The sequence below is a fragment of the Mycobacterium sp. 852014-50255_SCH5639931 genome (assembly GCF_001665605.1).
Taxonomy (GTDB): Bacteria; Actinomycetota; Actinomycetes; order Mycobacteriales; family Mycobacteriaceae; genus Mycobacterium; species Mycobacterium paraffinicum.
Map to the genome: position 1 here is coordinate 1 of NZ_LZSV01000038.1, position 57671 is coordinate 57671.

General features: G+C 63.3%; 39 protein-coding genes (1 of these 39 running past the window's edge). 13 read left to right on the forward strand and 26 right to left on the reverse strand.

Annotated features, from left to right (window positions below):
• The coding region (locus A5758_RS22830) for a cell wall metabolism sensor histidine kinase WalK (protein WP_067744758.1) at nucleotides 1–1095 on the forward strand (1095 nt) is incomplete at its 5' end.
• Between the two features lie 31 nt (nucleotides 1096–1126).
• Here A5758_RS22830 and A5758_RS25945 read toward each other — a convergent pair.
• The 3 genes from A5758_RS25945 to A5758_RS22845 all read right to left on the reverse strand — a co-directional run bounded on the left by A5758_RS25945 (nucleotide 1127) and on the right by A5758_RS22845 (nucleotide 3192).
• On the reverse strand, nucleotides 1127–1366 hold the full coding sequence (locus A5758_RS25945; protein WP_156622755.1) for a hypothetical protein: 240 nt from the start codon (nucleotides 1364–1366) through the stop codon (nucleotides 1127–1129).
• 130 nt (nucleotides 1367–1496) lie between these two features.
• Complete coding sequence (locus A5758_RS22840) at nucleotides 1497–2288, reverse strand: S1 family peptidase (RefSeq protein ID WP_067744764.1); 792 nt, start codon at nucleotides 2286–2288, stop codon at nucleotides 1497–1499.
• A 136-nt stretch (nucleotides 2289–2424) separates the two neighbouring features.
• Nucleotides 2425–3192, reverse strand: a complete 768-nt coding sequence (locus A5758_RS22845) for a TVP38/TMEM64 family protein (RefSeq protein ID WP_067744767.1) — start codon at nucleotides 3190–3192, stop codon at nucleotides 2425–2427.
• Between the two features lie 168 nt (nucleotides 3193–3360).
• Between A5758_RS22845 and mutA the strand changes: the two genes are divergently transcribed.
• From mutA to A5758_RS22870, 5 genes are all read left to right on the forward strand, one after another.
• On the forward strand, nucleotides 3361–5238 hold the full coding sequence (mutA, locus tag A5758_RS22850; protein ID WP_067744770.1) for a methylmalonyl-CoA mutase small subunit: 1878 nt from the start codon (nucleotides 3361–3363) through the stop codon (nucleotides 5236–5238).
• A 5-nt stretch (nucleotides 5239–5243) separates the two neighbouring features.
• Nucleotides 5244–7496 carry a methylmalonyl-CoA mutase gene (gene scpA, locus A5758_RS22855; protein ID WP_067744773.1) on the forward strand — a complete coding sequence of 751 codons (2253 nt, stop codon included), beginning with the start codon at nucleotides 5244–5246 and terminating at the stop codon, nucleotides 7494–7496.
• Nucleotides 7497–8486: a methylmalonyl Co-A mutase-associated GTPase MeaB gene (gene meaB, locus A5758_RS22860; RefSeq protein ID WP_067744775.1), complete on the forward strand. Its 990-nt coding sequence runs from the start codon at nucleotides 7497–7499 to the stop codon at nucleotides 8484–8486. It abuts the gene before it with no gap.
• 62 nt (nucleotides 8487–8548) lie between these two features.
• Nucleotides 8549–9835: a serine hydrolase domain-containing protein gene (locus tag A5758_RS22865; RefSeq protein ID WP_067744776.1), complete on the forward strand. Its 1287-nt coding sequence runs from the start codon at nucleotides 8549–8551 to the stop codon at nucleotides 9833–9835.
• Nucleotides 9836–10802: 967 nt separating this feature from the next.
• Nucleotides 10803–12077, forward strand: coding sequence for a glycosyltransferase (locus A5758_RS22870; protein WP_082939811.1), 1275 nt, complete (start codon nucleotides 10803–10805; stop codon nucleotides 12075–12077).
• Between the two features lie 103 nt (nucleotides 12078–12180).
• Here A5758_RS22870 and A5758_RS22875 read toward each other — a convergent pair whose 3' ends face one another.
• Nucleotides 12181–13287 carry an acyltransferase gene (locus A5758_RS22875; RefSeq protein ID WP_067745081.1) on the reverse strand — a complete coding sequence of 369 codons (1107 nt, stop codon included), beginning with the start codon at nucleotides 13285–13287 and terminating at the stop codon, nucleotides 12181–12183.
• A 168-nt stretch (nucleotides 13288–13455) separates the two neighbouring features.
• Between A5758_RS22875 and A5758_RS22880 the strand changes: the two genes are divergently transcribed.
• Nucleotides 13456–14454: a Gfo/Idh/MocA family protein gene (locus A5758_RS22880; RefSeq protein ID WP_067745084.1), complete on the forward strand. Its 999-nt coding sequence runs from the start codon at nucleotides 13456–13458 to the stop codon at nucleotides 14452–14454.
• A 51-nt stretch (nucleotides 14455–14505) separates the two neighbouring features.
• Here A5758_RS22880 and A5758_RS22885 read toward each other — a convergent pair whose 3' ends face one another.
• The 14 genes from A5758_RS22885 to A5758_RS22945 all read right to left on the reverse strand — a co-directional run bounded on the left by A5758_RS22885 (nucleotide 14506) and on the right by A5758_RS22945 (nucleotide 33270).
• Nucleotides 14506–16146 (reverse strand): GMC oxidoreductase, encoded by a 1641-nt coding sequence (locus tag A5758_RS22885; RefSeq protein WP_067744779.1) that lies wholly within the window; start codon nucleotides 16144–16146, stop codon nucleotides 14506–14508.
• Between the two features lie 214 nt (nucleotides 16147–16360).
• A complete protein-coding gene (locus A5758_RS22890) occupies nucleotides 16361–17317 on the reverse strand; it encodes a class I SAM-dependent methyltransferase (RefSeq protein ID WP_231987381.1) in 957 nt (318 codons plus the stop codon).
• 222 nt (nucleotides 17318–17539) lie between these two features.
• A complete protein-coding gene (locus tag A5758_RS22895) occupies nucleotides 17540–18808 on the reverse strand; it encodes a glycosyltransferase (RefSeq protein ID WP_067744784.1) in 1269 nt (422 codons plus the stop codon).
• Between the two features lie 138 nt (nucleotides 18809–18946).
• Nucleotides 18947–19780, reverse strand: a complete 834-nt coding sequence (locus A5758_RS22900) for a TylF/MycF/NovP-related O-methyltransferase (protein WP_067744793.1) — start codon at nucleotides 19778–19780, stop codon at nucleotides 18947–18949.
• A 461-nt stretch (nucleotides 19781–20241) separates the two neighbouring features.
• Nucleotides 20242–21357, reverse strand: coding sequence for an NAD(P)-dependent oxidoreductase (locus A5758_RS22905; RefSeq protein WP_067744796.1), 1116 nt, complete (start codon nucleotides 21355–21357; stop codon nucleotides 20242–20244).
• A 268-nt stretch (nucleotides 21358–21625) separates the two neighbouring features.
• Complete coding sequence (locus A5758_RS22910) at nucleotides 21626–22861, reverse strand: class I SAM-dependent methyltransferase (RefSeq protein WP_067744799.1); 1236 nt, start codon at nucleotides 22859–22861, stop codon at nucleotides 21626–21628.
• 465 nt (nucleotides 22862–23326) lie between these two features.
• The gene (locus tag A5758_RS22915; protein ID WP_067744804.1) at nucleotides 23327–24595 is read right to left on the reverse strand and encodes a glycosyltransferase; all 1269 of its coding nucleotides are present in this window, start codon (nucleotides 24593–24595) and stop codon (nucleotides 23327–23329) included.
• Nucleotides 24596–24823: 228 nt separating this feature from the next.
• Nucleotides 24824–26080: a glycosyltransferase gene (locus A5758_RS22920; protein ID WP_067744806.1), complete on the reverse strand. Its 1257-nt coding sequence runs from the start codon at nucleotides 26078–26080 to the stop codon at nucleotides 24824–24826.
• Between the two features lie 414 nt (nucleotides 26081–26494).
• On the reverse strand, nucleotides 26495–27490 hold the full coding sequence (locus A5758_RS22925; protein ID WP_067744809.1) for a methyltransferase type 11: 996 nt from the start codon (nucleotides 27488–27490) through the stop codon (nucleotides 26495–26497).
• Entirely contained in the window at nucleotides 27487–28128 is a 642-nt protein-coding gene (locus A5758_RS25480; RefSeq protein WP_082939812.1) for a methyltransferase domain-containing protein, read from the reverse strand. Before A5758_RS25480 ends, A5758_RS22925 begins: the two co-directional genes overlap by 4 nt.
• A gap of 132 nt (nucleotides 28129–28260) precedes the next feature.
• Entirely contained in the window at nucleotides 28261–29577 is a 1317-nt protein-coding gene (locus tag A5758_RS22930; protein ID WP_067744814.1) for a UDP-glucose/GDP-mannose dehydrogenase family protein, read from the reverse strand.
• 774 nt (nucleotides 29578–30351) lie between these two features.
• Complete coding sequence (locus A5758_RS22935) at nucleotides 30352–31455, reverse strand: glycosyltransferase family 1 protein (RefSeq protein WP_067744825.1); 1104 nt, start codon at nucleotides 31453–31455, stop codon at nucleotides 30352–30354.
• A complete protein-coding gene (locus A5758_RS22940) occupies nucleotides 31452–32417 on the reverse strand; it encodes a GDP-mannose 4,6-dehydratase (protein WP_067744833.1) in 966 nt (321 codons plus the stop codon). The genes A5758_RS22935 and A5758_RS22940 overlap by 4 nt, the downstream gene beginning before the upstream one ends.
• A 61-nt stretch (nucleotides 32418–32478) precedes the next feature.
• Nucleotides 32479–33270 (reverse strand): class I SAM-dependent methyltransferase, encoded by a 792-nt coding sequence (locus A5758_RS22945; RefSeq protein WP_067744837.1) that lies wholly within the window; start codon nucleotides 33268–33270, stop codon nucleotides 32479–32481.
• Nucleotides 33271–34070: 800 nt separating this feature from the next.
• Between A5758_RS22945 and A5758_RS22950 the strand changes: the two genes are divergently transcribed.
• The 4 genes from A5758_RS22950 to A5758_RS22965 all read left to right on the forward strand — a co-directional run bounded on the left by A5758_RS22950 (nucleotide 34071) and on the right by A5758_RS22965 (nucleotide 38060).
• Nucleotides 34071–34964 carry an NADH dehydrogenase gene (locus A5758_RS22950; protein ID WP_067744840.1) on the forward strand — a complete coding sequence of 298 codons (894 nt, stop codon included), beginning with the start codon at nucleotides 34071–34073 and terminating at the stop codon, nucleotides 34962–34964.
• Nucleotides 34965–35216: 252 nt separating this feature from the next.
• Nucleotides 35217–36239 (forward strand): GDP-mannose 4,6-dehydratase, encoded by a 1023-nt coding sequence (gene gmd, locus A5758_RS22955; protein ID WP_067744842.1) that lies wholly within the window; start codon nucleotides 35217–35219, stop codon nucleotides 36237–36239.
• Nucleotides 36203–37210, forward strand: a complete 1008-nt coding sequence (locus A5758_RS22960) for a GDP-L-fucose synthase (protein ID WP_082939814.1) — start codon at nucleotides 36203–36205, stop codon at nucleotides 37208–37210. Before gmd ends, A5758_RS22960 begins: the two co-directional genes overlap by 37 nt.
• A 118-nt stretch (nucleotides 37211–37328) precedes the next feature.
• Nucleotides 37329–38060, forward strand: a complete 732-nt coding sequence (locus A5758_RS22965; RefSeq protein WP_067744847.1) for an FkbM family methyltransferase — start codon at nucleotides 37329–37331, stop codon at nucleotides 38058–38060.
• Between the two features lie 17 nt (nucleotides 38061–38077).
• Here the strand turns inward: A5758_RS22965 and A5758_RS22970 are convergent, their stop codons facing one another.
• The 8 genes from A5758_RS22970 to A5758_RS23005 all read right to left on the reverse strand — a co-directional run bounded on the left by A5758_RS22970 (nucleotide 38078) and on the right by A5758_RS23005 (nucleotide 49019).
• A complete protein-coding gene (locus A5758_RS22970) occupies nucleotides 38078–38884 on the reverse strand; it encodes a glycosyltransferase family 2 protein (protein ID WP_156622757.1) in 807 nt (268 codons plus the stop codon).
• A gap of 10 nt (nucleotides 38885–38894) precedes the next feature.
• A complete protein-coding gene (locus tag A5758_RS22975; protein ID WP_231987383.1) occupies nucleotides 38895–39947 on the reverse strand; it encodes a glycosyltransferase in 1053 nt (350 codons plus the stop codon).
• An 82-nt stretch (nucleotides 39948–40029) separates the two neighbouring features.
• Nucleotides 40030–40788 carry an ABC transporter permease gene (locus A5758_RS22980; protein WP_067745090.1) on the reverse strand — a complete coding sequence of 253 codons (759 nt, stop codon included), beginning with the start codon at nucleotides 40786–40788 and terminating at the stop codon, nucleotides 40030–40032.
• 29 nt (nucleotides 40789–40817) lie between these two features.
• On the reverse strand, nucleotides 40818–41561 hold the full coding sequence (locus A5758_RS22985) for an ABC transporter permease (RefSeq protein ID WP_067744855.1): 744 nt from the start codon (nucleotides 41559–41561) through the stop codon (nucleotides 40818–40820).
• Complete coding sequence (locus A5758_RS22990; protein WP_067744857.1) at nucleotides 41558–42505, reverse strand: daunorubicin/doxorubicin resistance ABC transporter ATP-binding protein DrrA; 948 nt, start codon at nucleotides 42503–42505, stop codon at nucleotides 41558–41560. The genes A5758_RS22985 and A5758_RS22990 overlap by 4 nt, the downstream gene beginning before the upstream one ends.
• A 113-nt stretch (nucleotides 42506–42618) precedes the next feature.
• Complete coding sequence (locus tag A5758_RS22995; protein ID WP_067744866.1) at nucleotides 42619–45534, reverse strand: RND family transporter; 2916 nt, start codon at nucleotides 45532–45534, stop codon at nucleotides 42619–42621.
• Between the two features lie 165 nt (nucleotides 45535–45699).
• On the reverse strand, nucleotides 45700–48576 hold the full coding sequence (locus A5758_RS23000) for an RND family transporter (protein WP_067745096.1): 2877 nt from the start codon (nucleotides 48574–48576) through the stop codon (nucleotides 45700–45702).
• 23 nt (nucleotides 48577–48599) lie between these two features.
• Complete coding sequence (locus tag A5758_RS23005) at nucleotides 48600–49019, reverse strand: MmpS family protein (RefSeq protein WP_067745093.1); 420 nt, start codon at nucleotides 49017–49019, stop codon at nucleotides 48600–48602.
• A 1020-nt stretch (nucleotides 49020–50039) separates the two neighbouring features.
• Between A5758_RS23005 and A5758_RS23010 the strand changes: the two genes are divergently transcribed.
• Both A5758_RS23010 and A5758_RS23015 read left to right on the forward strand, forming a co-directional pair.
• Nucleotides 50040–50270, forward strand: a complete 231-nt coding sequence (locus A5758_RS23010) for an MbtH family protein (protein ID WP_066950804.1) — start codon at nucleotides 50040–50042, stop codon at nucleotides 50268–50270.
• Between the two features lie 40 nt (nucleotides 50271–50310).
• Nucleotides 50311–57671, forward strand: the 5' portion of a protein-coding gene (locus tag A5758_RS23015) for a non-ribosomal peptide synthetase (RefSeq protein ID WP_067745101.1). 2887 nt of this gene lie beyond the right edge of the window; 7361 of the gene's 10248 nt are visible here — the first part of the coding sequence; it begins with the start codon at nucleotides 50311–50313; the stop codon falls past the right edge of the window.

A 57671-nucleotide genomic window follows, 5' to 3' on the forward strand; every position in this document is an offset into this window, starting at 1 on the left:
GATGTGTATAAGAGACAGCCGGACGCCACCGCGACGGCCCTGGTGCGTCCGCTGCCGGATGGCGCCCGGGTGATCCTCGTCGCCGACACCACCCAAACCACACAGGTGACGCACCAGCTGCGATTGCTGATGATTGGGGCGGGCGTGGCAACCCTGGTTGTCGCCGCACTGTTGTTGGTGGCGGTCAGCCGGGTGGCGCTGCGCCCGCTGGACCGGCTGACGGCGCTGGCCAACGACATCAGGACGGGAGATCGCGGGCGGCGGCTGCGCCCCGATCGCGCCGATACCGAATTAGGCCGCGCCGCAATCGCTTTCGATGGAATGCTGGACGCTTTGGAGACCTCCGAGCACCGGGCGCAACGGGCCGCCGACGCGGCCCAGCGCGCCGAGACGGCCACCCGGCGTTTCCTGGTGGACGCCGCCCACGAGCTGCGCACCCCGATCGCGGGGATTCAGGTCGCCGCCGAGCAGCTCGCCAACAGCGCCTCCCAGCAGCAAGGCGACGACGGGGCGGGCGCTCAATATCGCCGGGCCAGCCTGCTGCTTTCGGACGCTCGCCGCGCAAGCTGGCTCGTCTCGGACATGCTTGATCTGAGTCGCATCGACGCCGGGCTGCCGTTGGACACCCATGACGTCGACCTGGCCGCGATCGCGGATGCCGAGGCCGACCGAGCCGCCATGCTGGCGCCGCAACTCGCCGTCCGTCGCACGGGCCTGGCCGAGCTGAATGTCAACGCGGACCCCACCCGGCTCGCGCAGATCCTGTCCAATCTGCTCGACAACGCCCGTCGTTACACCCCGCCGGGAGGCGCCATCACGGTCGACGTCCGCATGCACGAAGGCGCCGCCGAGGTGACCGTCACCGACAGCGGGCCCGGCATTCCCGACGACGAGCGGGAGCGAATCTTCGAGCGCCTGGTGCGGCTGGACGCCGGGCGCGCCCGCGACCACGGCGGCGCCGGGCTGGGCCTGCCGATCGCCCGGGCGCTGGCCCGCGCCCACGGCGGCGAGCTGGTGTGTTTGCCGCACGACGGTGGTGCCGAATTCCGGCTCACCCTGCCGGTAGCGCAGGTGAGTGGTGACCGCCCCGGGTGAGGCGGCCACCACTCGCGCGGCTAGCCCGGCGTCAGAATCCCGGCGGCGGTGGCCGGAAAGGGTCGCCCGGCCCCGGTGGTGGCGGCGGCCCGACCGGTCCCCCCGGGCCCGGTGGCCCGCCGAACGGTCCCCCCGGATGCGGAAGTCCCGGCTGCCCCGGCGGCGGTGGCGGCGGCGGATCTGCACTCGCCACCGCGACCCCGAAGCCGGCCGCGGCCGCCCCGAGGGCGCCTGCGAGCAGCGAACCAGCGATGAGTTGTTTGATCTTCACTCGCTCCATCTCTCCTTGCTGTCGGCGTCATTCACCCCGTTGGGTGCGCAAATGCGCTACGCGCACCACATCGGTGCCGCGACGGTAGAAAGTCAGCCTGAAGCCAACCTGAAGACGCGCGCGCGAAGCGTCAGCCGGACGCGGCCGCCGCGGTCACGGCGGTGAGACGCCACTTGTCCAGCCACGGCTGGATCAGTTCGGCGACCGAGAACTTCGCCGGGGCCGAACACCCGCGCTTGGGCCTGGAGGGGTCGCCCCCGCGAATCAGGATGCCAACGGCGCGAACGGTGCCGTCGCTTTCATTGAGATAGACGGGGCCACCGGAATCGCCGCACTGGCCGGGCGCCATGAACACGACCTTGCTGCCGGTGACTTCCGTGATCGGACCGCAGGTGGCTTCGCCCGAGCCCATGCCGAATTTGCACAGTTCCTGGCCGGGCTGCAGGTCGGTGGCGACGCCGGAGACCGGCAAGGAGGCCCCGACGGCCGGGTTCTGGGGAACGTTGTCGCCGTTGAGCACGATGAGCCCGATGTCGTGCTGTTCGCTGTGGACTCCCTCGCTGACCGTCTGGCTGAACGTGCCAAGCGTCGCGTAGGGGAGGATGCCGGCGAAGTTCATCGTCACCTTGCTGGCCCCGCCGGAGCGGTTGCAGTGGCCGGCGGTGAGGACACCTGCCTGACCGGTGCTGGTGCGCACCAAAAACCCAGCGGTGCAGCCCATTCCGCCCGACCCATCGGCGTACTGCACGTAAATGCCCGCACCGGGGCCGACGGCGGTCGACGCGGGCAGATCGATCGGCGACAAGAGCGGCGGCGGGGCGGGTTCGTGGGCCGGGCCGGTGTTCCTCGACAGCGTGTAGACGGCGGTGATGAAGGCGGTGGCGCAGAAGAGCGACGCGATGACCAACAACGCGGAATGCATCCTGGACCGCGGCGGGTACGACGCTTGGGTTCCGGCCAACAGCCCCCCTTTGAGCGCGATGCCGGCAGTTCTGCGTCCCAGCTTGCCAGCTTCGGCCCGGGCGGCCGGGGCGATTAGTCAGATTCGTTGCGAGAGATCAGCTGATGGCGGCCGGCTCGGGGGAGGGCCGGTCTCCGACGGAACTGTGCGCGCGGCGATGGTGCCGGCGGTAGTGGCGGATCTCGATCACCAAGCCCGTCAGACCCAGGGTCGCCGTGCACAGCGACACCAGGTACAGCAGCGAGCTGGGGTGACCGGCGAGGGCGTCGCCAAGGATCACCACGGCGGCGGTGCCGGGCAGCAGGCCGCCAAGCGTGGCCAGCGTGTACGGCAGGACGCGCACCGTCGACGCACCGGCGGCGTAGTTGATCGCTGAAAACGGCACGGCGGGGATCAGGCGCAGCGACAAGATGGCCAGCCAGCCCCGTTGCCGCAAGCGCTCGTCCACCGTGTCGATCGATCGATGGCGAACCAGGCGGTTCAGCCGCCAGCCGGCCGCGCGCACCAGCAGCATCGCGATCACCGCGCTCGCGGTGCTGGCAACCACCGCGATCGCCACACCCGTCAACGGGCCGAACAGCAGCCCGGCGGCCAGGGTGAACGCCGTCCGCGGAACCGGTACCACGGTGGCCACGATGTGCGCGGCGAGAAACGCCAACGGGAACCAGGGCCCGACCGACTCCGCCCAATCGCGCATCTGCACCGGGGTGGGCACTGGCAGCCATGAGGCGGCCGCGATCAACAGTGTGATACCGACCACTGTGGCAATCGCCCGGGGACGCGACAGCAGACGCGCGGCCGCGCCCAGCGCGCCGCCGAGGTCGCGCAGCGTCCGGTTGATTCTGCAGGTGGCGGAAGCCGTCACGCTTGTAAAGGTTACGGGGCGCAGATGAATAACTCGTTTCCCGAGGCTGGCGTTTCATCACCGGGCGGCCTTGCTGGTCACGCCGCGCGGTTTTCAGCCGCCAGGCTCGATCAATTAGCCTCATTAGTAAGTCGCAGGCCCCATTTGCTGGCAAAAAGGGAGCAATCGGTGTCCATTGATGTACCCGAGCTCGCCGAACTAGAACAGGTTCGCGGGCGTTGGCGCAGTGCGGTCGCCGGCGTGCTATCGAAAAGCACCCGGAAGGACCCCGAGGAGCTCGGCGACCAGCCCGAGCGGCTGCTGGAAACCCCGACCTATGACGGCATCGCCGTCCGGGCGCTGTACACGGCGCTGGACGAGCTGCCGGAACCGCCGTTGCCCGGCGAGTGGCCTTTCGTGCGGGGCGCCGATGCGCTGCGCGACGTCAAGTCCGGCTGGAAGGTGGCCGAGGCGTTCCCCGCCGATCGCGTCGCCGGGGTCGCGGCCCAGGACGTCAACTCGGCGGTGCTCGAGGCACTCGGCAACGGGGCCAGCGCGCTGGTGCTGCGGGTGGGCGAATCCGGCGTGACGGTCGACCAGCTCGCGGACGCCCTGCAGGGCGTGCACCTGAGCATGGCGCCGGTCATCGTCGACGCGGGCGCGGACTACTCCGCCGCAGCCGACGTCATGTTGGCGTTGGCGGCCGGCGTCGAACCAGACCAGCGCGAAATACTCTCGATCGACCTGGGCGGCGATCCCTTCACCGCCGCACTGAGCGATCGTCCCGTGCCCGCGGTGGACGAGGTCGTCGCGGTCGCCAAGCACTCGGCCCGGGAGCGCGGCGTGCGTGCGATCACCGTCGACGGGCCCGCCTTCCACAACCTGGGCGCCAACGCGACGTGGGAGCTGGCCGGCACCGTGGCCGCCGGGGTGGCCTATCTCCGGACGCTCACCGAGTCGGGCATGTCGGTCGGGGAGGCGTTGCGGCAGATCAGTTTCCGGCTGGCCGCCGATGACGACCAGTTCGTGACGCTCGCCAAGATGCGGGCCGTGCGCCACCTGTGGGCGCGGGTCGCGGAGGTCGTCGGTGACCCCGACGGCGGCGCCGTCACCGTGCACGCCGAAACGTCGCTGCCGATGATGACCCAACGCGACCCGTGGGTGAACATGCTGCGCTGCACGCTGGCCGCCTTCGGTGCGGGCGTCGGCGGCGCCGACACCGTGCTGGTGCTCCCGTTCGACGTGGCGATCCCGGGCGGCTTCCCCGGCACGGCCAGAAGCTTCGCGCGCCGGATCGCCCGCAACACCCAGCTGCTGCTTTTAGAGGAGTCGCACGTCGGCCGGGTGCTCGACCCCGCCGCCGGTTCGTGGTTCGTCGAGGACCTCACCGCCCGGCTCGCGGAGCAGGCCTGGGAGCACTTCCAGGCCATCGAGGCGCGCGGCGGTTTCGTCGAGGCGCGCGAGCACGTCGCCGACCAGATCGCCGAGGTCGCCGCTCGACGCGCCGACGACATCGCGCACCGCCGCACCGCGATCACCGGTGTCAACGAGTTCCCGGATCTCACCGAACCCGCTCTGCCGCATGATGATTTGTCGGGTTCGCCACTGGCTGCCGGCAACCTGCAGCGGTACGCCGCCGCATTCGAGGCGTTGCGCGATCGTTCCGACGCCTTTCTGGCCCGCACCGGCGCGCGCCCGCAGGCGTTGTTGCTTCCGTTGGGCCCGCTGGCCGAGCACAACATCCGGGCCACTTTCGCCGCTAACCTGCTGGCATCGGGCGGCATCGAAGCCGTCAACCCGGGCACGGTCGACGCTGCCGGTGTCGCGAAGGCGGTCGCCGACGCGGGATCGCCGAGCGCGGCGGTCATCTGCGGTACCGATAAGCGCTACCAGGACGAGGCCGCCGCGATCGTCGAGGCGGCCCGAACCGCCGGTGTGTCGAGGGTGTACCTGGCTGGACCTGAGAAGGCCATGGGCGACGTCGAGCACCGGCCCGACGAATTCCTGACCGCGAAAATCAATGCGGTCGAGGCCCTTTCGAACCTGCTCACTCGACTGGGAGCGTAACCGCAATGACCACAACCGCACCCGTGATCGGTAACTTCGCCGACGTCCCGCTGAACGGCGAACGCCCGCTGCCGCCGCCCACCGAAGCCGCCGTGGAAAAGCACGTCGCGGCCGCCGCGGCGGCGCACTGGTACACGCCCGATCAGCTCGAGTGGCACACGCCCGAAGACATCGCCGTCAAACCGGTGTACATCGGCGCCGACCGGGCTGCCGCGGTGGCCGGCGGTTACCCGCTGAACAGCTTTCCCGGCGAACCGCCCTTCCTGCGCGGCCCGTACCCCACGATGTACGTCAACCAGCCGTGGACCATCCGCCAGTACGCCGGGTTCTCCACGGCGGCGGAGTCGAATGCGTTCTACCGCCGCAACCTGGCGGCCGGCCAGAAGGGCCTGTCTGTGGCCTTCGACCTGGCCACCCACCGCGGCTACGACTCCGACCATCCCCGTGTCCAGGGCGATGTCGGAATGGCCGGCGTGGCAATCGATTCCATCCTCGACATGCGTCAGCTGTTCGACGGCATCGACCTGTCGTCGGTGTCGGTGTCGATGACGATGAACGGCGCCGTACTGCCGATCCTGGCGCTGTACGTGGTGGCCGCTGAGGAGCAGGGGGTGCCGCCGGAGAAGCTGGCCGGCACCATCCAGAACGACATCCTCAAAGAATTCATGGTGCGCAACACCTACATCTATCCGCCCAAGCCGTCGATGCGCATCATCTCCGACATCTTCGGCTACACCAGCGCGAAGATGCCGAAGTTCAACTCCATCTCGATCTCCGGCTATCACATCCAAGAGGCCGGCGCCACAGCTGATTTGGAGCTGGCCTACACGCTGGCCGACGGTGTCGACTACATCAAGGCGGGCCTGGACGCCGACCTGGACATCGACAAGTTCGCGCCGCGGCTGTCATTCTTCTGGGGCATCGGAATGAACTTCTTCATGGAGGTCGCCAAGCTGCGGGCGGGCCGGCTGCTGTGGAGCGAGCTGGTGGCCCAGTTCGATCCGAAGAACCCCAAATCGCTGTCGCTACGCACACATTCGCAGACCTCCGGCTGGTCGCTGACCGCGCAGGACGCCTTCAACAACGTCGCGCGCACCTGCATCGAGGCGATGGCCGCGACCCAGGGACACACCCAGTCGCTTCACACCAACGCCCTGGACGAGGCGCTGGCGCTGCCCACGGACTTCTCCGCTCGGATCGCGCGCAACACCCAACTGCTGCTGCAGCAGGAGTCGGGCACCACCCGGCCCATCGACCCGTGGGGTGGCTCGTATTACGTGGAGTGGCTGACCCACCAGCTCGCGCAGCGGGCCCGGGCGCACATCGCCGAGGTGGCCGAGCACGGCGGCATGGCCCAGGCCATCAACGAGGGGATCCCGAAGCTGCGCATCGAGGAGGCCGCCGCGCGGACCCAGGCGCGGATCGACTCCGGAATCCAGCCGGTGATCGGCGTCAACAAGTATCAGGTCGAAGAGGACCAAGAGGTCGAAGTCCTCAAGGTCGAGAACAGCCGGGTGCGCGCCGAGCAGCTGGCCAAACTCAAAGAGCTGCGGGCCGGCCGCGACCAGTCCGCCGTCGAGGCCGCGCTCGCCGACCTGTCGCGGGCCGCCGCCGCGCATGGTCGCGCCGGCGAGGACGGGTTGGGTAATAATCTGCTGGCGCTGGCGATCAACGCCGCCCGGGCCAAAGCCACGGTCGGCGAGATCTCCGACGCGCTGGAAAAGGTATACGGCCGGCACCATGCGGAGATCCGCACCATCGCCGGCGTCTACCGGGACGAAGCCGGAAAGGCCCAGAACATCGCAACCGCCACCGAACTAGTCGAGAAGTTCGCCGAGGCCGACGGTCGCCGGCCCAGGATTCTGGTGGCCAAGATGGGTCAGGACGGTCACGACCGCGGCCAGAAGGTGATCGCGACGGCATTCGCGGACCTCGGCTTCGACGTCGACGTAGGTTCGCTGTTCTCCACGCCCGAGGAGGTGGCCCGGCAGGCCGCCGACAACGACGTGCACGTCGTCGGCGTTTCGTCGCTGGCCGCCGGTCACCTGACGCTGGTGCCGGCGCTTCGCGACGCGCTCGCCGAGGTGGGGCGGCCCGACATCATGATCGTGGTCGGCGGGGTGATCCCGCCCGGTGACTTCGACGAGCTCTACGAGGCCGGGGCCGCCGCCATCTTCCCGCCCGGGACGGTGATCGCCGAGGCCGCGATCGGCTTGCTGCACAAGCTTGCCGAGCGGCTGGGTTACACGCTCGACTAGATGGCAGCCCGCAAGCGCGACACCGTCGACGAGCTGGCCGCCGCCGTTCGCGGCGGCGACCGCGCGGCGCTGCCGCGGGCCATCACGCTGCTGGAATCCACCCGCGCCGACCATCACGAGAAGGCGCAGAAGCTGCTGCTCGCGCTGACGCCGGACTCGGGCGACGCGCACCGCATCGGCATCACCGGGACCCCCGGAGTGGGGAAGTCCACCACCATCGAGGCCCTCGGCATGCATCTGATCGAGCAGGGCCACCGGGTGGCGGTGCTGGCCGTCGACCCGTCGTCGACCCGCAGCGGTGGATCGATCCTCGGCGACAAAACACGGATGGCCCGCCTGGCGGTGCACCCGGATGCGTACATCCGCCCGTCGCCGACGTCGGGCACTCTGGGCGGCGTAGCAAAGGCCACCCGCGAGACGGTCGTGTTGTTGGAGGCCGCCGGTTTCGACGTGATCATCATCGAGACCGTCGGCGTCGGTCAGTCCGAGGTAACGGTGGCCAACATGGTCGACACGTTCGTCCTGCTGACCCTGGCGCGCAGTGGCGATCAGTTGCAGGGCATCAAGAAGGGCGCGCTGGAGCTCGCCGACATCGTGGTGGTGAACAAGGCCGACGGGGAGCACCTCGAGGAGGCGCGGATGGCCGCCCGCGAGCTGTCCTCGGCGATCAGGCTGATACATCCCCGTGAAACACTCTGGCGGCCACCGGTCCTCACGATGAGCGCGACAGAGGGGACCGGCCTGCAGGAATTGTGGGACACCATCGAACGTCATCGTCAGGTGCTCACCGAGGCCGGCGAGTTCGAGGCGCGCCGGCGCGCCCAGCAGGTCGACTGGACGTGGCAGATGGTGCGCGACACCGTCTTGGATCGGGTGCTGTCCAACCCGAAGGTGCGCAAGATGCGTGCCGACATCGAACGTCAGGTCAAGGCCGGGGAGTTGACCCCCGCGCTGGCGGCCGAGCAAATATTAACGGCTGCGTCAGAATAACGGATAGATAAACAATCCGATTTCGCTCCGGGAAGGTGTGAAATCCAAGTAAATTCAAAAATGTGACGGTGGAAACCCGAGTCGATCGCCGCGCGGTCCCTGTCCACGATGACCTTGACGCAGGTCACCGTGTGTCCGGCGCGGCGGACTCACACTTTGGATGCGTCGTTCGCAGTTTTTCCAGCATGTTTCCCGCCCGCCGCTTCGGCGGCGGCGCGCTGGCGGTGTATCTGGACGGCCAGCCGGTCGTCGACGTCTGGACCGGGTGGTCCGATCGGGGTGGCCACACGCCGTGGTCGGCCGACAGCGCGCCGATGGTGTTCTCGGCGACAAAAGGCATGGCGGCCACCGTCATTCACCGGCTCGCCGACCGGGGGCTGATCGACTACGAGGCGCCCGTCGCCGAGTACTGGCCGGCGTTCGCGGCCAACGGCAAGGCGAACCTCACCGTGCGCGACGTGATGAGGCACGCTGCCGGCCTGTCCGGCCTGCGCGGCGCCAGCACCGAAGACCTGCTCGACCACGTCGTGATGGAGGAACGGCTGGCCGCGGCGGCGCCGGGACGGCTGCTGGGCAAGTCGGCCTATCACGCGCTGACCTTCGGCTGGCTGATGTCCGGCCTCGCCCGGGGCGTGACCGGAAAAGGGATGCGAGCGCTGATCCGCGAAGAGCTCGCCGAGCCGCTGGGCACCGACGGGTTGTATCTGGGTCGCCCGCCGGCTGGCGCGCCGACTCAGGTCGCCCAGGTCGTCGCGCCGCAGAACCTCGTGCGGAACCCGGTCCTCAGCTTCGTGACCCGCAAGGTGGCCAACGAGCTGTCCGGCGGGTTCCGGTCCATGTACTTCCCGGGCATGGTCGCGGCGGTCCAGGGCGACACCCCCTTGCTGGATGCGGAGATCCCGGCGGCCAACGGGGTGGTGACGGCCCGTGGGCTGGCACGCATGTACGGAGCCATCGCCAACGGCGGCGAGGTCGACGGCATCCGGTTCCTGTCCCGGGAGCTCGTCGCCGGCCTGACCGGTCGACGGAGCCTGCGCCCGGACCGAAACCTGTTCATGCCGTTGGCGTTCCACCTGGGTTACCACAGCTTGCCTATCGGGAACGTGATGCCCGGCTTCGGCCACGTCGGGCTGGGTGGCTCGCTCGGCTGGACCGACCCGGCGAGCGGTCTGGCCTTCTCGCTGGTGCACAACCGGCTGCTGACGCCGTTCGTGATGACCGATCACGCGGCGTTCGTCGGCATCTACGCCTTGATTCGCAACGCCGCCGAGAAGGCGCGCAAACGCGGCTTCCAGCCGGTGACCGAGTATGGCGCGCCGTTCTTCGAGCCGGGAGCCGTCGCCGGCTGACGGAAGCACGCGGAGTATGTGGCGAGGCCGTATCTCCAGGCCCAGGTGAGCGACTGAAGCATCGGAGTGCGCTGGCGGGGCCTGATGGTCAGACTCGCCAATCCGTCATCGGACGTGTTTTTTCGCGGGTGGCGGCGGTCGCTCCAGGGCGGCGTTCCCGAGGTTAAACTCAACTGGCGGGCGACACGAAATCGAAATGTTTACAGCGGACGTTCACGAGCACACGCGGTTCCGCGACAGTCCCGATGGTTAGCCGTGCCGGGGCTTCGATCGGTAACCCCGGCTCTTGCCCAAGCAGTAGGTCGGCTGGCGAGAGGCATGGCCCCCGAAGAAGTGGGGCGGATCACTAAAGCTTAAAACGTTCCACGTTTGACGCCCCCCGATGACGGGGTAAGCGCCGCCAAGGGGGTCACCCGCGGTGACGAGGACCTGCTGACGATCCAACCGCGCCGTGAATGACCAACGGTCGCAACGATCCGACTCGAGAAGCTCGAAAAGGGGGTGACTGCATCCACAGGCGTCTAGACTCACTCCCGTCAGTACCGGCGTGCGGGGAAGGGGGCGTCAAACCTTGACTCGCGACATGGTGCTTCAAATGACGTCCTCGCCCGATCTTCACTCGCCGTTGACTTCCACCGCTCTACCACTCAAGTGCTCGCCGGGGTGTGAGGGCGATCGGCTCTCCGATTCCTACATTCGGCGTCAGGCTATGGAATGTAGTTGGCGAGCAAGCATGGACCGGCGCCGGGGAGACCAGCTTTCCGTGCAGTCCTTTAGGATAGGTGCGCCCGCTACGCGGCACGCAAACGAAGACCATCGGGACGTTTTCGTCGTGCCCCAGTTGACTGCATTGATGCTCCTGGATTGCATTGGTGCAGAAGAAGTTGCCGCCTAGCCGGAGGATCGGAGAATAGCTGATGCCCCGGACATCGCCTAGCCCTACAAAACTGAAAGGCTATGATCCGTCGTGAAATTTGTGCTGGCAAGCTACGGAACTCGGGGCGATGTCGAGCCTACTGTGGCCATCGGTCGAGAACTGCAGCGCCGGGGCCACGACGTGCGCATGGCTGTCCCATGCAATCTGATCGGCTTCGCCGAGTCGGCCGGGCTTCCGGCGGAGGCCTACGGGCCCGATATGCATGATTTCCTAACCGATGATTTCCTCCGCAACTTCTGGACGGATTTCCGCCGCAACTTCTGGACGATCCGCGAGCCAATCAGGTTGGTGCGTGAACTGTGGGAGCCCTGCCTAACACACTGGGCAGAAATGAGCGGCAAGCTGGCATCGATAGCCGCCGGGGCCGATGTCCTGTTCAGCGGGTTGGTCTACCAGGAACTTGCCGCGAGCATAGCTGAGTCGTACAACATTCCGTTTGCAACGCTGCATTACTTCCCGATACGCCCCAGCAGCCAGTTGTATCCCGTTGTGCCAGCGCCGTTGGTCCGCTCCGGGATGACGATCTACGACTGGTTGTGTTGGCGGATGAGCAAGAGTGCGGAGGACTCACAGCGCTGTGAACTGGGTCTGCCAAAGGCGACGTCTCCTTCGCCACGTCGAATCGAACGTACCGCGCTGGAAATTCAGGCGTACGACGAGGCTTGTTTTCCCGGGCTGGCAGACGAATGGCGGCAATGGGGCGACCGACGGCCTTTCGTCGGAGCGCTGACGATGGGGTTGAAGACGGATGCCGATGAGGAGGTGGCGTCGTGGATCGCCGCGGGAACACCACCAATTTGCTTCGGTTTTGGCAGTATGCCGGTTGCCTCGTCTCCAGCTGACACGGTCGAAATGATCAGCGCTGCCTGTGCCGAGTTAGGCGAGCGGGCTTTGGTTTGTGCCGGCTGGGCGGATTTCAGCGACGTACCTCATTTCGAGCACGTCAAGGTGGTGAGCGCGGTGAATTACGCCGCGACCTTCCCAATGTGCCGCGCGGTCGTCCACCACGGTGGCTCGGGCACCACCGCCGCGGCTCTGCGCGCCGGAGTTCCGGCATTGATCCTTTGGACGGCGGGTGATCAACCGCACTGGGGAGCTCAGCTCAAACGGCTGAAAGTCGGTACTAGTCGGCGTTTTTCAAGCACGACCCGCGAATCATTGGTCGCGGACATGCGCCAGATCCTCGCACCTGACTATGCGATGCGAGCCCGCGACCTCGCCGCCCGGATGACCCCCCCGACGGAAAGTGTTGTTAAAGCCGTCGATGTGCTGGAAAAGTTTGCCAGCTCAAGGCGTTTCGTCTGACCCGCCGCGGCGTGCCGCTTCGATACCCGCCCGTCAACGCTGGCTGAATGCTTCTGCGGATATCCCGCCTTCGGAAAGGTTGGCGCGTGGCATAGCCGGGTATCTAGCCCGGCTTTTCTTCCCGGTCGTCTGACCTCACTTCCTCCCGGGTGGACGGTTCCGCCGCAGGAGCGGTGCTGGCGCTCCTGAGCCGAGTCTTCAGTGACAGCGCGCGCTTTTCCACCAAGAACCAGCTCAACGCCGCCACAGGCAGGGTAGCTGTCGTCGCAACCACAAAGAACACGATCGGATTCAGTTTCGCGAGGCCAATTACTGCCAACAACTGCTGAATAGGGAACGCGTAAATATACATGCCATACGACAGATCTGTACGCAGTACCAAGCGCTTGCTACGAAGCAGAGCGCCCGAAACGACGACGGCATAGGCAAGCGGAAGGCCGGCTGCCACTCGATAATCCGGCAGCTGGCTGGAGGCGAGGACGATGACCACGCAGACCGCCACAAGCGACCAACGGGCGGGAATCACGTCTCGCCACTGATACAGGAGCGCTCCGGACGCAAACATGATGGCGGAGCGGACGATGAGCTGCGGGATGGTCCACACACCGGGGAACGTAAGGGGCGGCAATAACATCGCCCCAAACACTGCGAGTGCCAGTAACACCGGAGACACCCACCGGCGATTGGCAAGGCCCAGAACACCGATCCCAGCAACGGCTAGGTAGCACATCACCTCCCAGATGAGGGACCACAGCGAGGCGTTCCAATTGGGCCCGCCCGGTGTCCCATGCGGTGTTCCGCCGACATCGGGGTGCAGATAGGCCACTGCGCTGTTTTTCAAGACGTACTCAATCGGCGCGCTGGACAAGAGCAGCTTCCCGGCCGAACCGCCCTGGATCGCCACGCTGAGCGGGGCGAAGACGAATGCGGTGACGATCAGGCAGATATAGAAACCGGGGAGAATGCGAAGACTTCGAGCCAGGAGGTAGTCACGGATTCGAGGGTCGTTGAGCCAACTCCTAGAGATGAGGAATCCTGAGATCGCGAAGAACCCGTCAACGCCCACCGAGAAGAGGAGCTGGTTGGCGACAGAGGGTGGCATGTGGCCCGTTATAGGGAACGAATGGAACAGAATGACCTCGGTTGCCAGCGCTAACCGGAACGCGTTCAGCGCATTATTTCGAGGGCTGAACACTTCCCCCAGCTTCATGTGCCTCCGTCCATCGTCCCCCACGCGCGTTGTGGGCGCCATCGTATATCGCCACCGTCTCGGTCACTGTCGCTTTCGCCCCTCTGGGCGAGTCCCTCGCGGCGCGGAGGTCAGGTGGCTTGATTCGTGCCGCTTCGCGTGGAAGACGTTGGTGCTAGCATCCGGTTCGTGTCTGAACACGGCGCCCCGGTGCGAATCGGTGTCCTCGGCGCAGCCCGCATTGCGCCGTTGGCGCTCATAAACCCAGCCCGGCAGAACGCCGAGGTCGTAGTGGCGGCGGTGGCCGCGCGTGATGCATCGCGCGCTGAGGCCTTCGCCGCGAAACACGGCGTATCCCGGGTGCATGACAGCTACGAGGCGTTGATCGCCGACCCCGACTTGGATGCCATCTACAACCCACTTCCGAATGGCTTGCACGGCAGGTGGACCCGAGCTGCGATCACCGCGGGCAAGCATGTGCTGTGCGAAAAGCCGTTCAGTGCCAATGCCACTGAGGCCCGCGAAGTCGCCGAACTGGCCGCCGGCACGGACCGGGTCGTGATGCAGGCATTTCACTATCGCTACCATCCGTTGGCTTTGCGCGTTGAGGAGATCATCGCGTCCGGGGAACTGGGAAAGATGGAGCGGGTGGAGGCAGCCATATGCTTCCCGTTGCCGAAATTCTCCGACATTCGATACAACTACTCTCTTGCCGGAGGCGCCACAATGGACGCCGGATGCTATGCGGTCGACATGGTCCGCACATTCGGCGGCGCGACACCTGAAGTCGTTTCGGCGCAGGCGAAACTGCGCGATCCTCAGGTCGACCGAGCCATGACGGCCGAGCTCCGCTTTCCAAGCGGGCACACCGGGCGAATCCGGTGCTCCATGTGGTCGACTGATTTATTTCAGTTGAGCGCCAAAGTGGTTGGTGATCGCGGCGAGCTGCGTGTGCTCAATCCGGTGATGCCACAGTCCTTCCATCGGCTGTCGGTCCGATCATCGGAGGGCAAACGAGTGGAGCGCTTTTCCCGCCGCCCGTCGTATGCGTATCAACTCGACGCGTTTGCGGCGGCGGTGCTGCGCGGAGAGCCGGTGAGGACGACGCCGGAAGACGCGGTCGAGAACATGACCGTCATCGATGCCATCTATCGCGCCGCCGGCCTTCCGCTCCGCCAACCCGCCTGAAGCTAATCGCTTCTGCTGCTTGGCACTTCGGATAGAAGTTATTTCAGAGATTCAGTCGGCAAAGTGTGCCTGGTTCAGGTGGTCGGCCACCCGCAAAGCGTTGGCCGCAATGGTTAAACTGGGGTTCAAACCGGCGCTGGTGGGAAAGAATGAACTATCGACCACGTACAGATTTTCCACTTCGTGCGCCCGGTTGTTTGGGTCTAGCACGCTCGTCTCCGGATCGGTACCAAAGCGGCATGTACCGCAAACGTGGGCCACGGCTTTGTTGTCCTCGGCGCCCCGCAAGGTGATTTTGCGGAATGGTTCCAGCACTTCTTTCAACTGTCCCAAAAAGACTTTGCGGCGCTCGAGCTCATTGTCGTGGAGACGATACTGAAGACTCAGCCGCTGACGGCCGTCCGCGCTCGGCCGATCGCATGGCAGGACGCGGTTGTCCAGATAGGGGAGGTCCTCCATGATCGTTGCCAGGACCAGGCCGCCGTTGAAGAATCGCTCATACACCTGACGCACTGCCGGTTTCATTAGCCGAAGTGCTTTCGGCCGCCATCCGGGGGCGCTGGTCAGGATCTCCATCGGGGCCATCGAACCGAAAGACTGCACGGTTCCGTATTTCTGCCCCTCCCAGAAATAAAAGTCGTTGAGCCCGATCTCCTTATTCGGGGCGGTAATCCGGGAACCCCGCTGCGGCCAGATCTCAACCAGGTCAATAAGGTGACGCATCAAGTTGCGGCCCACCCAATCTGACCCGTTGGCCAGTCCGCCCGGCCAATCGGCAGAACGGGAATTGAGCAATAGCACCGGTGTGACCAGCGCACCGGCGGCCAGCACCACCAGCTTCGCCTTCAAGGAGATCGTGCCCGATCGATCGGCGCAGATCACTCGCCTGACCCGCTTGCGGTCCGCATCTAGGCGCAGGACACGACATTCCGAAAGCAGCTTCGCGCCGTGCTCGACGATCGCCGGTAGGACGCAGTTGCGCCCGGTTTCGTTCTTGCACGACTGATGGCAGAGATAGCTTTGGCAGGTGGTGCAACCCGACGTGTAGTCGCAGGCCATCGGCAGATGATAGGGATGCAACCCACGACCCGTTAGGTAGTCAACCAGCGGCTGGTTCTCTGCCGAAAAAGGTGGTGCCGCAGGCAGATCTGCGGCACCCTGTCCGGGCCGGAGGGGATCGGGCTGACCCCGGACGCCCAGCAGCTTCTCGGCCGCCGAGTACCAGGGCCGCATTTCGTCGTAGGTGATCGGCCAGGCCTCCGGGACAGTGGAATCGCCGGGGTCGCGGAAGTGCTGTCGAGGGGTGAAATCCTGAGCGAAAAAGCGCTCGCAGACCATGCCGTAAAGGGCCGAGGAGCCGCCCGTCCCGGCGCCCAAAAATGGCACAAACCGATGGGGAGCGCGCCCGCTGAGGTCTTCCACCTCGTCGGTCGAGCGTCCCGCCCTGGCCAATGCGTCGTAGTAGCTTTCTGCGGAACGGCACGCCGCCGGCTCGGCCACCTCTGGCATTAGCGAGCGGATCGTCCCCGGCGCGCCGGGAAGGGTCGAGCGTCCCTTCTCGACGAACAGCACCCTTCTACCCGCTCGGGCGAGCCAGTAGCCCAGCGTCCCCCCACCCATGCCGGTGCCAACGATAATCGCGTCCCACTCAATGCGTTCCGCTTCGCGCGGGTCCAACTCGCCGTCGGCCAAAATCGAGTCCTCAGTGAGTGATTGCCCTGGCTTTCCCCCCAGTGTGGGCGAATCACGACAGTATCATCCTCGGCCTCAGAGGAGAGGCCGTTTGCCCGATCGGAGCCCAATGTCTTTCCTGCTCAGACGCATCCGGTCAGGTGCGCCTCAGCTGGAGGCTCCGGCAAACATAAGTATGCCCCCAGGGGCGTTGCCAACCCCGACGTCCGGGTGACTAGCTCAGCAGTTGTTGAGGCGTCTCTTCCGGGCTACGGGCGTTATTGGCCGACTCTGAGACCGCCGCAGGGGCCGAAGGTTGGCTGACCCATTCTGCTATGCGATCATCGAACCCGGTTTTCTTCTGCAAGATAATTTGATACTGGGCATGCAGAATTTTGTATTCTCTCGCGTGATACTTCAAAAACTGATGGATCGCCCAAGCGGTGTTGGCCCGTGCCCGTGGGTAAGCAGGCCACATAACGTCGTCGAAAATCATCATTCCGCCCTGCTTCAGCAGGCGCCAGGAGTTCAGGGCATCTACGATGGCATCGTCGGCAAAGTGTGAGCCATCTACATAAATGACGTCGAATTCCTGCTGTTCATCGATCAACTGCGGGAGCACGGACAGCGATGACCCTTTGCGTTTGGTTACCCGCGCTGCACCGGAGGACACGTTGTGATCGAAACGGGCTTCTAGGTCTCGCAAGTCCGACGTGGCGTTGTAGTGCCACTCATCGCTGCCCGCCCAGGTATCCACGGCGGTCAACTCTCCTTGCGTGAAGTACGTCAGAAGAAATAGCGTCGACCGCCCTTCCCACGACCCAATCTCAAGAATGCGCACCCGATCAAAACGATTGAAAACTTTCGGAAAGGTGACAGACCACGGCAAGATATTCATATCGAACCAACGCTCTTGGAACTGTCCCTTGGCTGCCTGCTCCTCAAACGCCTCGCGGACCTCGGTTGCATGTTTTGCAGTTCGGGACAGGATCCCTTGCTTCACCAGGCGGTAGTGAACAACATCCGTGAGATAGTGCCAAACTACAGTGGGACGCATTCCCCCGATCCACCAAAAAAATAGGAACGTCAGGGTTCGGGGGTTCCAACGAAACTTCAGTTTGGTCGTCTGGCTGGTCATGTTTCCCTTGGTCTTGTTCTGGAAAGGTTGATGCGGTCTTGTCTTGAGGCTCAAACCGCGCAGCTAACCCACGACGGCCCGGCTAGCTCAATGATCACGGTCGTTGGATACTAACAGGCAGCCGCTTAGGGGCGCGGCGGTTTTGGCTCGTCACTGTCGCCACCGAACGCCGCGCGGACTGGCCGCCGCGGCACCTTTTTCGATGGGAGCCAATCGCCTGAGCCTGCGCAGTGTTCCGCACGTGGCATTCGCCAACCCAGCGGCCAGCCGTCGCAATCAGGCAGATTGACGTGAGCGGGCGAAGGATTCCACCAGATCGGCCGCTTTGGCCACGCTTTCAGCGGGTGTGGTCATCCGGGTAGCGAGCTCGCGGGCTCGGGCTGCGTACTCCGGGGCGAGGATTCGGCGTAGGTCCTTGACCAATGATTCGCGGGTGGTACTCGAAAAGCGGCGGGTGGTGCCAACCTTGAGGCGTTTCACCCGGGCGCCCCACAACGTCTGATTGACATCCATCGACAGGATCAGGGTGGGGACCCCGGCGCGCAGGCTTGCGGCCGTAGTACCTGAGCCGCCGTGGTGAACGACGGCCCGACAGGCGGGAAAGACCGCCGCATAGTTCACTCCTCCTACCACCTTGACGTGGTCGGCGGGCGGGACGTCGCTGAAGTCACTCCAACCGGCGCAAATCAACGCGCGCTCGCCCAACTCAGCGCATGCGGCGGTGATCATCTTGATTGCCTCGGCCGGCGACTCCACCGGCATGCTGCCGAAGCCGAAACAAATCGGTGGCGTTCCGGCGGCAATCCAGGACGCGACTTCGTCATCGGCCTCCGTGGATGCCGCCATCGTCAGCGCACCGACGAAGGGTCGTTGGCCGTCCCATTTCGCCCATTCCGCCGCGAGCCCTGGGAAACAGACCTCGTCGTAGGCCTGAATTTCCAACGATCCACTTTCGGCTATGCGCCTGGGCGACGGACGTTTGGACTTCGGCAGCCCTAGTTCACGCCGCTGCGCGTCCTCGACCTTTTTGTTCAGGCGCCATCCGAACCAATCGAACGCCGTCATTGCTGAGCGGGCGAGTGGAGGTGGCAGCAGCGGAACCAGCCGGCCGTTGGCCCGCACCGGGACATGGTGCAGCGTGGCCAATGGGACATTCAAGTACTCGGCGACGCTGACGACGGCCTCCTGGTAGCTCTGGCCTGTGAGCAGTAGGTCCGCCCCGGCGGCCAGCGATGTCAACGTTTCGCTCATTTGGGTCCAGCACTGGTCGCTGAGTTCCCACATCTCGCGCCAGAGTTCCCTCATCTCTCGCAGCTTCCAGAAGCCCCCGAAGAAAGACGTCCAGAAGTTGCGGTAAACGTCGACCCACGTCTGCGTGTTCAGCCCAAAAGCTACGGTCGGCAGGCCCGCCGCCTCGGTAAAGCCGACCAAGTCGGGCGGAACCGCCATGTGCACATCGTGCCCCCTGCGCATCAGCTCACGGCCGACTACCAGAGAAGGCTCGACGTCGCCTCTCGTTCCATAACTTGCCAGCACAAATTTCATCTGGGGTCCGAGCCTTGAAGCGGGGCGGAAGGGGGCGTAACGATCGAGTGGGAAGACCTTCTCGAACTCACCGCGGTGGGATTCCGGCGCCGATGACGGCCAGTGCGCCGGCGGCGAGGAGCGTCGTGCAGATCTTCGTCACTTTCGCCACAGCACTCCGCATTGGTCTATTGTGACGATCTCTGCAGATATGCCGTGCTTATCCCGGTAATCGGCGACGGCCTTGCGGCAACCCTCAAGGTTGTAATCGTCAATGATGCAGAAGCCCCCCGGTGACAGTTTCGGGTACAAGGCATCGAGCGCTTGGATTGTCGATTCGTAAAGGTCGCCATCAAGCCTCAATACCGAAATGCGCTCTATCGGGGCTTTGTGCAGCGTGTCCTTGAACCAGCCAGGAAGAAAGCGCACTTGCTCGTCTAACAGGCCGTAGCGCTCGAAGTTCGCTCTGACCTCAGCTTCCGACACCGCCAGGACGGGCGCTGCGTGATGCAAACCCAATGCAAACCGCGGCAGCTTGTCCTCTTTGTAGTTCGCGGTGTCCGGGGGCGGCACGCCCTCAAACGAATCGGCTAGCCATACGTTTCGCGTCTTATCGCCATATGCCGCCAGAACCGCGCGCATCAAAATAGATGCTCCGCCCCGCCATACTCCACATTCGATCAGATCACCGGGGATATCCTCGGTCAGTACAGTCTCGACGCAATGCTGCAGACTGGTAAGTCGCTGCATTCCGATCATCGTCTCAGCGTCGGCCGGCCAGTCCATGCCGAAGTCACGCGCTCGCTTGTCGAACGGGCGTTTACGCACCAGCATCAAGTTGCGGTTCTTGATGAAGGGAAGCCACGTCAACCACCCCACGCTGGCGCGCATCTGCAGTGGCCACCCCACGGGCACTAGCTGGTCCATGCCATACCTGGTCAGGTCACGCCGGACCTGATCGAGGTAGAGAGATCGGACGTCGCTCTCGGTCACGGTCAAAACCGTCCCCCTGTGTCTCGGATGCCAGTACTGCCGGTGGTGAGCCTAGACGCCCTGTCGACGCCTCATTGCGCGTTTGGGCTTTTCTAGAAGCGGGTTGCCGGAGTTAGATTAACCACACCGGCAAGCGTCCTGCTAAGCAGGCAGACTGCACGCGTCCGGCGATGTCTGCACGCGCGTCCGCGTTGCTCACCGTGTAAGGCCGCAATCGGCAGCGCTTCACCGCAGGGATGCGTGGGGAGCCTGCCGGACGGGACCAGCCCGGCCCGCATTCGCGCGTGCCACATCGGATGCCTTGGATCGCGACCGTTCACCTCTGCTGCGTTGACACCGATCGGGTGGCGCGGGACCGGTGAGCTTGCGATCCGGCACCTAACGCGAGAAACCTCGCGACGTGGGAGGCAGTTTCGGCAGCGAATTTGCTTCTGCCGCTAGAGCTTCGAAGGCGCTCTGTGTTACCGGCGCCCAGCATGTTCGGCGGGACGACCCGATGCACCTGCATGATCGCTTTCCCCGGAAGCTAAGTGCTGCTCGCCAATCCATTGCAGCAGCGCATGGAGTCCCTCGTCCAGCGCCCACTTAGGATGCCAGTTGAGGTCGTGTTTCGCCGGCTCGATGTCGCAGCTGGCGGCGCGTATGTCACCGTCGCGAAATTTCGGAACGACGATCGGTTCCGGGGCGTTGAACACGGCGGCGATTTTCCGGGCAAGCTCATGGATGCTGGTCGCGACTCCCGAACCGATGTCGAGGCAGCGTGCCCCGTTTGCAGGTTGCTGCACCGTCGCGAATAGCGCATCAACGACATCGTCGATGTAGACGAGGTCACGAAGGATCTGGCCATCTTCGTAGACCTCGGAGGGCTGCTGCTCGCGCGACAAACGTGCGAAGAAAGGAACCACTCCGGTGTATGGATTGGTCAGCGACTGCCCAGGCCCGTAAGCATTCTGCAGTCGCAGCACGCTTACATTGGTATCGTGCGCGGCCGCCCAGGCGGTCAGCAGGTGCTCCTGGGCGAGCTTGGTCGCGCCGTAGACGTTGGTGGGGCGGGGCTCCGTTCGCCCCGCGCAGCTCGGAAGGGGCATCGCCCGTTCGCCCGTGGGGCCCTGGGGGTCCCAGTTACCGGCGACCAATTGTGCGTGGCTGCGCGGTCCCGGATAGAAGATGTGGCTTCCAGAGCGCCAAGCCCCCTCGCCGTAGACGGCCCTGGACGAGGCCACAACGAGCTGGTCAGGGACGATTTCGGCGCGAGTCAGGGCGTCAAGAAGCTGCGTCGTGCCCACGACGTTGACAGCGCCGTGCCGCGTCGCCGCTGACAGTGACTGTGCCGTTCCCGTCTCGGCCGCCAGGTGCACAATCTGAGAAGGGCGGAACAACCGCAGCACGGCATCCCAGTCGGGCGCATGGGTGACGTCACCGGTGAAGAAGCGCACCGACGGCGGAAGGTCGACGGCTGCGCGCCGACCGTGGACCTGCGGGAGAAGCACGTCCATTACGGCGACCTCGTGCCCGACTTCGACAAGTCGGCTTGACAGCTTGCACCCGATAAACCCTGCTCCACCTGTGATGAGCACGGACGTTGACACGAGCCGATGCCTCCCGTTCGAGTGCAAAAAGAAATCAACCGCACGCGTTCGCGGGTGCGGCCCGCGGTTGATCATATCGGTGAATCATCTAGCGTCAGCCGAGTTCCACAGATAGCTCAACAACCCGGTCTTCTTTGGTCAAGCCGGCGCGATTAGGTCGGCCACCACATTCGGCAAGCGGCGCTGACTAGGACCGAAGGATTGTCGGTGCAATCCGCATAGCTTCAGCAAGTCGCTTCTGGCCGTCCGAGCGGCATCAAACGAGGTGAACATCCGGTGCGTAGAGGATCCACCGTCCGCCGTTCTCTTGAAACCCACGTTCCTTGGCCATGATCTCTTCAGCGTGGTTCCACGCAAACAGCAGGGCGTAGTCGGGGTAGGGGTGCGAAAAGACCTCCGGCGAGCAAACGGGAATTTGTGAGCCCGGGGTCAGACGCCCTTGCTTCTCTGGGGTCGAATCACACACGATAGGAAGAAGATCGGGGCCGATATGGCAGTAGTTCATAACCGTGGCGCTCCTCGAGGTGGCCCCGTACCCCACGACACGTCGGCCGTCGGAACGCAAGTCGCGGAGGAGTTTGACGAGGTCCGCGCGGATGCAATCGATATTGGCGGAAAATCGAACGAAGGTCTCTTCCTCGGCAATGCCCTCGATTTCTTCTCGCGCCAGGAACTCCGCGACGGCGGCGGTCGGCTCCGACGCCCCCGCACGAGCGACGGTGTAGCGGATGGAACCCCCGTGTAGCGGGAGGTGTTGGACGTCGATGAGGTCGAAGCCGAAACGTGCGGCCGTCGCCTGCACTGAACGGACCGAGAAGAGATAGATGTGCTCGTCGTAGATCTGGTCGAAGTAGACGCGCTTCAGGATGTCGCCGAGATACCGATCCTCGAATACGAACAGTCCGTCCGGGGCAAGCAGGATGTCGGCCCCGTTGAAAATTGAGTCGAGGTAGGAGATGTGGCTGATTGTGTTTGCCGAATAGATCAAGTGCGCTGGCCCATGCTCGTCACGAATTTCGCCGGCCGTTGGCGCGTTGAAGAAATCCGTGCGCACGTTGACACCATGTGCCCGGGCCACCTCGCCCGCCCCGGCGGCCGGGTCCACCCCCAGGTGTCGTATTCCGGCCTCGCTCAGCGTCTTCAGCATGACGCCGTCGTTGCTGCCGATCTCAACGACAAACCTGTCCCGGCCGCCGGGACAGGCTCGCAGGATGTGCCGGGCCACCTCCTCGCCGTGTCTCCGGATCAATGCGGAGCCAGATGCGCGGTAGGGATAGTCGGCACGATACATTTCGTTCGGCGGGACCTCGTCAAGCTGTTGCACCATTGTGCAAGACGCACAGAGCCCCACCGCGAGTTGGAAGAACGGCACTTTGGCGCTCTCTTCGGCCTTGACAAATGCATTTGAGACAGGCTGACGACCGAGGTCAAGCACCTGCCGAAGCTCCCCGCCGCACACACGGCAACTGCGCTCGGACAATACGGCCCCCATCTCACATCGGTTCTACCGTGGTGTGATGAGCATAGACCCGAATGGACGTCGTCAATAGGCTCCTGAGTTTCTCGAACATTAAATCGGTGGGCTCCGGCCCATCGTGAGATTCACGGGCCGGCCGGCCCGGCCCGATCCGTCGGCGCCGGTTGCGAGTTCACGTGATGGAGCATCGCCATACCGGGCGGTCCGCACCTGTAGCGTCGGCCTTCCGCGCAAGAATTGTCACCGCCGTAATGGCTGCAATTGGTGGTTTTCCGGAGTTGGTCGCCGCCGCTAAAAGCGCTGATGGGCGCAAATAACTCGTACGAATTGCGGCCGGCAGGCCGGGTAAGCACTCCATTGGGGGCGCCAATGAATTCATCTGGGGGCGGGCGGCACGGCTACGCCGGGGGATTAACACGCCCTCTTCAGGCGAGATACCGAGGTACGGCATTGTCGGACTTGGGCTTGCCTCATTGCCGGCTATGCCTTGGGGCGGGCGGCATCTTCTAGGAGATCGGCGGCTTTGGCGACACTGTCGGCGGGTCGGGTCATTCGGGCGGCGAGCTCGCGGGCCCGAACGGCGTATTCGGGGGCGAGGATCTGGCGTAGGTCTGCGACCAGCGACTCCTGGGTGGTGAGCGAAAACTGCCGGGCCGTACCCACTTTCAGCCGTTTTATTTGATTCCCCCAGTAAGGCTGATCGGCGGAGCTCCACAGGATCAACGTGGGAACACCGGCGCGCATGCTTGCGGCTGTGGTCCCGGACCCGCCATGGTGGACGACCGCCCGGCAGGCGGGAAAGACGGCGGCGTAGTTCACCACGCCCACCACTTTGACGTGGTCAAAGTGCGGGACGCCGCTGAAATCCGTTCCTCCAAAACAGATTAACGCCCGCTCACCCAAATGCGCGCAAGCCTTAGCGATCATTTCGACAGTCTGGGCCGGAGACTCGACCGGTATGCTGCCCGAGCCGAAGCAAATTGGCGGTGTTCCCGCGGCGATCCACGATGCGACATCCTCATCCGCCTCGGTCGTCAACTCCATCGTCAAGGCACCGACAAAAGGCCGCCTATCGTCCCATTTCGCCCACTCGGCCGCTAGGCCGGGGAAGCACGCCTCGTCGTAGGCCTGGATTTCCAGCGAACCGCGTTGGCCGATCCGTCGCGTCGAGCGACGCCGTGCCTTCGGCAGGTTCAGTTGACGGCGCTGCGCGTTCTCGGCCTTCTTGGTCGAGCGCCAAAACAGCCACTCGACCGCCGTCATCGTAGAGCGGACCAGCATCGATGGCGCGCTTGGAACGAGCTGACCGTTGGCCCGCATCGGAAAATGATGCAGCGTGGCCAACGGAATGTCGTAATACTCCGCTACGTTGGCGGCGGCTTGTTCAAAATTTAGGCCAGTGGATAGCAGGTCCGCTCCGTCCGCCAGCGACATCAGCGTCAGACTCACGTCGCCCCAGTAGCGGACGATGGGCTCCCAGACTCTGCGCACGACCTTGATCGGACCACGGATTGTCCAGGCGCTGCGGAAGAAGTCTCTCCACATATTGCGAAGGAACTCCTCATTGAGAAACTCCTGTACTTGCGGTCCGTAGGGGACCGCCGTCAGTCCAGCCGACTCGGCGAAGCTCACCAGCTCGGGCGGCACGGCGATGCGGACATCATGTCCTCTGCGTATGAGTTCGCGCCCGACGGCGACGGAAGGCTCGACGTCGCCGCGGGTCCCATAGCTGGCCAGGGCAAATTTCATCACGAATCCTAGCCTTGCAGTTACCGCGCGTCCGCGGCTTCATGGGTATCGGTCATTATTCCGGTTCCTTATTTGTCGGCTGGGCGATCGACGTTGGTTTTCGAGCCACACCGCCGGGTGCCGGCGCGGCCGGTGTTCGCCCCATGGGTGCGGACGACGTTGGCGATGCTGCTCTCCGCCCCGGTGGCTGGTCCAATCAACTCACGCCGCCGCAATCCGCCTTGCCAACTAGTAGTCGGAGCGCCCCGGGCCGACGAACCTTTCCAGAAGGTCGGCGGTTTCGGCAATGCTTTCGGCGGGTTTGGTCATCCGGGTGGCGATCTCGCGGGCTCGTGCGGCATATTCGGGGGCAAGGATTTGGCGCAGATCTGTAAAGAGCGATTCGCGGGTAGTGGCCGAAAAGCGCCGGGCGGTGCCCACTTTCAGTCGTTTGACCTGAGTCGCCCAGATCCTTTGATCGCCCATGCTCCAGAGGCTCAACGTGGGGACTCCGGCGCGCAGGCCTGCGGCCGTGGTGCCCGCGCCACTGTGGTGCACGACCGCGCGGCAGGCGGGAAAGACCGCCGCGTAATTCACCGCGCCCACCACCTTGACGTGGTCGAAATGCGGCACGTCGCTGTAGTCACTCGAACCGGAGCAAATCAACGCCCGTTCACCTAACTGCGCGCAGGCTGCGCTGATCATTTCGACCGTGGCGGCGGGAGATTGGACCGTCGTGCTGCCGAAGCCGAAGCAAATCGGCGGTGTTCCCTCGGCAATCCACGACGCGACCTGGTCATCGGCATCCGTCCCCAACTCGATCGTCAGCGTGCCAACGAAGGGCCGTTGGTCGGCCCATTTCGCCCATTCAGCTGCCAGCCCGGGAAAGCACACTTCGTCGTAGGCCTGGATTTCCAGCGCTCCGCGTTCTGTGATCCGTTGCGGCGCAGGACATGTAGCCTTCGGTAGGCCCAATTCACGGCGTTGCGCGTCCTCGGCCCTCTTCGTCACGTGCCACTGCAACCCGTCCAGCATCGTCATTGCGAAGCGGATCAACGGTGATGGCAGGACCGGAAAGAGTTGGCCATTGGGCAGCATCGGAAAGAAATGCAGCGTGGCCAACGGAATGTTGTGGTACTCCGCGACGTTCGCGGGGATCCCCGGGAAACCGGGGCCGGTTAACAGCAGGTCGGCCCCCTCCGCCAGCGCTGTCAGCGTGGTACTCATCTCGGCCCACGCCTGGGCAAGGAGCTCCTGAGCTTCCCGCCACATCCTGATCAGATCCTGGATCTTCCAGAACTTGCGGAGGAAATCCACGTCCCAATACCCCTCTGGCTGATCCGGCCCGTAGACGACTGCCTCAAGCCCCGCGGTCTCGACCAAGCCAACCAGGTTGGGCGGGACGGCCATCCGCACTTCATGCCCGCGGCGCAGCAGTTCGCGGCCGACAGCGGTACAGGGCTCGATATCCCCGCGGCTTCCGTAGCTTGCCAGCGCAAATTTCACGACAAATCCTGCCTTTCGTTTGTGAGCGCGGCGACGCCAGTGGTCATTATGTCTGGCTCTTCGACGGCCGGCTGGGCGTTCGCCGCCGGTCCGAATGTATGTTGGGGGATCCTCTTGCCGTGGTGTCGCCTGGGAGGCGGCGGTTGCCAACCCGCCGATGTGCATGCTTCGCGAGGGGATCCAGGGGGAGGTTGTGCTCGGGGTGGAGAAATCCTTGGCCCACGGCCAAGTCTGACTGCTCCCAGTCATAAGACATCGGCCAGGCGCAGGCCACTGCGTTGCAAGTTAATTCGGGTCCGTTGACGCGCCCGACCACGCTGCCGAGGCACAAGCCAGTGTGTCGTCGACTGTGCCGCTTCCTCGCGGCCATGATTCCCTCCAGTTCCATGCCGACAACGGTTGCGGCATCGACCCTCAGCCGCCGCCGCGGAACAGCAACCCGGGGTCGGGCCACTGACCACGCCCAGTCGCCCTCCTGGCTCGCACCTTGAGCACGGCGATGTATCTGTTCAAGGTATGCAGTGGGCCCCTTGAACGAGCAGCACGGAGCCTCGCCTCGAGTTGGTCCTTGTCAGAGCTTGCCAGGAGGGTCGCCGGATGGGTGAGGGGGAGGTGCAGCTCCTCGGCGCCCAGCGAAGAGAGCGAAGTGTAGATTTTGTCCCACTTCGTGTGCGTCGCCTCGGCATCGAAGCCGATATTCCGGACCAGGTTGCGGGCAGGGCTAACGCAAAGGCCGGAGTTTGCCCATATGCTGTAAGTCCACGGGTAGGCCCAACTATTGATGTTGCCGTCGTAAACGTGTTGGAAAATGGACTCCCAGTAGTAGCGCTCGATCGACTTCGGGAAATACTGGTCGAACAGCTTCCTGTCTCTTATCTGCGGCCACTGCGCCATGTCGGGGTCGTATTTGTCCCAGGCTCGCCTCCAGGTGGCCCAACCCCACACGTGCGGATACCGAGAGAAGTAATAGCTATCCGCCGTCTCGCCATGCCCGAACAGAAAGTTATTTCCGGAGATCATCATGACTCGCTCGTCCTGCTCGTACCGGTCGAGCAGGACGGCACAGTAGTGGAAGAACGAGACCGAGGGCATGCAGTCGTCTTCCAGTATTATTGCCCTATCGACGAGCCCGAATGCCCAGGTTATGCCCGAGGAGATGCGACGACGGCAGCCTAGGTTGGACTCGGAGAAATTCCGGTGAACTTCACAGTCCCAGTCGACTCCATCGATTATCGCGCGCGTCGTCGCGCATTTCTCGGCCTCTTCAGGCCTATGCGCGCGGGGGCCGTCGGCGATCACCAAGAGCTCCCTGGGCTTCGCGGCTCTGATTGCCTCGAAGACCTGTCTGGTGGCGTCGGGCCGGTTGAACACGATGAAGATAATTGGGATGGAACCTGATTCGTTGATCATTTGATACAGTCAACCACTATTGACATTGGCCTGTAGGGGGATGACACGCGAGTGTCATGGTCGGGGGTTCTTTGAACAAAACCTTTTGTATAGTCAATGGGCTTGGTATGGGGAGTTCCCTTTTGATCATAATAGTGGAGAAATTCGATCGAAGAAAACTCGGTATCGCTGAAGAGGTCAACCACGGTTTCATATCGCGGAAACCAGACATGTCCACCCCTCGTGACTCTTTTCTTCCCAAAAGCCAAAAACCGCCGCCTATATGCTCCACCGGCGAACGGGTCGAATATAATATTGCCCCTCGGATCTTTGATTGATCTCTCAACCAGAATATCGCACCGATAGTCGGGAACTGACAACCGGAAAAGCCCGCCATATTTCAGAACTCGGTATATTTCAGATATTGTAGCGGGAATTTTCTCATAGGTTATGTGCTCAAAAACATCCTCGGACTGGTAGATGTCAACGGAGCCATCCGGGATGGGAAGCGGCTTTGAGACATCGTGGCGAATGTGCCATTCATTTTCTTGCGCCAGAGACAGACCCACTTTTTTGCTACTGCGGTATTCCGGCGTGTCAGGAATATCGCCGGCATATAAATTTACAAAAGGAAGTGACGGTAGTTCACTAAATCTCATGACTTATTTCCTTGTTGTGACGCTCATTGTCGAGGCCCAGAACCGCGACGCCGCGGCGGCGAGAAGGCGGTCCCAGAGGTGGGACCTCATGAGGCCGGCGGCCGCCCTGACGAAAGCTCTCATCTGAGTGCCTTAAATCCGGCCCATGCCGTAGTAATCGAAGCCCTCGGCCCGCAGGCGCTCAGGGTCGTAGATGTTGCGGCCATCGAAAACCACGTAGCCACGCATGGCCGACTTGACGCGTTGCCATGACGGTCGCTGGAACTGTTTCCACTCCGTGAGCAGGAGCAACGCGTCGGCGCCCTCGACTGCGTCGTACATGTTCTCGGCGTACTCGATCGACTCCCCGAGCGCTTTTTTCGCCTGCTCGGTTCCTTCAGGATCAAAGGCCCGCACCAGTGCCCCGAGCTCGACCAGCCTCTTCGCGATGATTAAGGAGGGTGCCTCGCGCACATCGTCGGTTCGTGGCTTGAAGCTGAGGCCCCAGAGCGCGATGCGTTGGCCTTGCAGACTCTTCGGGGACGACTCATCCCCGAAACGGGTGACGATCTTGGATACGAGAGCGACCTTTTGCTCTTGATTGACCTGCTCGACCGCGCGCAGCAGACGCATGTCCGACCCGAGAGCCTCCCCGGTATGGAGAAGGGCCTGAACGTCTTTCGGCAAGCAAGAGCCGCCATAGCCGATCCCGGGGAACAGGAAGTCATAGCCAATGCGCTTATCGGCCCCGATGGCCTCCCGCACCGCCGAGATGTCGGCGCCGGCCTTCTCGCATAAGTTCGAGATCTCGTTGATAAAGGAAATCTTCGTCGCGAGAAAGGAGTTGGCGGCGTACTTCGCCATCTCGGCGCTCTTGATGTCGATGACGATCAGGGGATGAAAGGTGCGCAGGAACGGCTCGTAGAGCTCTCGCATGATATCGAGGGCGCGCTCCGAGTCGCCGCCGATCACCACGCGGTCGGGCTGCATGAAGTCGGCGACCGCTTTGCCCTGCTTCAGAAATTCGGGGTTCGACACGACGTCGAACTCGTGTTTGGTCTTCTTGCGGATGATCGCTCGAACCTCGTCGGCGGTGCCGACAGGGACGGTCGACTTATTGACGACGACCTTGTAGCGGTCCATATGACACGCGATGTCATCGGCCGCTGAATAGACGTGGGCGAGGTCGGCCGCGCCCCCCTCGCCCATCGGCGTTGGCACGGCGATGAAGATCACGTCTGCATGTTCGATTCCGCGCCGCACGTCGGTCGTGAAGTCGATGAGCCCGTTCTCCCGGTCCGTTTCGATCAGCTCAGCCAGGCGGGGCTCATAGATCGGGACTTCTCCTGCCAGCAGCCGGTCTATCTTGGCCTGATCGATGTCAACGCAGATGACCTCGTTACCACTGTCAGCCAGGCAGGCACCCGTGACGAGGCCGACGTAGCCGGATCCGATCACCGAAATCTTCAAGCTAACCTCTTCGCTTCTCTATCGATCGTGCTCATGTCTCACAAGCGCGGATCAACCTGCGATCCCCCTATAGCCTTCATAAACGATCTCACGCACTTTTTCTCCGCGTTCGCCTCGAATCCCCGCCTTCCGATGCCGCCGCGAGGGCTAACAGGCCACCGTGTCGAGCCAATCCACGCCTATGTCTCCTTCGCAGATCTCTCCCTCAGCGCAACCCGCCCCGGCAGAGTTTCGGCCTGGAAGGGGGCTTTCGGAGTGACAAAGTTTCGGGAGCGGATTGCGTTCGCGGTACGCCAGCGGCCAGGGTGGCTCCATGTGCCGGACATGCCGCACTTCGACAGTCCGGAATCCACCGCCTGGTTCCTCGAGCGATTGGGGCGCGCAAAACGGTACCTCGAGTTCGGCTCGGGTGGGTCCGCCTACCAGGCGGCCAGGCTTGGGGTGGATTTTATCGCCGTCGACACAGACCCGTACTTCCTTTACGGCGTTCGCGCGAAAATCCGAGCAGCTGGTCTGAGCTGGCATCGAGGATTATGCCCAGACGGAGTTGGTGGGGCGCAAGGCGGTCATTCAGTCCGCGCGCCCGGTGCCCGACAATGTGATTGCCAGCTGGGAAGTCGATCCCGATTAGACGCTCCGCACCTGAACAGAAACGCTCCGCACCTGAACAGAAAGTCGAAGTGGTCCGACCAGTGGTGGATGATGTGCACCATCAGGCGCTCAAGCCGCACCGACACCGCGTGGGGAAGCGCCGCGGTTCGGACCAAACGGCGGTCACACGATCTGGCGGTAGATCTGCGCGGTTTCCGCCGCGCACTTGTCCCACGAGAAGGCGGAGATGCGTGAGTATCCGCGCGCCCGAAGATCGGTCTGCAAATCCTCTGTGGTCGCAACACGTTCCAGAACCGCGCGCAGGTCATCCGCACTCGCGGGGTCGAAATAAATCCCGGCATCTCCGACCACTTCCGGGAGTGAACCGCCGGTGCTGCACACGACGGGGCAGCCATGACTCATGGCTTCGAGCGGAGGGAGGCCGAAACCCTCGTACATCGACGTACAGATGAACGCGGCGGCCGCCCGATAGCGTAGCGCCAGGTCCCGATCCGACCCCGACTCGAAGCGCACGCGGTCCGTGATGCCTAACCGCTGAATCTCGTCTTGCTCCTGGGGGAGCGACGGGCCTCCGCCGAAAGCGATCAACTCGAACTCCCGCAATAAAGGCGAGCTGCCGTAGGCCTGAAGCAGGGTCCTGAAATTCTTATAGCCGCCGCGGTGCCCCACGTACAGGAGCGAGGGCTTGGGCTCGCCGCTATCAACCTTCGCGGCATCCAACTCTGTGGTCATCGAGTACCCGAGGTGAACCACGCTTGTTCGCGCCGGATCGATCTCATATAGACGCACTAGGTCCCGTTGAGTGTTTTCAGAAATGCAGATCACATGGTCGGCGCGATTGACCGCCGCGCGTTTGGCAGCGGTCACCTGTGCGGCGTCGGGAAACTCGGCGGCAAATAGCTCATGGATCATGTCATAGACCGTCACAACGCGGCGCTGGCCCTTACCGAAAGGCCTTGGAGCGAAATATGTCTCGTGCACAATGTCCGGATTAATTCCCCGCCATGCCAGGGGGGCGGCGAGCTGGTTCCCGACATGGACGATTGGAATACCGGCCAAGGTGCGCGGCTTCCCGCGAATGTAGCGACCACGTGTGATCCGGCGGCCAGAATCAGCAGCCAGGTAGTTGTTGATGTACCACGGAGCGACGACGCATGCCTCCGACACCCCATGGTCAGGAAGGCGGGTTGCAAGCTCGAAGAAATAGCGTGAAACGCCGCCATATCGCTGCATTGAAAAGATTTGATGGTCGAACGCAACTTTCATGGGCGCTCCGTCTCGGCGAGCTCGGCCTTCACCATTGCCTTGACGACATCACTCATGCGGTAACGCGGCGACCAGCCCAATAGTTCGCGTGCCATAGAGGCATCGCCGAGTCCTTCGGCGAGATCCGAAGGGCGCCTCAATGCCTCCGAAAGGTCCGTATGAGCGCGCCAGTCGAGTCCCACCTCTCGGAACGCTGTCTCCACGAACTCCTCGAGGGTATGGCTCTCACCCGTCGCGATCACGAAGTCAGAGCCGGTGGGCTGCTGCAGCATGCGCCACATGGCGTCAACGTATTCGGGCGCCCATCCCCAGTCGCGTTTGATACGGATGTTGCCCAATGTGAGACGGGAGCGCTCGCCGGCGGCGATGCGGGCCGCCGCTGCCACGATCTTCTTTGTTACGAAACGCTCAGGTCGCAGCGGGGATTCGTGATTGAACAGAATTCCGGTGCTTGCGTGCAGCCCATATGCGCTGCGGTAGTTTGCGACCAGCCAGTGGGCGGTGCTCTTGGCTACTGCGTAGGGACTACAAGGGTGGAAAGGGGTCTGCTCGTTCGCCGCGTGGCCGCCCGTATCTCCGAAGCATTCGCTGGAGCCGGCGCTGTAGAAGCGAACCGGCCTGTCCAAAAAGCGTATTGCTTCAAGCAGGTTGATTGTACCGATGGCGATGCTCTCGAGGGTTTCCACCGGCTGCTCGAACGACAGCCCGACCGAACTTTGCCCGGCCAGATTGTAGATTTCGTCTGGAGCGGTGGTCCGTAGCACGTTCAGCACGCTGCGAAAGTCATTGGTAGCCATGGACTCAAGGTGCACGCGGTCGCGTATGCCCAGTCGTGTGAGATTCGCGAACCGACCGATCTGTGCGTCGCGCGATGTGCCGAATACCTCGTATTCTTTGTCGAGCAGCAGGCGCGCCAGGTAGGCGCCGTCCTGACCCGAAATGCCGCAGATGAGCGCTCTCATGCCGCTTCTCTATCCCGCTTCAGCGAGCCCTCGACATGTATGCGTAGGCGTGTGCGAAGCACTAACCTCCATTGGCCCTTATTAGCCTCTCGTGGTCAGCCATGGTTCGGGACTCGAGCGCGCGCCGTGGCACGCCGTTGAGGAGGCTCACCGCGATCGGCGAAGTAAGCGCACGCAAGGCCAGCGGATTGAGTTTTGCTCGTGTCCAGATGTGGAGCATACCGGAGGAGTAGAAGCGCATATCGAAGCGCTTCGCGATGAACTCCAGGGTCGATCGCCGAAAGAAGGTAATGTGCTGGCCGGTGGGGAAGGCGTAGTACCACCACGCCTCCGGTGCGGGAGGGTCGCCGCTGAAGAGTTCGGTGGTGAAGATGATGGTGTCGGTGCCCGTTGTTTCGAGGAGCTCGGCCACGAAACTGACCGGGTCGGGGAGATGCTCCATCACTTCGAACGCGGTGACAGCCGTATATGGGCCGCCGGAATTCGGGACCGCCTCGAAGCCGCGGGCGGTCAGGTTGGGCGAGTACTTGTCGGTCCAGTAGTAGTCGAAGCCGATATCGCGCATCAGGCGGGTGAAAATGCCGTAGCCCCCGGCCGCATCAAGGAACCGGCCGTGTCGATCAAAGAGAAAGTAAAGGAGCACCGACGTCGTCCGGGCCAAGTGGAAGTTGCGCCACAGGATTCCGGTATCCGCCGACGCCACGGGGCTCGTATACGCTTCGTCCAGCCAATGGGGGTCTTCGGCCTGCAAGCCACCGCAGTTCTCGCAGAAATAGAACGCGGAGTCGTACTTGCTCAGCACCTTCTGTCTGAACGCCAGCCTGGTGCTCGAACTGCAGATGCGGCACTGCACGGCATCAAACCCTTCTGAGCGCCTCCCGCTAGTCAGCAATTGCGGAAGCAGGACAACCCGAACCTACGGCACTTTCAGTGAGACGGGCAAGCCTCCCGAACGCAGACGCGCCGTCGTGACAACTATGCGCTGGCCGAGCGATCGCGAGAGCGATGGAGTGGCACACACTGATTGTAGGGTGACTTCTTACCCTCCTTCTGGTACTGGCAGGAGATCTCTCCCGGCGGCAACCCTCTTCATTTACGGCGGTGCCCGTGATACGTGACTTGCAGGGCGCTTTGCTGACCAGGCCCAGGTCGTACACTCGCGGATTACGCCCGGCTCTTCCCGCCAGGAACCAAATTTTTTCGATCCGGCAGGGTAGGTCCGGTGCGATCGCCGACGAGCCTCTAGCCGTGATCGGCCTGCGGTAGCGGTTCAGTGACTCGGCGATCGATTCTCGCGCAAGGCGCGGTTGCGCACTCTGTGTCGACGCGGCCCGACCACCCGGCTTGCCTGATACGCGCTGGATTGGGCAACTGTGCGTAATCGAGTTCGATCCGCATTGCGCCAAAGGCGTCGGGCGAGCTTAGCGCGGGGGTCGGTGGTGCGCTGGCGCCAAACTGCGCACCACATGAGTTGCGCGTCGGATGTGTTGATGGGCTTCAACGGATTGACAATGACGGTGGCGGCACGCTAATGGGAGGTGGCGAGTAAAGTGACCAAGACCGCGTCGATATCGCAGTCACCTTCATCCCGGACATCCGACGGTCTTTCAGCTCCGAACGGTGTGAGCGCACGCTGGTGAGAATAGGATAAACGTGAAACTTTACTTGAACCCATTCGCTATATGGACAGAACTTCTGAAGTCGGGTGAGGAGAAGCAGCGCGCTCTCATCGGTCGCCAGTTGGCATGGCGGGTGCGGGAGCTGAAGTCAATTGAAAGCCTCTCCGATGTGGAGTTCTCAATCTTTAGCCAATTTGGAGACGACGGCATTATCCAGTGGCTCATTCACCGGCTTTCGGGCGTCACTGACACGTTCGTAGAATTTGGGGTGGGAAACTACCAGGAGGCGAACACCAGATTCCTGCTCATGAACAACAACTGGCGAGGCCTAGTCATGGATGGCTCCAGTCAACATGTCGACTTCATTAGACGTGATCAGCTCTCATGGCGGCATGACCTTCAGAGCGAATGCGCCTTCGTGACCGCAGAGAACATCGACCAGTTGCTGTTGGATCACGGGTTTGAGGGGGACATCGGCATTTTGCATATCGATATAGACGGCAATGACTATTGGGTGTGGCGTGCCCTAACAGCTGTACGCCCGGCGATCGCCATCATCGAATACAACAGCGTGTTCGGAGCGGAGCACGCGGTCACGATTCCTTATGACCCGAAGTTCTGTAGGGGGGAACGCGCTAGCAATCTGTACTTCGGTGCCTCTCTGCCCGCACTCTGCAATCTGGCCCAATCCAAGGGATACGACTTCATTGGCAGCAATAGCGCGGGCAACAATGCCTACTTCGTCCGATCCGAACTGCCGCATGGCCTCAAGCCCCTTTCCGCGAAGGAAGGCCATGTGGTTTCCAGGTTCGGGAGCCCAATGGATAGCAATGGCCTGCGGACCTACCTCCGTGGTGAGCGCCGGCTGGCTTCGCTTAGAGGATTGCCAGTGGTTAACACGCGGACGGGCGCTGAAGAACAGCTATAAGCCGCGTTCTTGCCAGCGCATCTTGGCTATTGGTCGGTGCCTTCCGGCGGCGATTCCCAGACTCCGCTGGTCGGAAAGCTTGAGTCCAATCGGTTTGCTCAGGGATTGGCCAGGCACGGTAGCAACATCTCACTTGCCTCGACAACTACTATTGGATGTCCCGCCGTCGTGGCATACAACGAGGAGTGAGACGTCCACGCTGGGCTATGGGACGCGTGGGGACAAGCATGAATCTGCAGAAGTAGGTACCGAGTGAAGCGAGCGCTCATAACCGGAATCACCGGCCAGGACGGTTCGTACCTTGCTGAATTGCTGCTGAGCAAGGGATACGAGGTCCACGGGCTCATCCGTCGCGCATCGACGTTCAACACGTCGCGGATCGATCACCTTTACGTCGATCCGCACCAGCCGGACGCACGGCTGTTCTTGCACTACGGTGACCTCAGCGACGGCACTCGTTTGGTGACTTTGCTCAGCACCATCGACCCCGACGAGGTGTACAACCTTGCAGCCCAGTCGCATGTGCGCGTCAGCTTCGACGAACCGGTGCACACCGGCGACACCACGGGTATGGGATCGATCCGGCTGCTTGAAGCTGTCCGGCTCTCGCGGGTGGACTGCCGCTTCTATCAGGCGTCCTCGTCGGAGATGTTCGGCGCGTCTCCGCCGCCGCAAAACGAGCAAACACCGTTCTATCCACGATCGCCCTATGGCGCGGCGAAGGTCTACGCGTACTGGGCGACCCGCAACTATCGGGAAGCCTACGGATTGTTTGCGGTAAACGGCATCTTGTTCAATCACGAATCCCCGCGTCGGGGAGAGACATTCGTGACCCGGAAGATCACCCGGGCCGTGGCACGGATCAAAGCCGGGCTCCAGGCAGACGTCTACATGGGAAACCTGGACGCCGTCCGCGACTGGGGTTATGCGCCGGAGTTTGTCGAGGGGATGTGGCGGATGCTGCAGGCCCCCGAGCCCGAGGACTTCGTCTTGGCCACCGGGCGCGGCTACACCGTGCGTGAGTTCGCTCAGACTGCATTTGACCATGCCGGGCTCGACTGGCAGAAATATGTGAAGTTCGACGAACGCTATCTGCGGCCCACCGAGGTGGATTCGCTGATCGGCGACGCGAACAAGGCCGCCCAATCGCTCGGATGGAAGGCCTCTGTCCACACCGGCGAACTCGCGCGGATCATGGTCGACGCGGACGTTGCGGCGTTGGAGTGCGATGGCAAGCCATGGATCGACAAGCCAATGCTGCCCGGTTGGGCCTGAGCAGCACGGTGGACACGTCGGTGGGCGTCCTTGACCGGGCATTGCCGGTATTTATCGCCGGGCACCGCGGGTTGGTTGGGTCTGCCCTGTTGCGAAAGTTTCACGCGGAGGGATTCGCCAATGTTCTTGTGCGGCCACACAATCAACTTGACCTGACGGATCGAGCTGCGACGTTCGATTTCGTTCTGGAGTCCAGGCCTCAGGTCATCATCGACGCGGCAGCAAAAGTCGGCGGCATCATGGCCAACGACGCTTATCCGGTCGATTTCTTGTCCCAAAACCTGCAGATCCAGGTCAACTTGCTGGATGCAGCCGTCGCCGCCCGGGTGCCGCGGCTGCTATTCCTGGGCTCGTCGTGCATATACCCGAAACACGCGCCGCAGCCCATGAAGGAGAGTGCGCTGCTCACCGGTCCCCTAGAGCCCACGAACGAGGCATATGCGATCGCCAAAATCGCCGGCATCCTTCAGGTCCAGGCGGTCAGACGTCAACATGGACTGGCGTGGATTTCTGCGATGCCAACCAACCTGTACGGACCGGATGACAACTTTTCCCTTTCAGGCTCGCATCTGCTACCGGCGCTCATTCGCAGGTATGAGGAGGCCATGGCTGGCGGCGCCGGCGAGGTGACAAATTGGGGCACCGGAACCCCCCGGCGTGAGTTGCTGCACGTCGACGATCTGGCGAGCGCCTGTCTATACCTTCTTGAACACTTCGACGGTCCGAATCACGTCAACGTCGGCACCGGCATCGACCACACCATCAGCGAGATCGCCGCGATGGTGGCCGCCGCGGTGGGCTACACCGGCGAAACCCGTTGGGATGCAACAAAACCTGACGGAACACCGCGGAAATTGCTAGATGTTTCGGTATTGCGGAACGCTGGATGGTCGCCCCAGATTGCGCTGCGCGACGGCATCGAGGCAACCGTGGCTTGGTATCGCGCGAAGTCCGGTGCGGCGAGAAAATGAATGCGCTCCGGTGACTTGGTGCTAGGACGCGGGGCGGTCAGAGTAACGACGGCAAGCGGGGGAGGAGCGCGTCGGTTGCCAACCTTGCCGACCGCTGCTTGCGTGTTAGTGTGACGCCGTGGATTTGTTCCGCCGTGGGGGTTTGATTGCACGTAGCACCACCTTCGAAGTGTCGCGTCCTTATTCGGAGAAGGGCGCGAAGCGTCAGTTCGTTAAGCAACTTGAGTCGCGTGGGATAAGCGTCGTCTTCGATGTCGGGGCCAATTCTGGCCAATACGCCACCGACCTCAGGATGGCGGCGTACACGGGCCGGATCATCTCATTCGAACCCCTATCGGGACCGTTCTCGCTGCTGGAACGTAACGCATTGAAGGACCCACTTTGGCACTGCCGGCGGTGCGCCCTGGGTGACGTTGACGGCACCATCTCGATAAACGTCGCCGGCAACGCCGGCGCAAGTAGTTCCATCTTGCCGATGTTGAAGAGCCATCAGGACGCCTTTCCTCCGGCGAATTATGTTGGAACGGAAGAGGTCCCGATACACCGGCTCGATTCGGTGGCGACTGAATTGCTGCAGCCGGCGGACAAGGTTTTCCTGAAGATCGACGTCCAGGGATTCGAGAAGCAGGTCATCGCCGGCGGCAAGCAAACGGTGGGTGACCGTTGCCTCGGCATGCAACTCGAACTGTCCTTCCTGCCCCTGTACGAAGGCGGCATGCTCATTCGTGAGGCGCTCGACCTCGTGTATTCCTTCGGCTTCACGTTGACGGGTTTGTTGCCCGGTTTCACCGACCCTCGCGACGGGCGGATGTTGCAGGCTGACGGGATCTTCTTCCGTGAGGATGATTGAGGATCCCGGGCGGACGGCTACTCGCTTGGATGGCAGATTTGACGGCGTTTGGTTTCTTGTGTGAATACGTATTCCAGGAAGCGCAGGTAGTACTGCCAGGAGCGCAGATAAGCCCGCGAGATTCGCCGGCCACCCAGGGGATACCGGCCATGCAAGTCCCACATGCGGCGCAGGTCATGGAACACCACGCTTGGGTGGCGATTGGTACCAACACCGGTGGTGTCAAAATCGCATAACACGCGCCGGATCGTAATCGGCTCCCGCGCCAGCGCAGCTCGCAAAATGAACTCTTGATCGGCGGCGACTCCGAAATCGAGGTCGTAGCCACCTAACTTGCGCACGAGCGATGACCCAAAAAACGACGCCTGATGCGGAACCACCTGCAGGCCGGCGAGGAACTTGCGGAGACTAAAGGGTATCGGGCCACGGACGCGCCCGAGGCCGACCAGGTTATCCATGCCGAAGCCCCACACTTCGCGTGCGGGGCCCCGGCCCGAGATTGCCTCCACGGCCTGAGCCACCGCGTCGGGATCGGAGAATCGATCGCCGGAGTGCATGAACCACAGCAGATCACCGGACGCGTGGGCGATGCCCTGGTTCATCGCGTCGTACCTTCCGCCGTCGGGCTCGGACTGCCAATACGCAAATCCCGGCTCACACTTGGACAGATACGCCACCACGTCGTCACCGGACCCCCCGTCGATGACGATGTGCTCGATGCGTCCGCCGTAGCGCTGAGCCCGCACGCTATCCACCGTCCGCTTGAGCCCGTCTAAATCGCGAAATGAGATCGTTATCACCGAGATGGTCGGAGCCGGCATCACCAACTTCCCCCTAACATTTGTTGCTGCCCGGCCCCGCGGGACTGTTTGTGCTTCTTCGGCGTTTGGGACCGGATGGCCAGACGTCGGCAAGTCCCCGTCGGCTCGGCGCAACGGCAAGCAGCCTGCGCCTTATGGTCGTGAGCCGCTGCGCGGGCGTCGCCCAGTGGTGTTGCAGCGCAAGCATTGCGAACCGCGGGTGTTGCGCGATGGTTTTCTCGAGTGCGGCGCGACCTTCGGGACCCGGGACCTTGGCGATCTGATGCAGGATCCAGTCGGCCATCACGGCAATGAGTTGCTGGCGCACCGTGTCGCCCTCGAACAGGTCGAACATGGCATCGAACGTCGCCGCATGCCCGGGACCTTGCGTCAACCAGAACTTTGGCGGATCCACAACCTGGTTGTGCCACATGCCTTCTGCGTGTCGGCGGTAGACGGCCATCGTTTCCGGCAGCATAGCGATGTCGCCATGGGCCGCGTGCAGGACATGTAAGTACCAGTCCAGGGGCATGATGTCGCGGGGGATGTCGTCGTAGCGCTGGAGGCGGCGGTACATGACGGAGTTGGTCTGGATGAAGTTCATCAAGAGGAGGGCTTCTAAGCTGAGGTTGCCCCGCAGGTAGATCGGGGGGAACTTCGAATCGTCAGCGCGACCGTCGTCCCACATCACTCGTACCGGATGGAAGCACACCGCTGTGTCCGGGTGCTGGTCGAGGAATGCTACCTGTTTGCTGAGCTTCAGGGGATCGGTCCAGAAATCGTCGCCCTCGCAGAGCGCAACATACTGGCCGCGAGCGATCGACAGGGCCCCGACGAGGTTCGCGTTGAGCCCGAGGTTCTCGGGCCGAAAGATCGGCCGGAATAGCTGAGGGTAGCGCTCGACGTACTCCCCGATGATCATCGTCGTCGCATCGGTCGAGGCATCGTCGGCGACGACGACCTCCACGGGGAAGTCGGTTTGCTGAGCGACAAAACTGTCGAATGCCTGGCGGACGTAGGCCTCCTGGTTATGCGTGGTCGTTACGATGCTCACCTTGGGGGAGTTCGTTCCCGTCTCTTCCGTCAGCGCCGGCCTCCTTCCATAACGACGGCAAGGACCCGCACGTCCTCGTCAGGGGGCTCCTGCTGGGCCCTCCACCGGCAACGCCTCACGAGCGGGACTCGGCGGCGCGGCGATAGCCGCGCACGGCGAGTGGAATGAACGCCGCGAGCAACACCACCGCCCAAAGGAGTGTCATCGCCAGAGGCAACACCAGCTCTCCGCCGTGGGCCAGCGCCCACATCGTTTCGATGGGCGGCGACATCGGTTGAAAGCGGACCAGTGGTCGAAGCCAATCCGGGTAGAGCCCGATGGGAGTGGTACCGGGATTGAGAAACCCCAGCGAGACGGTGACGCCTACCAACCACGTCATGACGGCTCGGCCGTTGGCGCGGACGGCCAGTGCCATCACCAATGCCGTGAACCCGACCACGGTTATCGACGGAATCAGCACGTAAATCAGCACCGTCAACCAGCCGTGCGTGAAGCGCAGCCCTAATACGATCCCAACGCTGGTAACCAGGACCGTCCCGAGGAGCGCCCGCACTACATCGGCGGCCATACGTCCGACGAGCACGCTGGCCCGGTGAACCGGCATCACCCACATCCGGCTGAGCAACCCCACCTCACGCTCGATTTGTATGCCGACTGAGCCGCCCAGGGCACCGAATAAAGCGGACAGCACTGCGCACAGCGGGACCAAGCCGTAAACGCTGTCGACGCCCGTGACTGCGCGCACCCGCTCGCCCAGCACCACTTGGTAGATCAGCATCAGGGAGATGGGAAACAGAAGCGATCCCGACAGCACACCATAGTCACGCCGCCACCGCGTAAAGAGTCGACCGGCTTGCACCCAGCTTTGGGCCAGCAGCGAGCCTTGAACACCGGACCGCGACGTCACCGAGCCCGCCTCTGCATCCGCAGCGTGATCGCGCCGAACACCAGCACCATGCCCACGCACCAAACCGCGCTGGCGGCCAAATTGCTGACCGCAACGTGCCCACCTGCCAAGCCGCGCAGCGTCTCGGCAACCTGGGACACCGGCTGGTTGCGCACGTACGGGCGCAGCCAGCCAGGAAAGGTTTTTTCCGGGGCGATTCCGGTGGAGAGCATGAACAGCAGCAGCTGGGGGACGAACAGCACGTGGCTGACCCCTTGCAAACTGCTTGAACTCGACCCCAGCGCATCGGCACCCAACGCCACGGCTAGGCAGAGCAGCAACGCGACGAAAACAAATGCCAGCGCATAGACTGGGCCGCCGGTCATCCGGAATCCGAAGGCATAACCGGCGATCAAAGCAACCAAGAGGGTAAGGGTGGCCCGCATCAGGGTCGCCGCCATGCGGGCGCTCACGGGCACCGCTGCGGCCATCGGCAGCGTCGCCAACCTCTCGCCCAGGGCAGACAAGCGATCACGTGCCGCGCGGTCCCCGGTCAACAGGGCTACAAAAACGACCGATTGCACGACGACCGCAGGCAGGAGATACTGCGCATAACTGACCCGGCCGGTGTCAACCAAGCCGCGCAGCGCCACGCTGAACCCTGCTAAATACCCGACGGGCGACGCCATTTCGTAGACCATCCCGCCATCGCGGACCGAAGAGATCAACGAGCGTTCGGTGAGGGCACCCAGGGCGCTCATGATTTGATGACAGCTCGTTCGGTGAGGTGCAGGAACGCCTCATCGAGCGAGGGTTTGCGTAGCGAGATATCGGCGAATTCGATGTCGATCGCATTGACCCGGCGAAACACCTCGCCCAGAGTCGCCAGCCCGTCGGGTGCGACCACCGACACCGAGTTCGTGTCGGCGTCGACATCGATCCCGTCCAAGCCTGCCAGTGCCGCCGCGACCTGAGGCAGATCAGCCGGATTGGCCGGAGTCACCTCACAGTAGCTCGTACCCACCCGGCTCTTGAGCTCCTCGGCGGTGCCGCTGGCTATCACCTCTCCATGGCCGATGACGACGATCGAATCGCTCAGCACATCGGCCTCTTCCAAGTACTGCGTGGTCAGCAACACGGTGATGCCCTGACGGGCCAACGAGCTCACCAGGGCCCACACGGTACGGCGGCTGCGGGGGTCCAGCCCCGTGGTCGGCTCGTCTAGAAAGAGCACCTTCGGAAGCACCATTAGGGCGCTGGCGAGGTCGACGCGTCGCCACATGCCTCCGGAATAGGTGGACACCCGCCGGTCGGCGGCCGCGACGAGGTCGAACTGCTCAAGTAGCTCGCCAGCGCGGGCATTTGCCTCCCTGCGACGAAGGCCACGCAACCGGCCGAACAACACCAGGTTCTCCCGGCCGCTGAGCAGCGGGTCCATCGAGGCGAACTGGCCGGCCACCCCGATGCTCGCACGCACCCGGGCGGGCTCGCGAGAGATGTCGTATCCGGCGACGGTGGCACGACCCGAAGTCGGCCGGATCAGCGTGGAGAGGATGTTGATGGTGGTCGTCTTGCCGGCGCCATTGTGGCCGAGAAGGCCGCACACCGTCCCCTCCGGGACCGAGAAGCTCACGCCACGCAACGCTGGCGTGCTCTTCCCGAATGTCTTTGTGAGGCCGTCAACCTCGATCGCCAGTGGACTCACAGTGGCGAGTATTTCATGGTGGTTGCACGCATGTTGGCCATATTCGTAGGGGAGGACGACACTATCCGAGACATAGCTAACCTTCTCCGCTGCGGCGGTTAGACCGACGGCTCCTAGACGGACGGCCGCGGAATTTCGGCTGTCGGTGCGTCATCGTCGTGTCCGCCACCGTGCAACAGCAACGAACGCACCAGCGGACGCGGTCCCTCCGCCCGAAGCATTTGGCTCGCGGGGCGCGGACGAACTATCTGCGGCCACCAGAACCAACGTCCCAGCAGCCTGGCGATAGACGGTGTCATGAACGAGCGGACGATCAAGGTGTCGAACAATAGCCCCAGGCCGATGGTGGTACCCACCTGGCCGATAATCCGCAGATCGCTGGCCGCCATCGAGGCCATCGTGAACGCGAACACCAGGCCCGCATTCGTCACGACTTTACCGGTACCACCCATCGCACGAATGATGCCGGTATTTATACCGCCGGCTATTTCCTCTTTCATCCGGGACACTAGCAGCAAGTTATAGTCGGACCCCACCGCCAGCAGGACGATCACAGACATCGGCAGCACCATCCAGTACAAGTTGATGCCCAGAATGTATTGCCAGATCAGTACCGAAAGCCCGAACGATGAGCCGAGCGAAAGGGCCACCGTGCCAACAATAACCAGTGCGGCCACAAAGCTTCGCGTGATGATCAGCATGATGATGAAAATAAGGCAGAGCGCCCCGACACCCGCGATAAAGAGATCGTATGTGGAGCCATCACGGAAGTCTTTGAATGTCGACGCGGTGCCGGCGATAAAGATCTTGGAAGGCTCCAGCGGTGTCGTCTTGAGCGCCTCCTCGGCAGCCGTCCTGATCTTATCGATACGAGCGAGGCCGTCGGGTGACGCGGGATCGCCTTTGTGCGAAATGATGAATCGAGCCGCCTTACCGTCCGGGGACAAAAATTGACTCATCGCACGCTTAAAGTCCGCGTTGTTGAAGATGTCGGGGGGTAGGAAAAAGGAATCATCGTCTTTGGCGGCGTCGAACGTCGCCCCCATAGCGGTGGCGTTCTCTTTCTGGTTATTCATTTGGCCAAGCGTTCCGGACATGGTGCTGTAGGCCGTCAGGAGCATGTTTCGCGCGTCTTCCGCAACTGCGATGGTCGGCGGGAAGACCTCGAGCAACTGGGGCAACAGCACGTCCATCTTGTTTAGATCGACAATGAGCTCGCCTAGCTTATCGCTCAGTGTATCGACCCCATCGAGTGTGTCAAACACATTCCTGAGTGACCAGCATATGGGGATATCGTAGCAGTGCCGCTCCCAGTAGAAATAACTTCGAATCGGCCTGTAAAAGTCCTCAAAATCGCTCAAGTGATCCCTGATCTCAGCTATAACGGCGCTCATTTCTTTAGTTTTGCCGATCGAGTCGTGAGTTATAGCGGTGATCTGCTTCTGCAGTTCGTACATGCGCTTCATCATCGAGATCTGATAAGTCAGCATATCCGCCTGCTTGAGCATATCGTTCGTACGGTCTTTGATGTATTTTTGATCTTGCTGCATAACCGCATATTGCATTTGCAGCAAAAATGGTATTGACGTGTGTTGAATCGGCGTGCCCTCGGGACGGGTTATGCCCTGCACCCGAGAGATGCCGTGAACTTTGAATATCGCCTTAGCTAGTCTGTGCAGGACCAGGAAATCCGCGGGATTGCGCATATCGTGATCTGATTCGATCATCACGATTTCGGGCATCATTCGTGATTGAGAGAAATGGCGATCGGCAGCCGCGTATCCCACATTCGCGGCTATGTCATTGGGCATGTAGAGTCGGTTGTTGTAGCTCGTCTGGTAGCCGGGCAATGTCAACAGCCCGACCACTGCGATTGCTATCGTCGCCGCGAGGATGGGCACGGGCCAGCGGACAATCGACGTACCGATCCGGCGCCATCGACCGAACGCGAGAATCCGCTTGGGGTCGAATAGGCCGAAGCCACTCCCGATGGTGAGCACCGCGGGAACCAGCGTGAGCGCGATCACGACCGCCACGAGCATGCCCACGGCGCACGGCATACCCATGGTCTGGAAAATGGGCATGCGGGTAAAGCCCAAGCACAACATCGCCCCGGCGATCGTCAAGCCCGAACCCAATACGACCGGAGCCACCCCGCGGTAGGTGGTGTAGAAGGCAGTTTCCCGGTCCTCGCCAGCCTGACGTGCCTCTTGATATCGACCGAAGAAGAATATCGCGTAATCGGTTCCGGCGGCCATTGCGAGCGCCACCAGCAAGTTCACGGCAAAAGTGGAGAGCGCGACGAGACTATGATCGCCGAGGAACGCAACGATTCCCCTGGCGGCAAGGACCTCGATCCCCACGGTGACCAGCAACAGAATTACGGTGAGGACCGACCGGTAGACGAAAAGCAGCACCACAAAAATTATCAGCGCGCCAACTGCGGTCATCTTCAGAATGGATCTGTCACCAGCCTGCTGCATATCCGATAAGAGCGCTGATGGCCCGGTGACATAAACCTTGAGTGCCGGAGGCGGTGGTGTCCGCGCGATGATATTGCGTACTGCGGCAATGGAGTCCTGGCCCAAGGTCGTGCCTTGGTTGCCGGCAAGATTCAGTTGCACATAAACGGCCTTGCCATCGTCACTCTGCGCGCCCGCCGCCGTCAGTCGATCTCCCCAGAGATCCTGCACATGCTCGACATGCTTCGGGTCTGCTTTTAGGGCGCGGACCAGTTGGTCATAGTAGTTGTGAACGTCGTCGCCGAGGCGCTGCTGCCCCTCCAGCACGACCATCGCAATACTGTCCGAATCGGACTCTTTGAAGTCCCTTCCCATGCGCTGCATGGCCTGTACCGCCGGTGCATCTTGCGGAGCCAATGGCACGGAATGCTCTCGGCCGACCGTCTCCAACCATGGAACACCGAAAGTCACAAGCAACGTCAGCGCCACCCACGCCAGGATGATGAGCACCGAAAGTCGGCGGATGCTCCGGGCGACGAAAGGGGCTCGAGCGTGTTCGTTGCTCATTCGGCCCTCAACAGCCAGGTATCGCGAGCATTCAGTTGGTGCGCGATCCTCGCAGCCTTGACCACACCGTCCACGTCGGCGCAGCGGCGAATGTCGTCCCTAATGTGCTGTGTCACGATGTTCCCCACGGTCGCGGTCCCTGTCCTGGAAGTGGAAGTCCGCCAGTTACAACGGCTGCTTGAGCAACAACGAACGAACCAACGGGCGGGGCCCCAACGGCCGAAGCAATGAGCTGGCGGGTCGCGGACGCACTCGTTGCGGCCACCAGAACCAGCGTCCCAGCAACGCGGCGACCGACGGCGTCATAAATGCGCGTACGACCAACGTGTCGAACAGCAGACCCAACCCGATCGTCGTGCCCGTCTGAGCGACGCTGCGCAGGTCACTCACCCCCATCGAAGCCATGGTGAACGCAAACACCAGACCCGCATTCGTCACCACTTTGCCGGTTCCGGCCATCGCCCGGATAATGCCGGTGTTGATACCAGCGGCCAATTCCTCCTTCATCCGGGAGACCAGCAGCAAGTTGTAGTCGGATCCCACCGCCAAGAGGACGATCACGGATGTCGACAGCACCGTCCAGTGCAGTTGTAGGCCAAGAAGATTCTGCCAGACGAGCACCGCCAGCCCATAGGACGCGCCCATTGAAAGCAACACCGTACCGACGATCACCAACGCGGCAATAAAACTTCGCGTCATGATCAGCATGATGATGAAAATGAGGCAGATTGCGGCGACCCCAGCAATCAAGAGATCCCATTTGGAGCCGTCCACGATGTCTTTCGTGATAGCCGCGGTCCCGGTGAGGTAGATCTTGGCATCCTCTAACGGGGTTCCCTTGAGCGCCTCCTCGGCCGCCGTTTTAATGGGCTCCACGCGCGAAAGGCCTTGCGGCGTCGCGGGATCGCCCTTTTGCGAAATGAGCATACGGACAGCTTTTCCGTCGGGCGACATAAAGATCTTCTCGACCCGTTTGAAGGCCTCCGAGTCATTGATAATTCCCGGTGGCAGGTAGAAAGAATCCTCGTTCCTGGATGCGTCGAAAGCCTGCCCCATCGCGGCCGAATTATTGCCCTGCGATTCCATCTGGCCCATGACGCCGGCCATGGTGCTGTGCATCGTCAGCATCATGGTCCGCATGCTCTGCATGGTTTCGATCATGGGTGGCAGCAGCACGACGATTTGCGGCAGCAGCACGTCGAGTTGATCCAAGTCCGCCACTAGCTCTTTGAGCTTGTCGGTAACCTCGTCAACGCCGTCGAGTCCATCGAATATACTTCTTATCGCGAAGCAGACTGGAATGTCATAGCAGTGCCGTTCCCAGTAGAAGTAACTGCGAACCGGCCTGAAGAAATCTTCGAAATCGGCAAGGCGCCCACGCAATTCCTCGGTGATCTCTTCCATCTCATGCGTTTTGCCGACCATGTGATGGGTCACTGCGACGAGTTCCTTCATCAGGCCGTACATGTGTTGCATGATCTGGATCATTTGCGCCAGCTCTTCGGCCTGCTTCAGCATGTCATCCATGCGGTCCTTCTGGAACGCCATGTTTACTTGCTGGCTCGCCTGCGACATGCTCACGATCCAGGGGATCGTCGTGTGCTCGAGCGGGATGCCCTCGGGCCGGGTTACTGACTGCACGGTGGAAACGCCCGGAACCGCAAGAACGCCCTTGGCTACCTTATTCAGGACGATCATATCGGCCGGATTGCGTAGGTCATGATCGCTCTCGAGCAACAAAATCTCAGGCATCATCGTTCGCGATTGAGGAAAGTGGCGCTGTGCGGCGGCATTTCCCACACTTGCGGGGATATCATCGGGAATGAATTTTTGATCGTCATAGCTGGGTTTGTAATTAGGCAGGGTCAATAGACCGATAAGTGCAACCGCTAAGGTCGTGACGAGAATGGGTGCCGGCCATCGAACGATCGCCGTGCCAATCCGCCGCCAACGATGGGTCGTAATCACCCGCTTCGGGTCGAACAGGCCGAAACGGCCGCCGACCACAAGAAGTGCCGGCGCGAGCGTGAGGGCAACTAGAACCGCAACCGTGATGCCAATGGCGCAAGGGATGCCCAGTGGCTGGAAATAGGGCAACCGGGTGAAATTGAGGCAGAAAACCGCCCCGGCGATCGTCAGCCCCGAAGCCAAGACAACCTTGGCCACCCCGCCAAATGTGGTGTAGAAAGCCGTTTCCCGGTCTTCGCCGGCTTGACGCGCTTCCTGATATCGCCCGACGAAGAATATGCCGTAGTCCGTTCCCGTCGCGATGACCGCGGCGACCAGCAGGTTGACGGCGAAGGTAGTGAGGCCCAATAGCTGAAGATGACCAAGGAAAGCCACTATGCCTCGCGCCACTTGCAGTTGGAGCCCGACCATCAGCAACAGGAGGATTACGGTCGTGATCGACCGGTAGACGAAGAGCAAGGTAATGAAGATCACCGCGAGGCTCGTAACGGTGACCAGCATGACGGTCTTTTGACCGGCGATGTTCATGTCCGCAACTGTCGGTGCGGGGCCCGTAACATAGGCCTTTAATCCATTCGGCGGGGGTGTCCGCGCCACTATTTGTCGAACTGCTGCTACCGATTGGTCTCCCGAGGCCCCGCCCTGGCTTCCGGAAAGTTGGACCTGCACGTACACGGCCTTTGAGTCGGAACTTTCCGCGGCTTTCGACGTGACCGGATCGCCCCAGAAGTCCTGGACGTTTTGGACGTGCTTCGTGTCGGCTCGCAATTGACGAATTAATTGGTCGTAGTACTTGTGCGCTTCGTCGCCGAGGGGTTGCTGACTCTCCAAGACGATCATGGCCAAAGCGCCCGAATTGGTTTCCTTGAAGTCCTTGCCCAGGTGCTCCATCGCCTTAAACGAGGGTGCGGCAACCGGACTCAGCGAGACTGCATTCTCTGCCTCGACCTGCTCCAGCGGGGGAACGCCAATAGCCACGACGACGGCGATCCCCAGCCACCCCAAGATGATGGGAATCGAAAGCCTATGGATCATGCGCGCAACGAATGGCGGCCTGGCGCGTTCGTCCGCCATATGGACGTCGCTATGTGCGTCGCTCATGTGGCCGTCAACATGCAGTAGGTGAAGGCGTTCAATTCGTGCGAAACCCTCTCGGCTTTTACGACACCGTCAACCACGATACGACAGCCAAGACTATCGCCATTGCCCTGTGCCACAACGTTTCCCAAGATTGAGGGCAGCGTTGTCGAAATATCGAAGGACCACGGCACGGACTGTCCGTTAACATGCACCGGGTTACCGTCGACGTCGAAATAGCTGATGTCGGCAGTCGTCCCGGGCGGCCCGAAGATCTCGTACCTTATGTGCTTCGGGTTAAAAGGTTTGGTGTCTTTTATCCTGGTGTCGGCATACGACTCGCGCTTCTCGGACCCGAAAATGCCGTGCAACCGCGACACGGTCAATCCTCCGGCGGCCACCACGGCCACGATGAGCAGCGGGATCCAAAACCGCTTCAGCGCGGCAATAAAGTTAGATCCGCGGTGACGATACGTCTGGGACCCAGCTGGTCCCTGAGGCCCAGTTGAGGATCGGCGACCAATGCCTAGAAAGCCACCTCGGCGACCAGGCCGCTCACCAGCGTCCTGGTCTCGCGCGATGCCCCTATCGGGCCGGGCCCGCAGGTCGGGTTCGGTCACCGCACCCCCTTCTACCCATTCTCACGTCTCTTGTTATTCCGCCGGCCCGATCAAGCTGTTACATCTTGGGCGGCGCCACCAGTGAGGGCACTCCAATGCGGTGTACGTCGCAGACTAGTCGTGCTTCGGCACCCCATACGAGCCCCGCCCCCCGGGAGCGCGACCAGGTCTTCATGAGTAAACCACGCCAATGGTCTCCGTATCAGCCGCTTCGGCATTGAGATACGGGATCGTAATGCATACCGCGTGCATAACGGCATGTTTTAGATCGCCCGCCCGGATGGTTCACCCCGTTGGCGTCGGGTGGCACCACTCGGTCCGGAACGGCGCCCGCCCACCCCGCGGTCCGCCCTGCGGCCGAAGCCGCTGAGTGATCAGCGGCCGTAGTCAGCTAACGACGATCACCGCCCCGAGTCAATGGGTTCGGGGACGGCATTTCCGTGACCGCCCGTTGCCGTCGCAACGGCCGGCGCGGGCGTCCCAGAGAGGCCACTCGTCGCGCCGTTTGCTGCGCTGGAGTCGCCGCCGCCGCTGGTTCGCCTCTCGGTGATTTTCGCGCCGGCTTCGGGGCCGGTACTCTAGCCGGTGACAACCACCCAAAATTTCATCGTCCTAGCAGGCCGACCACGCCCGAACGCGAACCGCCCCGGTGAGCCATTGTTGCAGGTCACAGCAGCCAACGGCGGCAGCTGCGCAGCCCCGCACCAGCCCAATTCTTAGGCTGCGTTAAGAGCCTGACAGGTCACACCGGGAACTTTGTCCAAACCACGGACGCACGATGGTGCCTCCAGTAGGGTTTGGAACCGTTCCACTCATGTCAACTAGACATCCTGGAGAACCGTGAGCATCAACCCATTCGACGACGACAACGGCAGTTTTTTCGTCTTGGTAAACGACGAAGAGCAGCACAGCCTGTGGCCGGCCTTCGCCGATGTTCCAGCTGGCTGGCGAGTGGTGTACGGCGAGGCGGACCGCGCTGCGTGCTTGGAGTACATCGAACAGAATTGGCCCGACATTCGGCCAAAGAGTCTGCGCGACAAGCTCGCAACGGGTCGGGGTTTTGACCAGTAACGAGTCGGGGTATGGGGCGGGTGGAGCGTTGGGGGACTCGATGGGAGTTGGTGATCGCGCACTTCCGCTGACGCGCGGACAGCTGGACATCTGGCTTTCGCAGGAAACGGGCTACGTCGGCACGGAGTGGCAGCTCGGGCTCTTGATCAAAATCGAGGGTTCGCTAGATCGCGATGCCTTCGAGCGCGCCCTCCGTCAGGCCGTTGCCGAGGCCGAGGCCGGCAGGGTGTCGTTCTTCGAGGTCGACGGCCAGGTTGTGCAGAAGCCGATCGACTACCCGGACTTCGAGCTCGGCTTCCATGACCTGACTTCCTCGCCCGACCCGGTGGCCGAAGCCCGTGCGATGGCCTCGTCGATCCAGCGCACGCCGATGGCATTGAACGGCCAGCTGTTCAAATTCGTGTTGTTCCAAACACAGGCTGCCGAGTTCTATTTGTTCGGCTGCTGCCACCACATAGCAGTCGACGGATTGGGTATGGCGCTGGTATGCCGTCGGGTTTCGACGATCTATTCGGCGATGGTCGCCGAAAAACCCATTCCCGATGCCTATTTCGGTTCGGCGCAGGATTTGGTCGACATCGAGTCGGAATACGAAGCGTCGCCCGATTATCTGGACGACCAGGCGTATTGGAGCAACAACCTTCCGCCGGAAACCGCATGGGTCGATCGGCCGGCAGCCGACACCACGAGCGGAAAAGACCACTACTCGCCGTCAGCTTCCGTCCAGTTGGACCCGTCCGTCACCACCCGGATCAAGGAGCTGTCCAAGAAGCTGGGCATCCGCCGGTTCTCCGTCACCACCGCGGCGTGCGCGCTCTTGGTGCGCGCGTGGTCGGGGAGCGGTTCGGAGGTGGCACTCGACTTCCCGGTGAGCCGGCGGGTGCGTCCGGAGTCGAAAACACTTCCCGGAATGTTCGCCGGGGTGGTGCCGCTGGTCTTGAACACCGAGCCCACGGCTACCGTCGCCGACTTCTGCAAACACGTCGACACGCGAATCCGGGAGCTGCTGCAACATCAGCGCTTTCCGGTGCACACTCTCGAGAGCGACGGCCTGCGGCAGGCGGCGAACCGGGTCGGCATCAACTTCCTCCCGATGAGGCTCACGCTGGACCTCGCCGGGTCCCCGGCGACGGCGACGTACACGAACCACGGGCCCGTGGGGCACTTCAGTTTGTTCTTCATGGGCGCAGGTGACCAGCTCTTCCTCAGCACCGCGGGACCGGGGCAACCGTTCGCGGATTTCGGCGTCGCCGACCTGGCGGCGCGGATGCAGCAGGTGCTGGAGGAGATGACCGCCGACCCGGAGCGGTGGCTGGCCTCCATCGATCTGCTGGCCGCCGACGAGCCGGCCAAAATCGACGAGTGGAGCAACCGGGCGGCCTTGACCGAGCCGGTGCCCGCCCCGGTGTCGATTCCGGTGGCGTTCGCCGAACACGTGCAGCGCTCGCCCGAGGCGCCGGCGGTGACTTGTGCCGCCAAGTCGTTGACGTACGCCGAACTCGACGAGGCCTCCAACCGGCTCGCCCACCTGCTGGCCGGTCACGGCGTGGGCCCGGGTGGATGCGTCGCGGTCATGTTCCCCCGGTGCACCGACGCGATCGTGGCGATGCTCGCGGTGCTGAAAACCGGTGCTGCCTACGTGCCGATCGATCCGGCGCACTCGGCGGCGCGCATGGAATTCGTGCTGGCCGACGCCGGACCAAGCGCGGTGATCACCACGGCGGACCTGCGCTCTCGGCTGGACGGGCGCGACCTGTTGGTCGTCGATGTGCACGACCCGGCCGTCGAGACCCAGCCCAGCACCGCGCTGCCCCCGCCTGCAGCGGACAACATCGCGTACATCATCTACACCTCCGGAACCACCGGCACCCCCAAAGGCGTTGCGATTCCTCACCTCAACGTCACGTGGCTGATCGAGTCGCTCGACGCCGGCTTGCCCAAGGGACAGGTGTGGACGCAGTGCCATTCCGCGGCCTTCGACTTCTCGGTGTGGGAGATCTTCGGCGCCCTGCTGCGGGGCAGGCGCCTGCTGGTGGTGCCCGAGTCGGTGGCGAGCTCGCCGGAAGACCTTCACGACCTGCTGGCCGCGGAAAAGGTCAGCGTGCTCACCCAGACCCCTTCCTCGGTTGCGATGTTGCCCGCGGAGGGCCTGGAGTCCACCGCGCTGGTGGTGGCCGGCGAAGCCTGCCCGGCCGACGTGGTGGATCGGTGGGCGGCGCCCGGGCGGGTGATGCTCGACGCCTACGGCCCGACGGAAACCACGGTGTGCGCGTCGATCAGCAAGCCGTTGACCGCCGGATCCGCTGTGGTGCCGATCGGTTCACCGATCGCGGGCGCGGCCATGTTCGTGCTGGACAAGTGGTTGCAGCCCGTGCCGGCCGGTGTGGTCGGTGAGCTGTACCTGGCGGGCCGCGGCGTCGGCTGCGGATACGTGCGCCGCGCCGGGTTGACGGCGTCCCGGTTCGTGGCCAACCCCTTCGGTGGCCCCGGAGCACGGATGTACCGCACCGGCGACCTGGTCTGCTGGGGTGAGGACGGGCAGCTGCAATACTTTGGTCGCTCCGACGAGCAGGTCAAGATCCGCGGCTACCGCATCGAGCTCGGCGAAATCCAATCGGTGCTCAAGGTCCTCGATGGCGTGGAAAACGCCGCCGTGATCGCGCGCGAGGACCGCCCCGGTGACAAGCGCCTGGTCGGATACATCACCGGAACCGCTGATCCGGCCGCGATCCGGGCCGCGCTGGCCGATCGCCTCCCGCCGTACATGGTGCCCGCCGCGGTGGTGGTGCTCGAGGCCCTCCCCCTGACGGGCAACGGCAAACTCGACAAGCGAGCCCTGCCGGCGCCCGAATACGCCACTGCCGAATACCGCGCCCCGGGCGACGCGGTCGAGGAGATCCTCGCCGACATCTACGCCCAGGTGCTGGGGCTGGAGCGGGTCGGTGTCGACGCCTCGTTCTTCGACCTCGGTGGCGACAGCATCCTGTCGATGCAGGTGGTGGCCCGCGCCCGTGCGGCGGGGATCCTGTTCCGGCCGCGCGACGTGTTCGTCGAGCAGTCGGTGGCCCGGCTGGCCAGGGTGGCCGAGGTGGCGGCCGACGGCGCGGGCGGTGTCGCCGACGACGGCGTCGGGCCGGTGGTGGCCACCCCGATCATGCGGTGGCTGCAAAGCATCGAGGGGCCGATCGAGCAGTTCAACCAGACCATGGTGGTGCAGGCGCCGGCGGGGGCGAGCGAGGCCGACGTGGTGGCGGTGCTGCAGGCCCTGCTGGATCGCCACGCCGCGCTGCGGCTGCGCGCCGACGACGACGGTGCGGGCGGCTGGTCGCTGCACGTGCCCGAGGTCGGTGCGGTGGACGCGCGCGGCTGCGTGCACGCCGTCGAGACACTGTCCGAAGAGACGTTGGCGGAGGCGCGGTCGCGGTTGAACCCGGCCGCCGGGGTGATGGTCAGCGCGGCGTGGGCGGAGCCCACGGGCCAGCTGGCGTTGATCATCCACCACCTCGCCGTCGACGGTGTGTCGTGGCGAATCCTGTTGGAAGACTTCAACATCGCCTGGGCGCAGCATCACAGCGGACAGCCGATAGCCTTGCTGGCGCCGGGGACGTCGTTCGCCCGGTGGTCGTCGCTGCTGGAGGAGTACGCCCAGCGCACCGACGTGGTGGCCCGGGCGGACGAGTGGCGACAGGTGGCGGCAACCCCGGCGGCGTTGCCGGCGGTGCAACCCGATGTCGACACCTATGTGACTGCCGGTCAACTCTCGGTGTCGCTGGACGTCGAGACGACCCGACTGCTGCTCGGCGAGGTGCCTGCCGCGTTCCACGCCGGCGTGGGCGACATCTTGTTGATCGCCTTCGGGCTGGCGTTCGCGGAATTCCTGGGTACGGGTGCGGCGCCGATCGCCATCGACGTCGAGGGCCACGGGCGCCAGGAAGAACTGGCTCCCCGCGTGGACCTGTCGCGCACCGTCGGCTGGTTCACCACCAAATACCCGGTGGCGCTCAAGAGCCGCCGGCTGAACTGGTCACAGGTGGTGGCCGGCGAGGCCGCGCTGGGCGCGGTGATCAAGGACGCCAAGGAACAGCTGCGCGCCCTGCCCGACGGCCTGACCTACGGCTTGCTGCGCTACCTGAACGCCGAGTTGGACCTGGACGGGGCGGACCCGGTGATCGGGTTCAACTATCTCGGGCGGCTCGGCGCGGGCGCCGACCTCTCCGAGGACTTGTGGCGGGTCAGCCACGACAGCTTGGCCGTTGCGGCCGTGGCCACCGCGGTACCCATGCCGCTGGCGCACACGGTGGAAGTCAACGCGGGCACCATGGACACCGAGGCCGGCCCGCACCTGCAGGCCAACTGGACGTGGGCCCCGTCTGCGCTGGACCACGAGCGCGTTAACCGGTTGAGCCAGTTGTGGTTTGAGGCGCTGGCCGGCATCTGCGCGCACGTCAAGGCGGGCGGCGGTGGGTTGACCCCGTCGGACATCGCGCCCGCGCGACTCAGCCAACAACAGATCGACGAGCTCTGCCGGCAAGGCAGCGTCGCCGACGTGCTGCCGCTGACCCCCGTTCAGCAGGGACTGCTGTTCCACACCGCCTTCGCGCAGGACATGGACGACCTGTATGCGGTGCAGCTCGGAATCACCGTCAGCGGCGCCCTCGACGCGGCGCGCCTGCGCCAGGCGGTGCACACCGCCGTCAAGCGGCACCCCAACCTGGTCGCCCGGTTCTCCGAGGATTTCGGCGAGCCGGTGCAGGTCATCCCGGCCGATCCGCAGATGGCGTGGCGGTACGTCGAGCTGGACAACGGCAATGTCGATGAGCAGGTCGAGCGGCTGGCCGCCGACGAGCGCGCCGCGGTGTGCGACCTCGCCGAGAAGCCGTCGTTCCGGGCCGCGCTGATCCGCACTGCACCCGACCGGCACCGGTTCGTGCTGACCATTCACCACATCGTGGTCGACGGCTGGTCGCTGCCCGTCCTGCTGCAGGAGATCTTCGCCAGCTACTACGGGGAGCGCCTTCCCGCCGCCCCGGCTTACCGCAGCTTCGTCACCTGGCTGACCAACCAGGACCGCGCCGCCGCGCAAGGGGCATGGGCGCAGGCGCTGGCCGGCTTCGAGACCCCCACCCTGGTGGGTCCTCTCGGACAGATCGGGCGGCGCGGCGTCGCCGCGTTCCATGTGCCCGCCGAGACCACAAAGGCGCTGGGCGAGTTGGCGCGCTCTTGCCGCACCACCATCAGCACGGTGCTGCAGGGCGCGTGGACGCAGCTGCTGACGTGGCTGACCGGGCAGCACGATGTGGCCTTCGGCACCGCGGTCTCGGGGCGGCCCCACGAATTGGCCGGCGCGGACGCGATGGTCGGCCTGCTGATCAACACGGTGCCGGTGCGCGCGACCATCACCGCGACGACCACCGTCGCCGAGCTGCTTGACCAGCTGCAACGCCTGCACAACGACACCGTCGACTACCAGCACCTGGCGCTGCCCGAGATCCATCGCGTCACGGGTCACGACCAGTTGTTCGACACTCTTTTCCTCTACGAGAACTATCCGATCGACGCGGGCTCGCTGTTGGGCGTCCACGAATTGGCCGTCACCGATTTCAGCAGCCGGGAGTACAACCACTACCCGCTGTCCGTGGTGGCTTCTCCGGGCCACGAACTGAGCCTGCGCGTCGAATTCGACACCGAGGTGTTCAGCGCCGCCGCCATCGACACGCTGATCGAGCGGTTGCAGCAGGTGATGGTGGACATGACCGCCGATCCCTCTCGGCGTCTGTCCTCGATCGACCTGCTCGACGCCGCCGAGCACGGCCGGCTCGACAAGTGGGGCAATCGGGCGGTGCTGGCCGAGTCGGCGCCGAAGCTGGCCTCGATTCCGGAGTTGTTCGCCGCCCAGGCGGCCCGCGCACCGGAGGCGGTGGCCATCACCCACGGCGACCGTTCGTGGTCGTATGGCGAGGTCGAGGAGTCCGCTAACCGGTTGGCCCACCTGCTGGTGAGCCGCGGTGCCGGCCCGGGGGAGCGCGTCGCGGTGCTGTTCCCCCGGACGGCGGAGGCCGTGGTGGCGATATTGGCGGTGCTCAAGACCGGGGCTGCCTACCTGCCGGTCGACCCCACGGTGCCGGCGGCGCGGATCGAATTCGTGCTTGGCGACGCCGCGCCGATCGCGGCCATCACCACCGCGGACGTGCGGTCGCGGCTGGACGGGTCGGACCTGGAGATCATCGAATTCGGCGACCCCGCCGTCGCGACCCAACCCACCGACGGGCTGCCCGCGCCGTCCGCGGAGAACATCGCCTACATCATCTATACGTCCGGCACCACCGGTACCCCGAAGGGTGTGGCGGTGCCGCACCGCAACGTCACCCAGCTGCTGGAGTCGTTGGACGCGCAGCTGGCGCTCGGGCAGGTGTGGACGCAGTGCCACTCGCTGGCGTTCGACTTCTCGGTTTGGGAGATCTTCGGGTCGCTGTTGTATGGCGGCCGGCTGGTGATCGTGCCCGACAATGTGGTCCGTTCGCCTGAAGAGCTGCACGCCATGCTGGTTCGCGAGCAGGTCAGCGTGTTGAGCCAGACGCCGTCGGCGTTCTACGCGCTGCAGACCGCGGACTCGCTGGCGCCCGAGCTCGGGCAACAGCTCAAGCTGCAGACGGTGGTGTTCGGTGGCGAGGCGCTCGAGCCGCATCGGCTGGGCAAGTGGTTGCACAACCACCCGGGTCTGCCGCGGCTGATCAACATGTATGGCATCACCGAGACCACGGTGCACGCCTCGTTCCGCGAGATCGTCGACGGTGACGTCGACACCAACGCCAGCCCGATCGGCCTGCCGCTGGCGCATCTGGGCTTCTTCGTGCTCGACGGGTGGTTGCGGCCGGTGCCCGAGGGTGTGGTCGGCGAGTTGTACGTGGCCGGCCGCGGTCTGGCGTATGGGTATGTGGGCCGGTCGGGGTTGTCGGCGACGCGGTTCGTCGCGTGCCCGTTCGGCCGGGCCGGGGCGCGGATGTATCGCACCGGTGACCTGGTGCGCTGGGGTGCCGACGGTCAGCTGCAATACATGGGCCGCGCCGACGAGCAGGTCAAGATCCGCGGCTACCGCATCGAGCTCGGTGAGGTGCATGCGGCGCTGGCGGCGCTGGACGGGGTCAACGAGGCAGCGGTGATCGCCCGCGAGGACCGCCCCGGCGACAAGCGGCTGGTGGGCTACGTGACCGGAACCGCCGACCCGGCCGAGATCCGCAACCAGCTCGGCGAGCGGCTGCCGACCTACATGGTGCCCACCGCGGTCGTGGTGCTCGAGGCGCTGCCGCTGACGGTCAACGGCAAACTCGACACCCGCGCGCTGCCCGCGCCCGAGTACTCCGATGCCGATCACTACCGCGCGCCGAGCACGGCCGTCGAGGA

Coding starts and splice junctions, on each gene's coding strand:
- meaB (WP_067744775.1), top strand. CDS start 7,497: ATGGCAGCCCGCAAGCGCGACACCGTCGACGAGCTGGCCGCCGCCGTT.
- A5758_RS25480 (WP_082939812.1), bottom strand. CDS start 28,128: ATGAGATTTAGTGAACTACCGTCACTTCCTTTTGTAAATTTATATGCC.
- A5758_RS23000 (WP_067745096.1), bottom strand. CDS start 48,576: ATGGCGGACGAACGCGCCAGGCCGCCATTCGTTGCGCGCATGATCCAT.
- A5758_RS22840 (WP_067744764.1), bottom strand. CDS start 2,288: ATGCATTCCGCGTTGTTGGTCATCGCGTCGCTCTTCTGCGCCACCGCC.
- A5758_RS22935 (WP_067744825.1), bottom strand. CDS start 31,455: ATGAAAGTTGCGTTCGACCATCAAATCTTTTCAATGCAGCGATATGGC.
- A5758_RS22940 (WP_067744833.1), bottom strand. CDS start 32,417: ATGAGAGCGCTCATCTGCGGCATTTCGGGTCAGGACGGCGCCTACCTG.
- A5758_RS22925 (WP_067744809.1), bottom strand. CDS start 27,490: ATGATCAACGAATCAGGTTCCATCCCAATTATCTTCATCGTGTTCAAC.
- A5758_RS22995 (WP_067744866.1), bottom strand. CDS start 45,534: ATGAGCAACGAACACGCTCGAGCCCCTTTCGTCGCCCGGAGCATCCGC.
- scpA (WP_067744773.1), top strand. CDS start 5,244: ATGACCACAACCGCACCCGTGATCGGTAACTTCGCCGACGTCCCGCTG.
- A5758_RS22910 (WP_067744799.1), bottom strand. CDS start 22,861: ATGGGGGCCGTATTGTCCGAGCGCAGTTGCCGTGTGTGCGGCGGGGAG.
- A5758_RS22895 (WP_067744784.1), bottom strand. CDS start 18,808: ATGAAATTTGTGCTGGCAAGTTATGGAACGAGAGGCGACGTCGAGCCT.
- A5758_RS22915 (WP_067744804.1), bottom strand. CDS start 24,595: ATGAAATTTGCCCTGGCCAGCTATGGGACCCGCGGCGACGTCGAGCCT.
- A5758_RS22985 (WP_067744855.1), bottom strand. CDS start 41,561: ATGAGCGCCCTGGGTGCCCTCACCGAACGCTCGTTGATCTCTTCGGTC.
- A5758_RS22875 (WP_067745081.1), bottom strand. CDS start 13,287: ATGAAGCTGGGGGAAGTGTTCAGCCCTCGAAATAATGCGCTGAACGCG.
- A5758_RS22960 (WP_082939814.1), top strand. CDS start 36,203: ATGGATCGACAAGCCAATGCTGCCCGGTTGGGCCTGAGCAGCACGGTG.